A 53,509-nucleotide genomic window follows, 5' to 3' on the forward strand; every position below is an offset into this window, starting at 1 on the left:
TACTTCCGTACTACTGACGTGACTGGTAACTGCGAGCTGCCAGAAGGCGTTGAAATGGTAATGCCAGGTGACAACATTCAGATGACTGTTACCCTGATCAAAACCATCGCGATGGAAGACGGTCTGCGTTTCGCTATCCGTGAAGGCGGTCGTACCGTCGGCGCTGGCGTCGTAGCCAAAATCATCGAGTAATCTCTTTTATAGAGTCTGCTTGATGGATTGAAAAAGCCCCCGCTCAGCGGGGGCTTTTTTATTGGGTTGACACCTATCTGGGGCGTCTATAGAATTGCGCCTCCTTTTAACGGGCGTATTGCGCCCGGTGGGAATAGCAGCCGGAGTCTGAAATCCAATGCAAAATCAGCAAATCCGTATCAGGTTGAAGGCTTTCGACCATCGCCTGATCGACCAATCAACCCAGGAAATCGTGGAAACCGCGAAACGTACTGGTGCTCAAGTGCGTGGTCCAATTCCACTGCCTACCCGTAAAGAGCGGTTCACCGTTCTGGTTTCCCCGCACGTCAACAAAGACGCGCGTGACCAGTACGAAATCCGCACTCATAAGCGCGTTCTGGACATCGTCCAGCCAACGGATAAAACCGTTGATGCTCTTATGAAGCTTGATCTTGCGGCCGGTGTGGAAGTGCAGATCAGCCTCGGCTAAGACTCGGTCTTAGTCGTGTAACGCTCTGAAATGGGCGGCCATAGCGGGTGAAAGCCCCGTACACTCATGAGGTTTACAACATGACTATTGGTGTAGTCGGTCGTAAATGCGGTATGACCCGTATTTTCACCGAAGAAGGTGTCTCCATTCCGGTCACGGTCATTGAGATCGAGCCGAATCGCGTCACCCAGTTCAAAACTGAAGAGACCGATGGCTATCGTGCAGTGCAAGTCACTGTCGGCGAGCGTCGCGCTTCGCGTGTAACAGCAGCTCAGGCTGGCCACTTCGCTAAGGCGAACGTTGCCGCTGGTCGCACCACCATGGAATTCCGTCTTGAAGAAGGCGAGTACCAGGCTGGCGATCTGATCAACGCTGAAATCTTCGCCGCTGGTCAACTGGTTGATGTAACCGGTCAGTCCAAGGGTAAAGGCTTCCAGGGTACGATCAAGCGTTGGAATTTCCGCGGGCAAGATAACACCCACGGTAACTCCGTATCCCACCGCGTCCCAGGCTCTATCGGCCAGTGCCAGACTCCTGGTCGTGTATTCAAGGGCAAAAAAATGTCCGGTCATATGGGCGCTGAGCGCGTGACCGTGCAGTCCCTGGAAGTAGTGCGCGTGGACGCTGAACGCAATCTGTTGTTGGTCAAGGGCGCTGTTCCTGGCGCTACTGGCGGCAACCTGGTTGTACGTCCAGCAGCCAAGGCTCGCGGTTAAGGGGAAGCTGACATGCAATTAAATGTAAATGACGCTCAAGCGATCGAAGTTTCCGAACTGACATTTGGCGGCGAATTCAACGAGACGCTGGTTCACCAAGCAGTCGTGGCCTACATGGCCGGCGGCCGTCAAGGTAGCAAGCAGCAGAAGACCCGTTCCGACGTTCGTGGTGGCGGCAAGCGCCCATGGCGTCAGAAAGGTACTGGCCGTGCTCGTGCCGGTACTATCCGTAGCCCAATCTGGCGTGGCGGCGGTACCACTTTCGCAGCTCGTCCTCAGGATCACTCCCAGAAGCTGAACAAGAAGATGTATCGCGCAGCAATGCGTTCCATCCTTGCTGAGCTGGTGCGTACTGATCGTCTGGTCGTGGTTCAGGATTTCGCTGTTGAAACTCCGAAAACCAAAGATCTGCTGGGCAAGCTGAACAACATGAGCCTGACCGATGTTCTCATCGTGTCGGACGCTGTTGATCAGAACCTGTACCTGGCTGCTCGTAACCTGCCGCACGTAGATGTACGTGACGTTCAAGGTTCCGATCCAGTTAGTCTGATCGCATACGACAAGGTGTTGATCACCGTGTCGGCCGTGAAGAAATTCGAGGAGCTGCTGGGATGAACCAGGAACGCGTATTTAAAGTTCTGCTTGGCCCGCACGTTTCCGAGAAGGCTACGGTTCTGGCAGACAAGAAAGGCCAGTTCGTTTTCAAGGTTGCTACTGACGCAACCAAGCTGGAAATCAAGAAGGCCGTCGAAAGCCTGTTCAGCGTGAAAGTAGAGCGCGTCACTACCCTGAATGTTCTGGGTAAGAGCAAGCGCACTGCTCGCGGTCTGGGCAAGCGTAATGACTGGAAGAAGGCAGTTATCTCCCTTCAGCCAGGCCAAGATCTCGATTTCAGCAGCAGTGCTGAGTAAGGAAGGGGTGCATCATGGCAATCGTTAAATGCAAACCGACTTCCCCTGGCCGCCGTTTTGTGGTCAAGGTGGTCAACCAGGAGCTGCATAAAGGCGCTCCTCACGCACCGCTGCTCGAGAAAAAATCGAAGACTGGTGGTCGTAACAACAATGGCCGTATTACCACTCGTCACATCGGTGGTGGTCATAAGCAGCATTATCGTATGGTCGATTTCCGTCGCAACGACAAAGATGGCATCGTCGCCACTGTCGAGCGTATCGAATACGATCCAAACCGTACTGCTCACATCGCACTGCTCTGCTACGCAGACGGCGAGCGCCGCTACATCATCGCCCCTAAAGGCGTGAGTGCTGGCGACCAGCTGATCGCGGGCGCTCTGGCTCCAATCAAGCCAGGCAACGCTCTGCAACTGCGCAACATTCCAGTCGGTTCTACCGTACACGGCATCGAACTGAAGCCAGGTAAAGGTGCACAGATCGCTCGTTCCGCTGGTGCTTCGGCTCAGCTGATCGCTCGTGAAGGTGTCTACGTGACCCTGCGTCTGCGTTCCGGTGAAATGCGTAAAGTCCTGGCTGAATGCCGTGCGACCCTGGGCGAAGTCTCGAACTCCGAGCACAGCCTGCGTTCGCTGGGTAAAGCTGGTGCCAAACGCTGGCGTGGCGTTCGCCCAACCGTTCGTGGTGTTGCCATGAACCCGGTTGACCACCCACATGGTGGTGGTGAAGGTCGTACCTCTGGTGGTCGTCATCCGGTATCGCCATGGGGCTTCCCGACTAAGGGCGCGAAGACTCGTGGTAATAAGCGTACCGACAAAATGATCGTCCGTCGTCGCAAGTAAATAGAGGGATACGACAGTGCCACGTTCTCTGAAAAAAGGTCCTTTTATTGATCTTCACCTACTGAAGAAGATCGAAGTGGCGGCGGAAAAGAACGATCGCAAACCAATTAAAACCTGGTCGCGTCGTTCGATGATCCTGCCACAAATGGTCGGTCTGACCATCGCAGTACACAACGGTCGTCAGCACGTCCCAGTTCTCGTTAACGAAGACATGGTCGGCCACAAACTGGGCGAGTTCGCCGGTACCCGCAACTATCGCGGGCACGTGGCTGACAAGAAAGCCAAGCGTTAAGGGGTAAGGAAATGGAAGTAGCCGCTAAGTTGTCGGGCGCTCGAATCTCCGCCCAGAAAGCCCGCTTGGTCGCCGACCAGATCCGCGGGAAGAAGGTGGGCGAAGCGCTCAACCTGTTGGCTTTCAGCAGTAAGAAAGCCGCCGAGATCATGAAGAAAGTGCTGGAGTCGGCCGTAGCCAACGCCGAGCATAACGAAGGCGCAGACGTTGATGACCTGAAGGTCAGCACCGTTTTCGTCAACGAAGGGCGTTCGCTGAAGCGCATCATGCCACGTGCCAAAGGCCGTGCTGATCGCATCGTCAAGCGGTCTTGCCATATCACTGTCAAGGTTGCTGACAAGTAACGGAGTCGAAGAGATGGGTCAGAAAGTACATCCCATTGGCATTCGCCTGGGAATCGTCAAGGAGCACACCTCCGTCTGGTACGCAGACGGTCGGACTTATGCGGACTACTTGTTCGCAGATCTGAAAGTGCGTGAGTATCTCCAAGACAAACTAAAAAGCGCGTCCGTAAGCCGTATCGATATCCATCGTCCGGCTCAAACTGCACGCATCACCATCCACACCGCTCGTCCAGGTATCGTTATCGGGAAGAAAGGTGAAGATGTTGAGAAACTGCGTCAGGACCTGACCAAGCAAATGGGTGTGCCTGTGCACATCAATATCGAAGAGATCCGCAAGCCGGAGCTCGACGGTATGCTGGTTGCGCAGAGCGTAGCTCAGCAGCTGGAGCGTCGCGTAATGTTCCGTCGCGCTATGAAGCGCGCAGTACAGAACGCCATGCGCATTGGTGCCAAAGGCATCAAAATCCAAGTGAGCGGTCGTCTCGGCGGTGCTGAAATCGCACGTACTGAATGGTATCGCGAAGGTCGTGTGCCATTGCACACCCTGCGTGCCGACATCGACTATGCCAACTACGAAGCTCACACCACTTACGGTGTGATCGGTGTAAAGGTTTGGATCTTCAAAGGCGAAGTTATTGGTGGTCGCCAAGAAGAACTGAAACCACAAGCACCAGCGCCTCGTAAAAAAGCTGCTAAGTAAGGGGTACGCCAAATGTTGCAACCAAAGCGTACGAAGTTCCGCAAGCAGATGACCGGCCACAACCGTGGTCTGGCACTGCGCGGTAGCAAAGTCAGCTTCGGCGAGTTCGCGCTGAAGTCTGTTGCTCGTGGTCGTCTCACCGCTCGTCAGATCGAGTCAGCGCGTCGTGCTCTGACCCGTCACGTTAAACGTGGCGGCAAGATCTGGATCCGTGTATTCCCGGACAAGCCGATCTCCAAAAAACCTCTCGAGGTTCGTATGGGTAAAGGTAAGGGTAACGTGGAGTACTGGGTTGCCCAGATTCAGCCAGGCAAAGTCCTGTATGAAATCGAGGGTGTTTCTGAAGAGCTGGCGCGTGAGGCTTTCGCCCTGGCTGCTGCAAAGCTGCCGCTCGCCACCTCCTTTGTTAAACGGACGGTGATGTGATGAAAGCGAATGAACTTCGTGAAAAATCCGCACAGCAGCTGAACGAGCAACTGCTCGGCTTGCTGCGCGACCAGTTCAATCTGCGCATGCAGAAAGCAACTGGCCAGTTGGGGCAGTCTCATCTGCTCTCGCAAGTTAAGCGTGACATCGCTCGCGTGAAGACTGTGCTCAACCAGCAGGCAGGTAAGTGATCATGGCTGAAGCCGAAAAAACTGTCCGTACGCTGACTGGCCGTGTTGTCAGCGACAAGATGGACAAAACCATCACCGTTCTGATCGAGCGTCGCGTTAAGCACCCGATCTACGGTAAATACGTTAAGCGTTCGACTAAGCTGCACGCGCACGACGAAACCAATCAGTGCCACATCGGCGACAAAGTCACTATTCGTGAAACTCGTCCGATGGCCAAGACCAAGTCTTGGGCGCTGGTTGATGTTCTCGAACGCGCTGTGGAAGTCTAAGGGCTAGGGGTCGGAGAAATTATATGATTCAGACTCAATCCATGCTCGATGTGGCCGATAACAGCGGCGCTCGCCGTGTTATGTGCATCAAGGTGCTGGGTGGCTCCCATCGTCGTTACGCTGGTATCGGTGACATCATCAAAGTTACCGTGAAGGAAGCAATTCCTCGCGGTAAAGTGAAAAAAGGCCAAGTGATGACTGCTGTTGTAGTCCGCACTCGTCACGGCGTACGTCGTGCTGATGGCTCCATTATCCGCTTTGATGGCAACGCTGCTGTTCTTCTGAACAACAAGCAAGAGCCGATCGGCACCCGTATCTTTGGGCCAGTGACCCGTGAACTTCGTACTGAGAAGTTCATGAAGATCGTCTCGCTCGCCCCAGAAGTGCTGTAAGGAGATCCGACATGCAAAAGATTCGTCGTGACGACGAGATCATCGTGATCGCCGGCAAAGACAAAGGTAAGCGCGGTAAGGTGCTGAAGGTTCTTGCTGACAACCGTCTGGTTGTTGGCGGTCTGAACCTGGTCAAGCGTCATACCAAGCCTAACCCGATGTCGGGCGTACAGGGCGGTATCGTCGAGAAAGAAGCGCCACTGCACGCTTCCAACGTCGCCATCTTCAACGGCGAAACCAACAAGGCTGACCGCGTTGGTTTCAAAGTAGAAGACGGTAAGAAAATTCGTGTCTTCAAGTCGACCCAAAAAGCGGTTGATGCTTGAACACTGCTAGGTAGAAGACCATGGCACGACTAAAAGAGATTTACCGGAAGGAAATCGCTCCGAAACTTAAGGAAGAACTTAAGCTTTCGAACGTGATGGAAGTTCCGCGCGTTACCAAAATCACCCTGAACATGGGTCTGGGCGAAGCGATCGGCGACAAAAAAGTCATCGAGCACGCTGTTGCTGACCTGGAAAAGATCACCGGCCAGAAAGTCGTTGTGACCTACGCTCGTAAATCCATCGCTGGCTTTAAAGTCCGCGAAGGATGGCCGATCGGTGTCAAAGTGACCCTGCGCCGTGAGCGTATGTACGAGTTCCTGGATCGTCTGCTGTCGATCTCCCTGCCTCGGGTTCGCGACTTCCGCGGCCTGAATGCCAAGTCCTTCGATGGTCGTGGTAACTACAGCATGGGCGTGAAAGAGCAGATCATTTTCCCGGAAATCGACTACGACAAGATCGATGCTCTCCGCGGTCTGGACATTACCCTGACCACCACTGCCAAGAACGATGATGAAGGCCGCGCTCTGCTGCGTGCTTTCAAATTCCCGTTCCGCAACTGATTGGAGTAGGAAAATGGCCAAGAAGAGCATGAAAAACCGTGAGCTGAAGCGTCAGCTCACCGTTGCCAAGTACGCCACCAAGCGTGCAGCGCTGAAAGCTATCATCGTCGATCTGAACGCAAGTCCAGAAGCGCGTTGGGAAGCTACCGTAGCTCTGCAGAAGCAACCACGTGACGCAAGCGCTTCGCGCATGCGTAACCGTTGCCGCCTGACTGGTCGTCCGCACGGCGTTTACCGCAAGTTCGGCCTTGGCCGTAACAAGCTGCGTGAAGCTGCAATGCGTGGTGACGTTCCAGGTCTGGTTAAAGCCAGCTGGTAATCGTTGTCAAAGCCTTGATGGTCGGGTTTGCAAGAACCTGACCATCGGTGGCCTTGAATCTGAATCAAGCCCCTTTTGGGGCTTGATTCATTTCTGGGGTGTGTCTAGAATGACCGGCTCGCCTGAGCCCGTGTTTTTCATGCCCGGAAGTTCTCGGCGACAAGTAGTAGCCGCAAGGCTAATTTTTCTGTATTAGGAGCGTCTAGCCCATGAGTATGCAGGACCCGTTAGCGGACATGCTAACTCGAATCCGTAATGCCCAGATGGCTGAAAAGTCTGTCGTAAGCATGCCGTCTTCCACGCTGAAGGTGGCTGTAGCAAAAGTCCTGAAGGACGAAGGTTACATCGCGGATTTTCAGATCACCACCGACGCTAAGCCGTCGTTGTCCATCGAGCTGAAGTACTTCGAAGGCCGTCCGGTTATCGAAGAAGTGAAGCGCGTTAGTCGTCCAGGCCTGCGTCAGTACAAGTCCGTTGAAGATCTGCCGAAAGTTCGTGGCGGTCTTGGCGTGTCTATCGTCTCCACCAACAAAGGTGTGATGACGGATCGTGCTGCGCGCGCTGCCGGTGTCGGCGGCGAAGTTCTTTGCACTGTGTTCTAAGGGGGGATAAGCATGTCTCGCGTCGCTAAGAACCCCGTTAAGCTGCCAGCCGGTGTCGAAGTAAAATTCGCAGGCCAACAGCTTTCGGTGAAGGGTGCCAAGGGTACTCTTGAACTGAACATCCATTCGTCCGTTGAGATCGTTGAAGAAGCTGGTGAGCTGCGTTTCGCTGCTCGCAATGGCGATCAACAAACTCGCGCAATGGCCGGTACCACGCGTGCGTTGGTAAACAACATGGTCCAAGGCGTAAGCCAAGGCTTCGAGCGCAAGCTCCAGCTGGTCGGTGTTGGTTACAAGGCGCAAGCAAAAGGCACGGTTCTGAACCTGGCCCTTGGCTTCTCGCACCCAGTGGATTACGAACTGCCGGAAGGCATCACCGCTGAGACTCCTAGCCAGACCGATATCCTGATCAAGGGCATCGACAAGCAGCTGGTAGGTCAAGTGGCCGCTGAGATCCGCGACTTCCGTCCACCAGAGCCGTACAAAGGCAAAGGTGTGCGCTACGCGGACGAAGTCGTCCGTCGTAAAGAAGCCAAGAAGAAGTAGGGCATAGCAAATGACCGACAAAAAAGTTACTCGACTGCGTCGCGCTCGCAAAGCACGCCTGAAAATGCACGAACTCGAAGTCGTGCGTCTCTGCGTGTTCCGCTCGTCGCAGCACATCTACGCCCAGGTCATCTCGGCCGACGGCAACAAAGTCCTGGCAAGCGCCTCGACTTTGGATAAAGAACTGCGTGATGGCGCCACTGGCAACATCGACGCGGCCACAAAGGTTGGCCAGCTGGTCGCTACGCGTGCTAAGGCCGCTGGCGTCTCGCAAGTGGCTTTCGACCGCTCTGGCTTCAAGTACCACGGCCGCGTTAAAGCGCTGGCTGATGCTGCTCGTGAAGCTGGGCTGGAGTTCTAAGTTATGTCAAATAACGACCAAAAGCGCGACGAAGGCTACATTGAGAAGCTGGTTCAAGTTAACCGCGTAGCCAAAACCGTTAAAGGCGGCCGTATCTTCACTTTCACCGCGTTGACCGTGGTAGGTGATGGTAAAGGGCGTGTTGGCTTCGGCCGTGGCAAGTCGCGTGAAGTGCCTGCTGCGATCCAGAAGGCAATGGAAGCTGCTCGCCGCAACATGATCCAAGTTGATCTGAACGGCACCACTCTGCAGTACGCAATGAAGTCCGCTCACGGCGCTTCGAAGGTGTACATGCAGCCTGCTTCTGAAGGTACCGGTATCATCGCTGGCGGCGCTATGCGTGCTGTCCTCGAAGTTGCTGGCGTTCAGAACGTTCTGGCCAAGTGCTACGGCTCGACTAACCCGGTAAACGTGGTTCACGCCACTTTCAAAGGTTTGAAAGCTATGCAGTCTCCTGAATCCATTGCCGCCAAGCGTGGCAAAAGCGTCAAGGAGATCTTCTGATCATGGCTACCGTTAAAGTAACGCTGATCAAAAGCATGACCGGCCGCATCCCTAACCACAAACTGTGCGTTAAGGGTCTGGGTCTGCGTCGCATCGGTCACACTGTAGAAGTCCAGGATACTCCCGAGAATCGCGGGATGATCAACAAGGCTTACTACATGCTGCGTGTCGAGGGTTAATCGATGAAACTCAATGATCTGAGTCCAGCGCCGGGTTCCCGTCGCGAAAAGCATCGTCCGGGCCGTGGTATCGGTAGCGGTTTGGGTAAGACTGGTGGCCGTGGTCACAAAGGTCAGACCTCCCGCTCCGGTGGCACCATTGCTCCAGGCTTTGAAGGCGGTCAACAGCCGCTGCATCGTCGCCTGCCGAAGTTCGGTTTCGTTTCCCTGAAAGCCATGGACCGCGCAGAAGTGCGTCTGTCCGAGCTGGCTAAAGTGGAAGGCGACATCGTCACCGTGCAGTCCCTGAAAGATGCCAACGTGATCAACGTCAACGTACAGCGTGTGAAAATCATGCTGTCCGGTGAAGTGACTCGCGCTGTCACTATCGGCAAGGGAATCGGCGCCACCAAAGGTGCGCGTGCGGCTATCGAAGCAGCTGGCGGCAAGTTCGAGGAATAAATGGCTAAGCAAGGTGCTCTCTCTGCGCTCGGCAAAGGCGGTATGTCTGAACTCTGGGCTCGTCTGCGTTTTCTGTTCCTGGCGATTATCGTCTACCGAATAGGCGCACACATCCCGGTTCCAGGTATCAACCCGGACCGACTCGCAGACCTGTTTCGACAGAATGAGGGGACCATTCTTAGCTTGTTCAACATGTTCTCCGGCGGCGCGCTGGAACGGATGAGCATCTTTGCACTGGGGATCATGCCGTACATTTCGGCATCGATCATCATGCAACTGATGACAGCCGTCAGCCCGCAGCTGGAGCAGTTGAAGAAGGAAGGTGAAGCTGGCCGTCGCAAGATCAGCCAGTACACCCGCTACGGCACCGTCGTCCTTGCTCTGGTTCAGGCTATTGGCATGTCCATTGGTCTGGCCGGGCAGGGCGTTGCGTTCACTGGTGACTTTGGCTTCCATTTCGTCGCGGTATCCACGTTTGTGGCTGGTGCGATGTTCATGATGTGGCTGGGTGAGCAGATTACTGAGCGTGGTGTAGGTAACGGTATCTCGATGTTGATTTTTTCGGGTATCGTCGCCGGTCTTCCGAGAGCAATCGGGCAGTCTTTCGAGTCTGCACGTCAGGGTGATATCAATATCTTCGCCTTGGTTGCCATCGGTTTGCTGGCAGTAGCGATTATCGGTTTCGTGGTGTTCATTGAGCGTGGTCAGCGTCGTATTGCTGTTCACTACGCCAAGCGTCAGCAGGGCCGTAAGGTTTTTGCTGCGCAGACTAGCCACTTGCCGCTGAAAGTGAACATGGCCGGTGTTATTCCGGCTATTTTCGCGAGCAGCATTTTGCTGTTTCCGGCTTCGTTGGGTGCCTGGTTCGGTCAGTCTGAAGGTATGGGCTGGTTGCAGGACATCTCGCAGTCGATCGCTCCTGGTCAGCCGTTGAATATTCTGCTGTTTAGTGCAGGGATTATTTTCTTCTGCTTCTTCTATACGGCGTTGATGTTCAATCCGAAAGACGTAGCGGAAAACCTGAAGAAGTCCGGTGCCTTTATTCCGGGCATCCGTCCAGGTGAGCAGTCTGCGCGCTACATTGATGGCGTTCTGACTCGCTTGACCATGTTCGGTGCTCTATACATGACGGCCGTGTGCCTGTTGCCCCAGTTCCTGGTGGTTGCAGCAAACGTTCCGTTCTACCTTGGCGGGACCTCGTTGCTGATCGTGGTCGTGGTTGTGATGGACTTCATGTCCCAAGTACAATCGCACCTCGTTTCGCACCAGTACGAATCCCTGATGAAGAAAGCCAACCTGAAGGGTTACGGCAGCGGCATGTTGCGCTGAGTACCCATAAGGTTCGAGGAGTTGGTGATGAAAGTTCGTGCATCGGTGAAAAAGCTGTGCCGTAACTGCAAGATTATTCGCCGCGAAGGTGTTGTTCGAGTAATTTGCAGCGCGGAACCGCGTCACAAACAGCGCCAAGGCTGAGTGTGATTGTGCTTCAAGCCCGGTAGCTAGTGCGCTACCGGGTTGATTATTTGTTATTACAGCGATATTATCTCGCGCCCTATTTCTTGGCTTCCGGGGCGTAGGTAGCTGTCAATTGGAGTCCCACTGAATGGCCCGTATTGCAGGCGTTAACATTCCAGATAACAAGCATACTGTTATCTCGCTGACCTACATCTATGGTGTTGGTCGCACTACTGCGCAGAAGATCTGTGCAGTGACTGGGGTAAACCCAGCAGCAAAGATCAAAGATCTGAGCGACGAGCAAATTGAACAGCTGCGTGGCGAAGTGGCGAAGTTCACCACTGAAGGTGACCTGCGTCGCGAAATCAACATGAAAATCAAGCGCTTGATGGACCTCGGTTGCTATCGCGGTCTGCGTCATCGTCGTGGTCTTCCAGTACGCGGTCAGCGTACCAAGACCAACGCGCGTACCCGTAAAGGTCCGCGTAAGCCGATCCGCAAGTAATCGCCCCAGCGAATCGACAGGAATTTAATCATGGCAAAACCTGCTGCTCGTCCTCGTAAAAAAGTTAAAAAGACAGTGGTTGATGGCATCGCCCACATCCATGCATCTTTTAACAACACCATCGTGACCATTACCGACCGTCAAGGTAACGCTCTTTCCTGGGCTACCTCCGGTGGTTCGGGTTTCCGCGGTTCCCGCAAGTCCACCCCGTTCGCTGCTCAAGTAGCTGCTGAGCGTGCTGGTCAAGCTGCGCTGGAATATGGCCTGAAAAACCTCGACGTTAACGTCAAGGGTCCAGGTCCAGGTCGTGAATCCGCAGTCCGCGCTTTGAACGGCTGTGGCTACAAGATCGCCAGCATCACCGACGTGACGCCAATCCCGCACAACGGGTGCCGTCCGCCGAAGAAGCGCCGCGTGTAATCCAGGAGATTGTAAAGAATGGCTCGTTACATTGGTCCAAAATGCAAACTCGCTCGTCGCGAAGGCACCGATCTCTTCCTGAAGAGCGGCGTGCGCGCGATCGAATCGAAGTGCAACATTGAAGCAGCACCTGGTATCCACGGCCAACGCCGCGGTCGCCAGTCCGATTACGGCACCCAACTGCGTGAAAAGCAGAAGGTCCGTCGTATCTACGGCGTTCTCGAGCGTCAGTTCAGCGGCTACTACAAAGAAGCTGCTGGCAAGAAAGGTGCAACCGGTGAAAACCTGCTGCAACTGCTCGAATGCCGTCTGGACAACGTCGTATACCGTATGGGCTTTGGTTCGACTCGTGCCGAATCCCGCCAGCTGGTATCGCACAAGTCGATCAGCGTTAACGGTCAGACCGTAAACGTTCCGTCGTATCAGGTTCGTGCTGGTGACGTGGTTGCAGTTCGCGAGAAAGCAAAAAACCAACTTCGCATTGTCCAAGCTCTCGATCTGTGTGCCCAACGTGGCCGCGTAGAATGGGTAGAAGTAGACACTGAGAAGAAGTCGGGCGTTTTCAAGAACGTTCCTGCTCGCAGTGATCTGTCCGCCGACATCAACGAAAGCCTGATTGTCGAGCTCTACTCCAAGTAAGGGCTAGAAAATAGGTGCATCCATGCAGATTTCGGTAAATGAGTTCCTGACACCCCGCCACATTGATGTGCAGGTTGTCAGTCCAACCCGCGCCAAGATCACTCTCGAGCCTCTCGAGCGTGGTTTTGGCCACACCCTGGGCAACGCGCTGCGCCGCATCCTGTTGTCCTCAATGCCCGGCTGCGCAGTAGTCGAGGCCGAGATTGACGGTGTGCTCCACGAGTACAGCGCCATCGAAGGTGTACAGGAAGACGTAATTGAAATCCTGTTGAACCTTAAAGGTCTGGCCATCAAGCTGCACGGTCGTGACGAAGTTACGCTGACCTTGTCGAAGAAGGGTTCGGGGGTGGTTACCGCTGCCGATATTCAGCTGGATCATGATGTCGAGATCGTTAATCCCGATCACGTAATCGCTAACCTGGCGTCTAACGGCGCCCTGAACATGAAGCTCACCGTAGCTCGTGGTCGTGGTTATGAACCAGCCGACTCGCGTCAGAGCGATGAAGACGAAAGCCGCAGCATCGGTCGCTTGCAGCTCGACTCTTCGTTCAGCCCGGTTCGCCGTATCGCATACGTGGTGGAAAACGCCCGTGTCGAGCAGCGTACCAACCTGGACAAGCTGGTTATTGATCTGGAAACCAACGGTACTCTGGATCCTGAAGAGGCTATCCGCCGCGCTGCAACCATCCTGCAACAGCAGTTGGCTGCGTTCGTCGACCTCAAAGGTGACAGTGAGCCAGTGGTTGTCGAGCAGGAAGACGAGATCGATCCGATCCTGCTTCGCCCGGTTGACGATCTGGAACTGACTGTACGTTCGGCTAACTGCCTTAAGGCGGAAAACATCTACTACATCGGCGACCTGATTCAGCGTACCGAAGTAGAGCTGTTGAAGACTCCGAACCTGGGCAAGAAATCCTTGACTGAAATCAAGGACGTTCTGGCCTCCCGCGGTCTGTCCCTCGGCATGCGCCTCGACAACTGGCCGCCTGCAAGTCTTAAGAAGGACGACAAGGCGACTGCCTGATCGTCGTAATCACCGAACGTAGTGTTTGGTAAGGAATGAACCATGCGTCATCGTAAAAGTGGGCGTCACCTGAGCCGCACCAGCTCGCACCGCAAGGCCATGTTCCAAAACATGGCGGTGTCGCTGTTCGAGCACGAGCTGATCAAAACTACTCTGCCAAAAGCCAAAGAACTGCGCCGCGTTGCCGAGCCGCTGATCACTCTGGCCAAGACAGACAGCCTGGCTAACCGCCGTCTGGCTTTCGACCGTACTCGTTCGAAAGCTATCGTTGGTAAGCTCTTCAACGACCTGGGCAAGCGTTACGCTACCCGTGAGGGTGGCTACCTGCGCATCCTCAAGTGCGGTTTCCGCGCTGGCGACAACGCGCCTATGGCGTACGTCGAGTTGGTTGATCGTGCTACTGCTGGCGAAGCTGTATCCGCCGAGTAAGACGTCAGTCTGAAACGAAGAACCGGGCCTAGTGCCCGGTTTTTTGTGCCTGCAAGAAAATGAGCGGTTCGTACAAGCTTCCGACATTGTTCTGTTGTCACTATGTGCTGGGAAACATAATTAGTAATTATCTATTGATGCCTGCAAGTTAATGAATTTGTGGCTGTCACATGGATGATCAATACTTCCCGCCAAGCCGAGTAGCCGGCAGTTCCAAGACTGACAGAGGAAGAAGACCGTATGAGCCAGAACAAAACGCTTACGACCGCCAGTGGCGCACCTGTCGCTGATAACCAGAATTCTCGCTCCGCCGGCCCTAGAGGCCCGCTGCTGCTCGACGATTTTCATCTGATCGAGAAGCTTGCCCACTTCAACCGTGAAAACATTCCTGAGCGTCGGGTACACGCCAAAGGTTCGGGCGCTTACGGCACGTTCACCGTCACGCGTGACATCACCGAGTACACCAGCGCCAAGTTGTTTGAATCGGTAGGCAAACAAACCCCGACTTTCCTGCGATTCTCGACTGTCGGCGGCGAGCGCGGCTCGGCTGATACCGAGCGCGACCCTCGTGGCTTTGCGCTGAAGTTCTACACCGAAGAAGGCAACTGGGACATCGTCGGCAACAACACGCCGGTATTTTTCATCCGTGATCCGCTGAAATTTCCAGACTTTATCCACACCCAAAAACGTCTGCCGCAGAGCAACCTGAAAAGCGCGCAGATGATGTGGGATTTCTGGTCACATTCCCCGGAGGCGCTGCACCAGGTCACGATTCTGTTCTCTGACCGCGGCATTCCAGACGGTTATCGTCATATGCACGGCTTCGGCAGCCACACGTACAGCCTGATCAACGCTCAAGGCGAGCGTCACTGGGTGAAATGGCACTACAAAACCAAGCAAGGGATCAAGAACCTCGCCCCGGCAGACGCCGCACGCCTGGCCGGTACTGATCCGGACTACGCGCAGCGTGACCTGTTCGAAGCGATCGAACGCGGCGAGTTCCCGAAATGGCGCGTATGCATCCAGATCATGACCGAGGCGCAGGCTGCAGCGCACTACGAGAACCCGTTCGACGTGACCAAGACCTGGTCGCAGAAGGAGTTCCCGCTGATCGAAGTCGGTGAGCTGGAGTTGAACCGCAACCCGCTCAACTATTTTGCTGAAGTCGAGCAAGCTGCGTTTGGGCCGAGCAACATGGTGCCGGGTGTCGGTCTGTCGCCAGATCGCATGCTGCAAGGCCGTGTCTTCGCCTACGCCGATGCCCATCGCTACCGTGTTGGCACCAATCACCAGCAATTGCCGGTAAACGCGCCACGTAGCCCGGTCAACACTTACCAGCGTGATGGCTCAATGGCCTTTGGCAGCAATGGTGGTGCAGCGCCCAACTATGAGCCGAACAGCTACATCGAATCGCCAAAACAGGCACCACGCTATGCGGAGCCGGCATTGGCTTTGAGCGGTGCTGCCGATCGCTACGATCATCGCGAAGACACCGATTACTACAGCCACGCCGGTGCGTTGTTCCGACTGATGAGTGACGAGCAAAAGGCCTTGTTGGTCAGCAATATCGCCGGCGCTATGAGCGGTGTTACACCCGATGTGGTTGACCGCCAACTGCAGCATTTCTACAAAGCCGATCCAGCGTATGGAGAAGCAATCGCAAAGCTGCTGGATGTACAGCTTAACGAAGTCTAAACGAGAAGCAGAACCGCCCTCATTAAGGGCGGTTTTTGCGTTATTTAGGCTGCTTTTCTCAGAATTTCTTCACTTTTATTGCGCAGAAAGAGTGACCTTCCAGTCGGCTTGGTTCAAACTACAGACCTTTCATGCAGGGAGATGTAGGGCGATGCAAGGCCACCCAGACGTTATCGATTACCTCAACACGTTGCTGACCGGCGAGCTGGCCGCGCGTGACCAATATTTTGTTCACTCGCGCATGTATGAGGACTGGGGTTTCACCAAGCTCTACGAACGAATCAATCACGAGATGGAAGAAGAAGCGGGTCACGCTGACGCGCTGATGCGCCGGATTCTGATGCTCGAAGGCACGCCGCGCATGCGTCCGGATGATCTGGATGTCGGCAGCACCGTGCCGGAGATGCTCGAAGCCGATCTGCGTCTCGAGTACAAAGTCCGTGCCGCACTGTGCAAAGGCATTGAGTTGTGCGAACAGCACAAAGATTACGTCAGCCGCGAGATCCTGCGGGTTCAGCTCAACGATACCGAAGAAGATCACACCTACTGGCTGGAAAAGCAGTTGGGCCTGATCAAGCTGATTGGTCTCGAGAACTACCTGCAATCTCACACCTGATTGCCCTTATACAAAAAAGCCCCTGTCACTGTTGCGGTGACAGGGGCTTTTTCATGCCCGGCGTTTAAGCGCGATCGCGAATCAGCAACGGCTTGAGGTAATGCCCCGTGTGAGATTGTTTCATCTCGGCCACTTGTTCCGGGGTGCCGGTGGCGATGATCTGTCCACCTTTGGAGCCACCCTCCGGCCCGAGGTCGACCAGCCAGTCGGCGGTCTTGATCACGTCGAGGTTGTGTTCGATCACCACCACGGTGTTGCCGTGGTCGCGCAAGCGGTGCAGTACGTCGAGCAATTGCTGGATATCCGCGAAGTGCAGGCCGGTGGTCGGCTCATCGAGGATATACAAGGTCTTGCCGGTATCGCGCTTGGACAGCTCGCGTGACAGCTTGACCCGCTGCGCTTCACCGCCGGACAAGGTCGTCGCCGACTGCCCGAGCTTGATGTACGACAGACCGACGTCCATCAGCGTCTGCAGCTTGCGCGCCAGCGCCGGTACCGCGTCGAAGAACTCCCGCGCTTCCTCGATGGTCATTTCGAGCGTTTCGTGGATGCTCTTGCCCTTGTATTTGATCTCAAGGGTTTCGCGGTTGTAGCGCTTGCTCTTGCACACGTCGCACGGCACGTAGATGTCCGGCAGGAAGTGCATTTCCACCTTGATCAGGCCATCGCCCTGGCACGCTTCACAGCGCCCGCCCTTGACGTTGAACGAGAAACGCCCCGGACCATAGCCACGGGAGCGCGACTCGGGCACGCCGGCGAACAGTTCGCGGATCGGAGTGAACAGGCCGGTGTAGGTTGCCGGGTTGGAACGCGGCGTACGACCGATCGGGCTCTGGTCGATATCGACCACCTTGTCGAGATGTTCCAGGCCTTTGATGCTGTCGTGCGCGGCAGCTTCCAGCGTGGTCGCACCATTGAGTGCCGTGGCGCTCAGCGGGAACAGCGTGTTGTTGATCAGGGTTGATTTGCCCGAGCCGGACACACCGGTCACACACGTCAGCAGACCAATCGGGATTTCCAGGTCGACGTTGCGCAGGTTGTTGCCGCGCGCGCCCTTGAGCGACAGGGTCAGCTTCTTGTTGCGCGGTGTGCGTTTGGCGGGCACTTCGATTTTCACTCGCCCGGACAGATACTTGCCCGTCAGGGAGTCAGGATGCGCCATGACTTCGGCTGGCGTACCTTCGGCGACGATCTGCCCACCATGCACGCCGGCACCCGGGCCGATATCCACGACATAGTCAGCCAGACGAATGGCGTCTTCGTCGTGCTCGACCACAATCACCGTGTTGCCGATATCGCGCAGGTGCTTGAGGGTGCCGAGCAAGCGATCATTGTCGCGCTGGTGCAGGCCGATGGAAGGCTCGTCGAGGATGTACAGCACCCCGACCAGACCTGCACCGATCTGGCTGGCCAGACGAATCCGCTGTGCCTCACCGCCGGACAGGGTGTCCGCACTGCGATCGAGCGACAGGTAGTCAAGGCCGACGTTGACCAGAAACTGCAGACGCTCGCGAATCTCCTTGAGAATCTTGTCGGCAATTTCGCCGCGGCGGCCGGTCATCTTCAGCTCGCCGAAATACTCGCACGCATCGCCGATCGGCAGATTGGTCACCGCCGGCAGGGTTTTCTCACCTACCCATACGTGCCGCGCCTCACGGCGCAGGCGAGTGCCACGGCAGTCCGGGCAAGCCTGGGTGCTGAGGAACTTGGCCAGTTCTTCACGCACGCTGGCCGACTCGGTCTCGCGGTAGCGGCGCTCGAGGTTCGGCACGATGCCTTCGAACGGGTGCGAGCGTTTGACGATATCGCCGCGGTCGTTCAGGTATTTGAAATCGACGTTTTGCGAACCGCTGCCGTGCAGGATGAATTTCTGCTGGTCGGCGGGCAGTTCGTTGAACGGTACTTCCAGACTGAAGCCATAGTGCGAGGCCAGTGACCCGAGCATCTGGAAGTAATAGACGTTGCGCCGGTCCCAGCCGCGGATCGCCCCTTCGGCCAGTGTCAGGTCGCCGTTGACCAGGCGTTTGATGTCGAAGAATTGCTTAACGCCCAGACCGTCACAGGTCGGGCAGGCGCCGGCCGGGTTATTGAAGGAGAACAGCTTGGGTTCCAGCTCGCTGATCGCATGGCCGCAGATCGGGCAGGCAAAGCGTGCGGAGAAGATCATCTCTTCGCCCGGCTCGTCGTCCATCGGCGCGACCAGGGCAATGCCGTCTGCCAGTTTCAGCGCGGTCTCGAATGACTCGGCCAGACGTTGCTGCAGGTCGGCGCGGACCTTGAAGCGGTCGACGATCACGTCGATCGAGTGCTTCTTCTGCTTGTCCAGTTTCGGCAGTTCATCAAGCTCGCAAATGCGGCCGTTGACCCGCGCGCGGACGAAGCCCTGCGCGCGCAATTCCTCGAACACCGACAAGTGCTCGCCCTTGCGTTCGCGGATCACCGGCGCCAGCAACATCAGTTTGCTGCCTTCCGGTTGGGCCAGCACCAGGTCGACCATCTGGCTGACGGTCTGTGCTTCCAGCGGAATATCGTGATCGGGGCAGCGCGGCGTACCGACGCGTGCATACAGCAGACGCAGGTAGTCGTAGATTTCGGTGATGGTGCCGACCGTGGAGCGCGGGTTGTGCGAGGTCGACTTCTGTTCGATGGAGATCGCCGGCGACAGGCCTTCGATGGTATCGACGTCGGGTTTTTCCATCATCGACAGGAACTGACGGGCGTAGGCCGACAGCGATTCGACATAACGGCGCTGACCTTCGGCGTACAGCGTGTCGAAGGCCAGAGACGATTTGCCGGATCCGGACAGGCCGGTGATGACGATCAGTTTGTCCCGTGGCAGGGTCAGGTCGATGTTCTTCAGGTTGTGGGTACGGGCCCCACGTATCAGGATCTTGTCCAAAGTGGCCTCGCTCGGCGGGCGTCGAAAACGTAGGAGTATACGGGCAAATACTGGATGGATGCACACTATCAAGCGAAGCGTTTTTTGCTCTACATGAAGAGAGTTTCATCTATACGTGGCAAAGCGTCGCGATATACCCCGTCTTTCGATGGGACTGGTAGAATCGCCGCCGGTTCACACGAGGTTTTTCCATGCACGATCCCCACAGCGAACGCATGAGTGGTAGCGAGACCCGCGCGGCGAGCGGTCTGGCCCTGGTGTTCGCCTTCCGTATGCTTGGCATGTTCATGGTGTTGCCGGTCCTGGCGACCTATGGCATGGATCTGGCGGGCGCGACCCCGGCCTTGATCGGGTTGGCCATCGGCGCTTACGGCCTGACCCAGGCGATTTTCCAGATTCCGTTCGGGATCATTTCCGACCGTATTGGCCGGCGCCCCGTCATTTACCTGGGCTTGATCGTCTTCGCCCTTGGCAGTGTGCTGGCCTCGCAGGCGGATTCGATCTGGGGCGTGATCGCCGGTCGCATCCTGCAAGGCGCCGGGGCGATTTCCGCGGCGGTCATGGCCTTGCTCTCCGATCTCACTCGCGAACAGCACCGCACCAAGGCGATGGCCATGATCGGCATGACCATCGGTCTGTCGTTTGCCGTGGCCATGGTCGTCGGGCCGTTGTTGACCCGGGCTTTCGGGCTCTCGGGCTTGTTCCTCGCCACCGGGGCGATGGCCCTGATTGGTATCGCCATCATCCTGTTCGTGGTGCCGAAGTCCACCGGGCCATTGCAGCATCGTGAGTCCGGTGTTGCGCGGCAGGCGTTGATGCCGACGCTCAAGCATCCGGATCTGCTGCGCCTGGATCTGGGCATCTTTGTGTTACATGCCATGTTGATGTCGAGCTTCGTGGCCTTGCCGCTGGCGCTGGTGGAAAAGGCCGGTTTGCCCAAGGAACAGCACTGGTGGGTCTACCTCACCGCGTTGTTGATTTCGTTCTTCGCCATGATCCCGTTCATCATCTATGGCGAGAAGAAACGCAAAATGAAACGAGTTTTGCTCGGCGCCGTCATGACGCTGATGCTCACTGAGCTATTCTTCTGGCAGTTCGGTGACAGCTTGCGGGCGCTGGTGATCGGCACGGTGGTGTTTTTCACCGCGTTCAATCTGCTGGAGGCCTCATTGCCGTCGCTGATCAGCAAGGTTTCACCGGCGGGCGGGAAGGGCACGGCGATGGGCGTGTATTCCACCAGTCAATTCCTGGGTTCGGCACTCGGCGGGATACTTGGCGGCTGGCTGTTTCAGCATGGCGGTCTGTCGGTTGTGTTCCTTGGATGTGCCGGTCTGGCTGCCATCTGGCTGGCCTTTGCTGTTACCATGCGCGAACCTCCCTACGTGACGAGTCTGCGCTTGCCGTTGTCGCCCGAGGCGATCCGTGAAGCGGGTCTGGTCGAGCGCCTCAAGGCCCTCGTAGGGGTAACAGATGCAGTGATAGTCGCTGACGAAGCGGCTGTTTACATCAAACTGGACAAAGAATTAGTGGATCGCGACACCCTCGAACGCCTGGTCAACAACCCGGCCGGGGCTGCTTGCGAAGCCTAGGAGAACGTTATGGCCCGTGGGGTTAACAAAGTCATATTGGTCGGCACTTGCGGCCAGGATCCCGAAGTTCGCTACCTGCCTAACGGTAACGCCGTGACCAACCTGAGTCTGGCAACCAGCGAACAGTGGACCGACAAGCAAACCGGTCAGAAGGTCGAGAAGACCGAATGGCACCGTGTGTCGATGTTCGGCAAGGTTGCCGAGATCGCCGGCGAATACCTGCGCAAGGGTTCGCAGGTCTACATCGAAGGCAAGCTGCAGACCCGCGAGTGGGAAAAAGACGGTATCAAGCGTTACACCACCGAAATCGTGGTCGACATGCAAGGCACCATGCAACTGCTCGGCGGCCGTCCACAGCAGGGCGACCAACAAGGCGGTGGCAACAACTACCAGCAGCAGGCTCCGCGTCAGCAGGCGCCACGCCCGCAGCAGTCGGCTCCGCAACAGCGCCCGGCCCCGGCTCCACAGCAGGCCGCACCGCAACCGGCTCCGGATTTCGACAGCTTTGATGACGATATTCCGTTCTGATTGGTTGCTGCATCCGCGTTAAATAAAAAGGCCCGTCGCGACAAGCGACGGGCCTTTTTTGTGGGAGCGAGCCTGCTTGCGAAGGCGTCGGGTCAGTCAAAACATTTATTGAATGACAGTCGGTTATCGCGAGCAGGCTCGCACAGGTTGTTCGTTTTCAGTCGAGGATCAAGTGGGGCAGAAACCGGCTGGAGTCTTTCGTAATGAGGCTGTTGTCTTCGCGCACACCAATCCCCGCCGCCTGGTCGCCAATCACCCACGAGCCGATCAGGGTGTAGCTGTCATCGAACTTCGGTAACGGCGCAAACGCCTGCAGGATAAACGGCGCATCGGTGTAAGGTCCGTCCTCTTTGACGATCAGACCTTCCGCCGTTTGCAGTTCGATGTTGGCGCCTTCGCGGGAGAAATACGGTTTGCGCACCCAGCCTTTCGGCACCGCACTGGCTGGATTTGGATCAAGGTGCGCCGCGAGCAGGTTCGGGTGCCCCTTATGCAGCTCCCACAGCAATGGCAGCGCGCCCTTGTTCGACAGGATCGACTTCCATGCGGGTTCGAAGAACTGCGTGTCGCACTCGGCAATCGCTGGCCCAAACGGTTCGTGGAAGATGAACTCCCAGGCATGGAGCTTGAACAGGTGCGGGATCCAGCGATCCTGCAGATCAACGAAGCGGCCTTCGGCTGTCAGGCCGATGTCTTCGATGTCGATGTGCCGCGACTCGATGCCGACTTTTTCTGCGATCAGGCGCAGATAGTCGGTGGTGCCGCGGTCTTCGACGGAATCTTTCATCGAGGCGAAGTAGAACGGCCGCTTGAGCCGCAACTCGGAAAACGCCTGATGCAGTTTGGTATCAATGCTGTTGAACTGGTCGGCATGGCGCGGCAGCATCCCGCGCTCGATGCATTGTTCCAGCCAGCCCCACTGAAACGCCGCCGCTTCATAGAGGCTGGTCGGTGTGTCGTAGTTGAGCTCCAGCAGTTTCGCCGGGCCGTTGCCGCTGTAGGAAAAGTCCATGCGTCCGTACAGATGCGGATGACCTTCCAGCCAGGATGTTCGGATCATGTCGTAGTACGAAACCGGAATACTCAGACGATCCAGCAGTTCTTCGCTGCGCACCACGCGATCGACCAGATCCATGCACATCTCGTGGAGTTCGGTGGTCGGGTCCTCCAGATCGTTTTCGATCTGAGCGAGCGTGAACTGGTAGTAAGCGCTTTCGTCCCAGTACGGTTCGTCGTCGATGGTGTGGAACAGAAAACCGAGCTCTTCGGCGGTCTGTTGCCAGTCGGGGCGCTCGGCGCAGTGGATCTTCTTCATGGTCAGCTGCTCGAACTGCCCCAGCCGCCCCAACCGCTGCGCGCCGAAGACTGACTGCCGAAGCCGCCGCGGGAGGTCGAGGAAGCGACATTTACCGATTTGCTTCGAGTGCTGTCGTAGCTGCTGGTGTCGGTACGACTCGTCGGTGCCGACTCGATTTTGCGGTATTGCGTCGAGGTGGTGTAGGTCTGGCGGTCATCGTCGCGATCTCGATATACCGTACGGTTCGCGTTGTTGCTCATCGCGTTGCCGATCAGCCAGCCACTCAACCAGCCATTGCCCCCGCCCCCGGAAGAGTGGGACGTGCTTTGCACATGCTGTGCAGCCGCTGCTTCACCCGCGGGCATTTGCGCATTGGCCACAGCGTCGAGATTCTGCGGTGCTTCACCGTTTTGCGGCACCTTGAACCCGCCGAGTTTCGGTACAAAGCGGCCAGCGGAATTTTTTTGACACCAGTCCGCGGCAAAATCTGCATCGCACTGGGCCTTGTCGTCGTAGGCCGGTGCAATGCGCCGGTGCTCGGTCAGCGCCGCGACGTAGGCGTTGGTGCAGGCATCGGCGGCCACTTCGGCGCCGACGCACTCCTCGACAGATTGAAAGCGTTGCGTGTCCTGCGCGGCCACCTCGCCGGAAATCGCCAGCGCCACTGAAGCGGCGAGGGACAGTTGAACGTACTTGCTGCGTTTCATCGAAGGCTTCCTGCCGATCAGTTGGACGGGGTCATGCATGCGGCGTTGAGCATGCCGACGCTGATGGCCACTGCGGCCACGTAGATGCCCGAGGCGATTTCACCGTTGGCGATGCGCTGGGACGTGCCCTTGAGCACCAGACCGGTTGCCAGGAATGCCAGCAGTTGCACCACGGCCGCAATCACCGCCCAGAGTACGAAGTCGAGGACGTTGACCGAGTGGGAGATGATGTTGCTTGCCGGAATCGCGAACCCGATGATTGCACCGGCCAGGGCGATGGCCGCAGCACTGTTGCCGGCGCGAATCAGCTCGAACTCTTTGTGCGGGGTGATGCGGGTGTAGATGAATTGAAACAGCATGAACAGCAGCACGGCGCCGATCAGGTAGACAGCGAAACCGGTCAACGCGGTCTTGTTCAGGGAAACGGCCAGCACTTCCAGCATGAAAAACTTCCTTATTTAAATGGTGCCCAGGTCAGTCGTGTACAGCGAGATGCCCAGTGAGGTGCTCAGGCTGACGGTGCCTTCTTCGTCTTGTTCGACGGAGAACAGCAGCAGTTCGCGGCGATCGGTCAGGCCGGTGTCGCGCGCGTAAAGCATCGAGTGATGGTTGATGGTGTAGCTCTCGTCCGGATTGACCACGTGTTCGGTCATCGGCACCAGTTCGGTCTGGCCTTGTTCGGTGCCCCATTCGCGGAGGTATTCGACACCCTGATGGGTGTAGGCCGGCAGACCGATCAGGCTGTTGGGGCCGGCCAGGCGCTGCAGTTCGGCGTCACTGTTCACGGTCACGTAGCTGAGGTAGTTGAACAGGGTGACCGATTCGACCTGGTCATCACCGGTGACGTGGATCTGTACCCAGAAATCCTCGTCGTTCATGTAATAGCGGTGCAGTTTGTTGGACTGGCCGAGGTCCACCCAGCCTGCGCTCCAGATCGCCTGATCGAAAGGCACCCGAACCGACGTCGAACCGTCGAGCAGCAGCGCCAGGGTCGAATCGAACCGGACGCCTTTGCCCTGGGCCATCCCGAGTGGGCCGCTGGCGGCGGTCGAGGTTGGCGCAGCGGCCTGCCAGTTGCTGGTGCCCAGCAAATCTTTAAACCATCCCATGGGTACGTTCCTTGAGGCGGGTGGAGGTGTTCGTCGTAAAAAGCGCCGCTAGTGTACCGGGCCGGGCGGCGAACGAGCAGTGACATTTGCACTGCACAAACCATGCGGGAGCGGGCTTGCTCGCGAAGAGGGAATGTCATTCAACAGGGATGTCGTTTGACACTGCGTCTTCGCGAGCAAGCCCGCTCCCACCGGTTTTGTTTATGGGTTTACTGAGCGGACTTCTGCTTCAGGCGCTCGAGGATCGCATTGGCGCTGCCTTCGTTCGGCGTGATGCCAGCGTCGCGCAGTTTGCGTTCCAGATCGTTGCCGGTCGAAGCGTCGGCCAGTTCGTCCGCCGCGCTCAACTCGGCCGCGCGTTGCTGCTGCTTGGCTTGCAGGCGGTTCAGGGTGCCGACGGCCGTTTCCAGTTTGCCGTTGGCGCCGCCGCTGGCGATGGATGCGCTGACTTGGGCTTTCTGCACGCTGTCGCGGGCCTTGGCCATGTCCACTTGCTGGCGCAGGCTCTTGATTCGCGCTTCGGCCTTGTTGATGTCCTTGCGCATGTTTTCGGCGTAGGTGCCGAATTCGTCGCTGAGCTTTTTCTCGGCGGTGAGGTCATTGGTCAGGGTCGAAATCGCTTCGGCCACTTCCATGGCGAGGTCTTCACGGCCAGCGTTCAGGGCCGAGACCGCCTTGGCTTCCAGGTCCTTGATCTTGGCGTCGTACTCGCTCACGCGGTCGGCTGCCAGTTTGTGCTTGGCCATGATGGTGACCAGTTCGCGACGGGCGTTGGACAGCGCGGTGTCGGCGTCGCGGATTTCCTGGTCGAGGATGCGCAGGGCCTGTTGATCGACGATCGCTTCGCCGACTTCATTGGCGCCGCCGCGCAGTGCGGTGAACAACTTGCTCCAGATGGACTGAGTCATTGGATATTCCCTGTTGATTACTTGAAGAAGTGTTCGAAGGCTTCGCTCGCGCGCTGCACGTTGTCGACCAGGGTTTTCACCTCGGTGACGACGTTGGTCAGGCTCGAGTCGGCGCTGAGGGCGCCAAACATGTTGTAAACGGTCTGCCCGTTCGGCATCGACTCGATACCGATCGACGACAGCGGGAACATTTCCCGGCTGCGCAGCACGGCGTCGTTGAAGGCGCGCACGTCAGTGATCGAATCGCTGTCCACCAGCACGGTGTCGACGATGATCTGTGCACCGGCCAGGGCGATGTGAATCGGCAGACCGCCGAATTCGTTCATTTCCAGCTTGATGCTGGGTTCGGAGCTCTGGATCAGAGACAGTGTGATCTCGTGCGAAGCCACCTCATCCAGTGCCTTGAGGGCGTTGAAGAGGCTATCAATGTTCCAGTTGTTGCCTGCGCTCATGTAATTCTCCGACATGAATGAGCCAGCCAGAATCGGTTGGCGTAGCTGTTGCTCCATTTGCTTGAGCAAGCTTCGGTTTTCCGGAAGCACCCAAGTTTCGTGTTTCACATAACCGGCGGCAGCCAGGCCCGCACGCATCTGCTTCATGTAGAAGCTCGACGGCTTTTTCGCGGACGGTTTCGAGCGCTCTCCCTTTGGGCTCTCTGACGCAACAGTGGGGGAGCGGCTTTTCATGGCGATGACTCCGTTATGAACATCTCACGCGTGAGCCACACTACAACCAATTCAAAGTGCCATCAATGGCTCACGCGTGAGATTTTTTCGATGCATCGAAAAAGTCCTGACGCGCACGGTTCGTCAGTGTTTTTGCCGTGAGGAACACATCGCCTGGTGGTATCTGAAATGTTGTGTCAGCTCGTCAAAATTATTTTGGATTTTAGTAGTTGTTTTTTGTTGTTTAAGTTTTAGTGAATATTCCTACATTGCTTTTTCTGATTTCTGTAAGAGCTAATACTTGCATGCAGTAGGAGTGATGGTGCGCTTTTTATTTGAGTAACATTAAGAAATAACGCGGGTTCGCAACTCTCGAAAACTTATTCTAGGTTTTGTGTGTGCACACCTTCACTCCGGTGGGAAGTTGGTTCGACCACTGGCCCTTTAACTTTTTGAGGAAATCATTATGACTTTCGAAAAAGCATCTTCCGCTGGCGATTCTCAGATCGGCTGAGCTAGCCAATGAGAACCGGGGCCTTATGGCCCTGGTTCTTGATGAACTTGTTTTTAACTGTATCTGAGGCTGCTATATGAAACTTTGCCTGAAGCCGACCATCATTCCGTTCAAACTTGAAGGCCAGGTTGTTCTGCGGTTCAACGGGCAATACGCGAAGATCCCCGACCCCTATGGTGCTATCTGGGAATTCGCAACTGCACTGGACGGCAGTGCGCCATTCGAAACGATGATTAACCAGGTGGCCGAACGTTATCCCGCAGTGGATCAGGAGGATCTGCGCAGCGTTGCGCAGGATTTGATCAGATACCGACTGGTCGAGAGTCCTGATGCGTTCGAGACGACTTCTCTTTCGGAGCATGATCGCAACAGATTTTCCCGAAACATCGATTTTTTCGGGTCGATGGCGGCGGTGGGAGAGAACAAGTTTTCCTCTCAGGAGAAACTGCGTGCGGCCAGGGTCTGCGTACTGGGTTGCGGCGGGCTCGGCACCCATATCCTGTTCGATCTGGTAGCGCTGGGTGTACATCACCTGACGATCCTTGATTTTGACAAGATCGAGTTGAGCAACCTGAATCGACAGATCCTTTACAAGGAGAGCGACATCGGGATGCCGAAGGTCGAGACCGCCCGGCGCCGGTTGCTTGAGTTCAACAGTCACCTCGACATCACCGCCCATGAGACGCGCCTTGAATCGGCTCAGGATGTCGCCAGAGTCGTAAGTGGCCACGATATTGTGATTTGCGTTGCCGACAAACCCGCGAACTACATGGCCGACTGGCTGAACGAGGCCTGCGTTCAGGAGGGCGTCCCCTTCATATCCGGTGGGCTCGATGTGCGCCGCTCGGTTTTCTATTCGGTGGTACCCGGCAGCTCGGGGTGCGGTGCTTGTTGGCTGACTTCGGCGCGCAACAAAAGCAGCCTGGTTAACAGTATTTCGACCATGGCCAAGCAACACGACATAACCTACCGGCACCCAGGCCCGGCACTGGTGACCCTGGTGGCCGTGACCGCGGGCATGATGGTGAGCGAAACCGTCAAGATCCTTACCGGCTGCCAGCCGCCACAATTGACCAACAAGCTCAAGGAATTCACCTTCGACGATCTGGATGTCGGCATTGCCGAAGTCTGGCAGCAGAATCCGGACTGCCCGGTGTGCGGGCATCTCGCCAATTCGCAGCAGCTATCCGTGCAGACGGAGACCGTCTAGATGTTCAAGCTGCTGGCGTCCTATGTCATCACGTCCGTTTGCTCATGGGCCATTGCATTTCTCATCCCGCTTTACGTCTATGAGCAGACAGGCTCCCCTGTCTGGACATCGCTGGCTTTTTTCGCGGCGATGGCGCCTTACATACTGGTCACCCCCTTTGCCGGGGTGTGGAGTGATCGCTACAGCAAGCGGCGATTTCTGATCGGTGGCGATCTTATCAACATTGCCATCGGCAGCCTGATGTATGTCGCCGTGAGCACCTTGTCCGGGGACGCCTTGAGCATCACGCTGTTGCTGCTGAGCTTCATGCTGGCAAGCGTTGGCGCAACCCATCACCCGGTATTTCAGAGCATCGCTCCTGCGCTGGTCGAGGGGCGAAAACTTCATCGGTTCAATGCGATCGTCAACGCCAGTGACAACATCATTCGCATCGTTGCGCCGATCAGCGTGGCAGCGGTACTGGCTTTCAGCACCAAGGAGCGGATTCTCGTTGTCAGTATTGTCGGCTTTGCGCTCTCTCTGCCGCTTTGCTACTGGCTAAAAGAGCAGGGCAAACCTCAGCCCGCCACCACCCGGGTCTTCACCGAAATCAAAGCCGGGCTGCTCTATGTCCTTCGGCATCGAGAACTGTGTTCATTGGTTGTGCTGTTCTTCTTCTGCAACTTCGGTTTTGCCCTGATCGGTGCCAGCCTGATCTATGTTTTCACCACGCTCCTGGCTGTGCCGTTGAGCGATGTCGGCTACTACTACGGACTCATTGGCGCAGGTGCCGTTGCCGGATCAGCAACAGGTGCAGTTTTTGTGAAGCGCTATCCGGCTGGCGTGCTCATCCGGGGCAGTTGCCTGCTGGCAGGGATCTTCACGTTGGCCGCAGCGCTGGCGAGCGAGCCCTGGACACTCGCGGCGCTTTGGGCGCTTTCCACCTGCTGCCAATCCGTGGTGGTCATCGCTTTTTTCACCTATCGCCAACAAGTGGTTCCGCAAGCCATTCTGGGGCGGACTGTCGGGGTCACCAGGCTCATTGCCTATCTGGCTATTCCGCCCGCAAGCTTGCTCAGTGGATGGCTGTTGCTCCAATTTTCCAGCAGCGCTCTTATTCTTGCGTCAGGTGGTCTGTGTATTATTTTTGCCTCTCTGTGTGCTTATTTTCTCGCCAGGTATGAGCGACAAGTTGTTTGCAGTGATGCACAGTGATTAAAACACTGCCGTCAGGACTTAAGTGCTTTGGTTCGTTTGTCACTGAATGGTTTGGTCATTGGATGGCCGGGTGAGAGTTAAAAGGAATTTTATGGTGCAAAAAGATAACAAGTTATACGGCGATGATGTAGTGCATGCTATTCAAGCGGTCACCGGTGGGTCCATATGGGACACGTGGCTGGACGCTGGCGCGTTAAATAGACTGGTTCATCATGAACTGTTGGTGGCAATGGGGAGTGGCCATGTTTCTTTGAGTGGCATGCGCTATTTTCTGGTGCAGCATCATTACTACTCTCGAAACTTCACTCGCTTTCTTTGTGCGGTTATCAATCGCCTTGATTCACTCGACGACATCAAGCTTTTAATGGAAAACCTGCAGGAGGAAATGGGTATTGACGGTGACGATAAAGTCACCCATGCCGATCTGTTCCAACGATCTCTCAAGATTGTGGGCACCCACGCCACGGCGCAGCCGCCTTTGCCCCAGACCATTGAATTTACCCATTCGATCATGAAATTTTGCCGCAGTGAAAATCCGGTTGAGGGGCTCGCGGCGCTATGCCTGGGGGCTGAAGCCATCGTGCCATTGCTCTACAAACCGATTCTGGCGGCGCTGGAGAGGCTGAATATCAGTGAGGAAGGTCTGGAGTTTTTCCGCATACACATCGAAGAAGATGAAGGGCACGCGGTCACCATGCTGAAGATTCTGGGGCGATTGACTCGACACGCACCTGAAGCAAAGGTGATTGCGATGCAAATCGGGCGTCAGGCGATCAACAAGCGATGCGTCATGTTTGACGCTATATGGAGGGAAGTTCGAGAGCAAAGGTAGGTCGCGCGATCATGCAAATTGCCGGGCATTACCGGATGTTCGTGCAGATTGAAACAGGCCCGGTGCCATCAATGTTGGCGCAAGCGCTTGATTCATTGTGCATTCTTGTTGCGCGGCGATTGGCCTGAACTCTGCACTTCCAACGACTACATTCATCGAGTCGCTGAAGGGGGACGCATGACCCCAACGCCGAGCAAAAAATTGGTAGTCGCCCATTCAGTTCGTAACGGGGCGCCACAGCACGAAGTGCAGACCAACAAGGCACTGGCACGCTGGCTGGCACACATCATCGGGCTCAAATTCGGTGGTAGCTACGACCCGGAAAAACACCGTGGTCGCGACCTGTACTGGCTGCCGACGCAAACCATTGTTGGCGCCAAACAGGCGCAGCAATTGGGCATCAAAGGTGCGAATGACTTGTGGGGCGGATTCGTCGAACACGATTTCATCTGCACCAAAGCCATCAGCCACGGCCTGCGCAGTCATCTGGCCCACGCGCCCCAGGGCTGGGCGCCTTTGTTCTCCAAGCGTGTGCGCGACGTGGTGCTCGATGGCCTTACCGTGTTTGCTCTGGAAGATGCGCGACCGGCTGCCGAGCATTTGCTGCACAGCGGGCCGATCCGCCTGAAGCCGACTCACGCCTGTGCCGGTCGCGGCCAGGAAGTTATCAACAGCCTCGACGCGTTCGACGAGGTACTTGCCCGAGCTGAAGCTGCAGAGTTGTTTCGCGATGGTGTGGTGCTGGAGCAGGACCTGAGTGAAGTGATCACCCATAGCGTCGGCCAGTCATTCATCGGCGGCAAGGTGCTGAGCTACTGCGGTGATCAATACTTGACTCAAGATGCCCATGGCGAAGACGTCTATGGTGGTTCGAATCTGCTGGTGGTGCAGGGCGGTTATCCGCAGTTGCTGGCGCTGGAACTGCCGGACGCTGTACGGCTGGCCATCGAGCAGGCGCAGGTCTTCGACCGGGCGGCGGATGAGGCTTATCCGCGGTTCTACGCTTCGCGCCGCAACTACGACATTGCCCAGGGCCTGGACAGCAATGGCAAACCGCGCAGTGGTGTGCTCGAACAATCCTGGCGCATGGGCGGTGCCAGCAGCGCCGAAGTGGCGGCGCTGCAAAGCTTCGTCAACGATCCGGGCATGCGCGCGATTCGCGTGTCTTCGGTGGAAACCTACGTTGATCAGCCACTGCCGGCGGACGCCATCGAGGTGTATCGCGGGCCGGCCGAGAACAGCGAGTTTCTCCTCAAATACGTAACGGTCAAACCCTATGACGGCTAGAAGCGAAAGCATTCAAATCGACATTGATGATGAACAGATGAGCGGGACGTTTCTCAGTCCCAAATCCAAGGTGCCCGGTGTGTTGTTTGTCCACGGCTGGGGCGGTAGCCAGGAGCGCGACCTGGAGCGGGCGAAAGGCATCGCCGGTCTTGGCTGCGTCTGTCTGACCTTCGATCTGCGCGGCCACACCGGTGGCACCGGCATTCCACTGACCCGGGTCACCCGCGAAGACAACTTGCGCGATCTGCTCGCAGCCTACGACCGCCTGCTCGCGCACCCTGCGCTCGACACCTCGGCGATTGCGGTGGTCGGCACCAGTTATGGCGGTTACCTCGCCTCGATCCTCACTTCGTTGCGTCCGGTGCGCTGGCTGGCGCTGCGGGTGCCGGCGCTGTATCGCGATGAGCAATGGCACACGCCCAAGCGCGATCTGGACAAGGCCGATTTGCGTGATTACCGAAGCACCTTGGTCCGTGCCGACACTAACCGTGCGCTGCATGCCTGTTCGCAATTCACCGGGGATGTGTTGCTGGTGGAATCGCAAACCGATGACTACGTGCCCCACGCAACAATCATGAGTTATCGCGCGGCGTGTCAGCAGACTCATTCGCTGACGCACCGGATTATCGACGGCGCCGATCATGCATTGAGCGAACCGGTGTCGCAGCAGGCGTATACCTCGATTCTGGTGGACTGGATTACCGAGATGGTGGTGGGGGAGCGCTTGAGCATCATTCAGTCGAGATAGCCTTCTCAACTTCAACAAAAAACCTCAGGACGGTTTCTTCTCGATCCGCAAGGCCTTCGCCTTGGCCTCCACCAGCAAATACATCACCACCGTAATCAGCAACGGCAACAGAAAATAAATCGCCCGGTATGCCAGCAATCCCGCCACCAGGCTGCCGCGTGATGCTTCATGTTGCAGCAGCGCGACGAACACCGCTTCCAGCACACCCAGCCCCGCCGGTATGTGGGTGATGACCCCGGCAATCGCGCTGATCAACAACACGCCCAGTACCAGCGGATAATCCAGTTTGCTCGGAAGCAGGGTGAAGATCACCGCCGCCATCAGCGACCAGTTCAAGGCACCGAGCAACAGTTGCAGCACGGCCATGCGCAGCGACGGCAGGTTGATTTCCACCCCACGAATCGACCACTCGCGGCGCTTGGAAAACTGACACGCCGCGAGATACCCGGCGCTGATCAGCAGCAATAGGATACCGACGCCCTGCAATGCATCGCTGCTCAGTTTCCATCCCGGCGGCATGCGCACCAGGCCACTGCTGAATACCACACCGGCAATGGTCATGTAGCCGAACCAGTTGGTCGCCAGACTCAAGCCGAGAATCTTCGCAATGTTGCCTTTGCTCACGCCCAGGCGCGAATACAGCCGATACCGCATGGCGATACCGCCGACCCAGGCGCTGAGATTGAGGTTGAACGCGTAACTGATGATCCCCACGGGCAGGATCTGTTTCCAGGTCAGGTCCTGGCGAATGTAGGTGCGGCCGATCAGGTCGAAACTGGCGTAAGTCAGGAAACTCAGCAAGGTCAGGCCGGCAGCGATGATCAGTGTGCGCACCTTGAAGTCGGCGAGGGTTTGCAGCACTTCGGCCCATTCGATACGGGTGGCGAACAGCGTCAGCAAGACGATCAACGCGAGGAAAAACAACAGCGTCAGTGGGCGTTTCCAGCGGCTCCATTTCGAGTGAGTCGCTGGCGCGGCGTGGCCTGTCGAGTGTGCTTCGGAGTGGCTCATGACTGGCCACCTCGAAACGGCTTGAGCCGTGGTTTGTGCGCCGGCAGCCAACCGGCCATCGCCGGGAAGTGCCGCAGAAAGTGAAACACCAGAAAACCTACGGTCATGTGCCAGATCCGTCCGCGCGGGGACATGTCGGCGTCCATGGCCTTGCAGTGGTTCTGGCTGAGGTCTTCGAGGCGCTCGAACAAATGCTGATTGAATTCCCGATCGCGAATCAGCACGTTGGCTTCCAGATTCAGCGACAGGCTCAGCGGGTCGAGATTGCTCGAGCCGACGGTGCTCCATTCTTCGTCCACCAGCGCCACCTTGCCGTGCAGCGGTCGCTGGCAATACTCGTGGATCTGCACGCCGGCCTTGAGCAGGTAGTCGTAGGTCATGCGCGCCGCGAGTTTGGCCACCAGCATATCGGGCTGACCTTGCAGGATCAGCCGTACATCGACGCCACGCCGCGCCGCATTGCGGATCTCGCGCAGCAGACGGTAGCCGGGGAAAAAGTAGGCGTTGGCGATCACCACCCGGTGTTTGGCCCGGCGCAGTGCCTGCAAGTACACGTCCTCGATATCGGTGTGGTGCTGATCGTTGTCGCGAAAGACCAGGCGCACCTGACCGTCGTGGTCGCTGAAGGCCATGTCTGCGCGACGCTGGCGCCGACGCTGCCACCAGAAGCGTGCGCGTCCGGGGCGACCGCTTTGCACCAGGGCAAAGTGATGCAGGTCAGCAACCGCTGGGCCCTGAATCTGCACGGCATAATCCTGTTTGGCTTCGGGGCCGAAGTCGGCCAGGTGATCGCCGGAAAAATTGATCCCGCCAATGAACGCAACCAGGCCGTCGACCACTACGATTTTGCGGTGTAAGCGGCGGAACCAGTTGGTGCGAAAACCCAGGTGCTTGGGCGCCGGATCAAACATCTGCAGGTGCACGCCCGCATCATTCAGGGCCGCGAGATAACCGGTGGTCAACTCGCCACAGCCAAAGCCGTCGAGGCTGACGGTGGTGCGCACGCCGCGCTGTGCCGCGTCGATCAGGATCTGCTGCAACTCTGCGCCGACCTTGTCTTCGAAAACGATGAAGGTTTCCAGCAGGATTTCACTTTTCGCCGCACGCATGGCGTCGAACACCCGGGGAAAATATTCTTCGCCGTTTTCCAGGAGTTCGACACGGTTATTGCCTTGCCAACTGTACTCGACGTCAACCTGGCCGGGCTCGCGCACGGGCGGGGCGATGCTGATCGGTTCCACGGTGGATTTCTCCAGCGGTGCGCTGTTCATAATTCAATCTCCACCGATAAAGGGGCGTGGTCGGAAAGGTGTGACCAGGGCCGGTTCGCCAGGACTTTCGGCTGGCGGGCCTTGAGGTTGCGTACGTAAATGCGGTCGAGCCGCAGGGTCGGCAGGCGCGCCGGAAAGCTGCGTGCGGGTTTGCCGTGATGCTCGGCGAAGACCTCGCGCAGGCCCCAGGGTGTGAGGAGCGCATCGGCGCGCTGGCGCCAGTCGTTGAAGTCGCCGGCGATGATCACCGGGGCATCGTCCGGCAGTTCCGCAAGGCGTTGGCCGAGCAGCTTCAACTGCGCGTTGCGGTGGCTTTCGCGCAGGCCCAGGTGCACGCAGATCGCATGCACCTCGACCCCGTCACCGGGCAGGCGCAGCACGCAGTGCAGCAGGCCGCGGTTCTCGTGGCCGCTGATCGAGACGTCGAGGTTGTCGTGGCGGATGATCTGGAATTTCGACAACAGCGCATTGCCGTGATCGCCCTCCGGATACACCGCGTTGCGCCCGTAGGCGAACTGCGGCCAGAGGCTGTCGGCGAGGAATTCATACTGCGGCATCGTCGGCCAGTTGCTATAGCGCTTGGGGTGATGTTCGTGGGTGCCGTGGACTTCCTGGAGAAACACCACGTCGGCGGCGACGCTGCGCACCGCTTCGCGCAGTTCCGGCAGGATGAAGCGCCGGTTGAGGGCCGTGAAGCCCTTGTGGGTATTGACCGTCAGTACAGTGAAAGTGCGCACCGTCGGCGCGACCACCGAACCTTCATCGGTGAAGCCCACCGGTTCAGGAATGCTCATGGCAACACTCCTTCTGCGGCGCTTTCACCGGGGGCGGTGGCGAGGTCGTTATCGAGCCCGAAACGCTGCAGCAGATTACGCGCGTCGTAGGGCGCACGGACTTTGATGTCGTTGTCGAAGTAGCAAAACACTTCCCGGGATTTACGTGCGCGCGGCTTGAGTTGCGGGGCGATCAGTTGCGCATCTTGCGGTTGCCGGCCGTGGTGCCAGGCTTCGATACGCTCGGCCCAGCGCTTGAGGGCCGGCGCGGTGTAGCCGCTGGCGTAGAGTTCTTCGGCACCGTGCAGGCGCAGGTAGACGAAGTCGCTGGTGAGGTCTTCGCGGTACGGCCACTTACCGGCGGTGTCGGCGATCACCAGCGCGGTATTGTGGCGTTTGAGCAGGCGCACGAAGTCCGGGTCGATGAAGCTGTCGTTACGGATTTCCACGGCATGGCGCAGCGCTTTTTTGCCGTAGGCCTTGAGGCTGGCGTGGCCGTGCAGGTGAGCATCGTGTTGATGGGCAAGGGCGGCGGCAGCTTCAGGGGTATGGGGCAGTTGAGCGAGAAAGTGTTCGAAGCGCTGCGGCTCGTATTTGAAGTTGGGCGGAAACTGCCAGAGGATCGGGCCGAGTTTTTCCTTGAGTTCAAGCACCCCGGACGCGAAGAAGTTCGCCAGCGGTTTTTCGATGTCGCGCAAGCGGCGAATGTGGGTGATGAAGCGCGGCGCCTTGACGCTGAACACGAAGTCGTCAGGCGTTTCGGCGTACCACTGCGCGTAGCGTTCGGGCCGTTGCAGGGCGTAGAACGATCCATTGATTTCGATGCTGTTGACCGCCCGCGATGCGAACTGCAATTCACGTTTCTGCGCCAGTCCCTTGGGGTAGAAATCCCCGCGCCACGGAGCGTAGCGCCAGCCGGAAATACCGATGTGAATCGTTGCCATGTCGCCCTCCCGTAGTCAGTCCTCGTACAGCCTGTGTGTGTTGATGACTGTGGGCGGTTCGGGAAAGTTTCGGTGGCGTTACGGACGGTACATTTTTGCGCGCTCCACGAAAAACAATGTGCGAGGGGGCTTGCTCCCGAAGGCGATGGGTCAATCAGCGTTGATCGCGACTGATACCCCGCTTTCGCGAGCAAGCCCCCTCCCACAAGTGCCCCCTCGACAAGGGCACAGGTGTTGAATCAGTGGCCGGTGACGATGCGCGAAGTGCTTTCGGCATAGGTCGGGCCGAGGCGATCCAGTCGACCGCTCCAGGCAGTCAGGGCCAACGCCACCAACACCACCAGACCACCGATCCACGCCGTGTGGATCAGGCCGATGTGTTCAACGATCAAGCCACCGCCCCACGCCCCGCCGGCAATCCCGAGATTGAACGCAGCAATGTTTAGCCCCGACGCCACATCCACGGCTTGCGGCGTGTGATGTTCAGCCTGACGCACCACATACACTTGCAGCCCCGGCACATTGCCGAACGCTACTGCGCCCCAGATCAATACCGTGGCCAGTGCCAGCCAGGGATTGGCGGCGGTGAAGGTCAGCACGAACAACACGGCCGCGAGCAGGGCGAAGATGATTTTCAGGGCGCTGATCGGCCCGCGTCTGTCCGCCAGCTTGCCGCCCCAGATATTCCCGACCGCTACCGACACGCCATACACCAGCAGCACCAGGCTCACCGTGCTGGCGCTGAAGCCCGAGATGTCCTGAAGGATCGGCGCGAGGAAAGTGAAGGCGATGAACGAGCCGCCGTAGCCGATCGCGGTCATGGCGTACACCAGCAACAGACGCGGTTGTTTGAGCACTTGCAGTTGTTGCAGCAGCGACGCCGGTTTGCTGTGGGCGATGTTGCTCGGCACGTAGATCAGGCTGCCGATAAAGGCAATCACGCCCAGCGCCGACACGGCGAGGAAGGTTTCACGCCAGCCGAAATGCTGGCCGATGAACGTACCCAGCGGCACGCCGGTGACCAATGCCACGGTGAGGCCGGTGAACATGATCGCAATTGCGCTGGCGGCTTTTTCCTTGGACACCAGGCTGGTGGCGATGGTCGAGCCGATGGAGAAGAACACGCCGTGGGCCAGACCGGTGACGATCCGCGCCAGCACCAGCGATTCATAACTTGGCGCCATCCACGCCAGCAGGTTGCCGAGGGTGAACAGCACCATCAGCGACAGCAGCAACAGTTTGCGCGGGACCTTGCCGGTGAGCGCGGTCAACACGGGCGCACCGATGGCCACGCCCAGTGCGTACAGGCTCACCAGCAAACCGGCGGAGGGAAGACTGACGCCGAGATCGGCGCCAATGGTAGGCAGCAGGCCAACGATGACGAACTCGGTCGTCCCGATGGCGAAAGCGCTGAGGGTCAGCGCGAGCAAGGCAATGGGCATCACGGCACTCCAGGGTGATTTGATTGGATGGAGCGCAGTGTCGGGGTTTGGCTTGTGCGGAAAAATACGGGTGCGGGCATTTGATATTTGCCGGCAGCGCAAATATCCCTGGATGGGTGTGAACGCTGTGGATAGGGGATTTATCCCCGTTCGACTGCGCAGCAGTCGTAAAACCTCACGACTCGGTCTGGCAGGAGATTGAAGATTCAGGTTTTGGGGCTGCTTCGCCGTCCAACGGGGATAAATCCCCTCGCCACAGGGGAATGCGGGATTTGACAATGAGGATTCAGGCAAAAACCGAACTTGTCCGCCATTCACCGATCAGTTCCTTACAGGTTCAGCCATCGGGAGAGCGGAGTTTTGATCAAGTTCAGGATCGCCATTTTGCTGGGAGCACTGCTGTTTCTTGGCGCCAGCGAACTCGAAGCCGCCGTGCTGCCGGGCGTTCCGGCCACCGCTGAGGAACCGGCCAAAGCCGAACCGATTGTGCAGGGCGGTCTGCTCGGGGCGATCAGTTCCAGCATCGACGATGTGCAGGACAAACTCGATCTCAATGAACATCTGGTCGATGCCTGGCGCCTGCGTGCCGATCGGGCAGCGGATGAAGTCGACAGACTGGTCAACCACCCTTCGAATCGCTCGGGCTGGAGTGTCGCCGGCGATTTCCTGATGTTGTCCGGTGTCTGGCTCGGCGCGTTTGCCCTGCTGACCGTGCTTGGCAGTCTGTTGGCCAAACGCCTGCGCGAAGGCCGCTGGTTACGCACGCGCCAGCGCAGTCAGGATCTGCTCGGTTATCTGCTGCCGTACACGCTGCCGGCGCTGATCTGCCTGCCTTTGACCCTGTACGTCAGCCATTTTCTGCAAGCCTCGGTCGGGCGTGCACTGGCGTTGTGTCTGGCCTACGCCACCAGCAGCGGTATTTTTTCCACCTCGATGCTGTTGTGCGTCGTGGTGATGTTCAACGTCGGCCATAAGCGCCCGGCGGCGCGGATCATCCGCAATTACTGTCCGCCCCCGCTGTTCCTGATCGGTTTCCTCGCGGCCCTCAGCGACGCCTTGACCAGCCCGCAAATCGCCCGGCAACTGGGTGGCAACATCACCAGCAGCGTCGCGGTGTTCACCGGGCTGATCGCTTCGATCATCTTTGGCCTGCTAGTGATTCGTCTGCGCCGGCCAGTGGCGCACCTGATCCGCAACCGACCGCTGGCGCAACGCCTGAAACAACCGTCGTTGCAGGAGTCGCTGCGGATTTTCTCGGGGTTGTGGTATTGGCCAATTGTGCTGATGGTGCTGGTGTCGGCGATTAATCTGATCGGCATCGGTGAGGACAACCAGAAAGCCCTGCGCTGCGCGTTGCTCACCACCGTGCTGCTGATCGGCACGGTGTTCCTCAGCACGATTCTGCAGCACCTGTTCAAGTCACCAAAGGCCGAAGCCATCCAGCGCCGCAGCGCCTACAAGGAGCGTTTTCTCAGCCTGCTGCACGCGTTGCTGCGGATCGTCATCGCCATCGCGTTCATTGATATTCTCGGGCGGATCTGGGGCGTGTCACTGCTCGATTTCGCCCAGAGCAGCACGGTCGGCCGGGCCATCAGCAACGCCTTGAGCAGCATCGGTTTGATTTTCCTGGTGACATGGCTGTTGTGGGTGGTGCTCGACACGGCGATTCAGGAAGCCCTGAAACCCCCGCTTAACAAGCGCGGGGCGCGCCAGCCCAGCACCCGGGTAAAAACCATCCTGCCGCTGCTGCGCAACGCGATCAAAATCATCCTGGTGGTGATCTGCGCGATCACCACGATGGCCAATCTGGGGATCAATGTGGCGCCATTGCTGGCCGGTGCCGGGGTGGTCGGTCTGGCCATCGGTTTCGGTTCGCAGCAACTGGTGCAGGACGTGATCACCGGGCTGTTCATCATCATCGAAGACACCCTGTCGATCGGTGACTGGGTGGTGCTCGATTCCGGGCATGCCGGCACGGTCGAAGGCCTGACCATCCGCACCCTGCGCCTGCGTGACGGCAAAGGCTTTGTGCACTCGGTGCCGTTCGGCCAGATCAAGGCTGTGACCAATCAGTCGCGGCAGTTTGCCTTTGCGTTTTTCTCGGTGCAATTCACTTACGACACGGACGTGGACAAGGCGATCGAGCTGATCCGCGAGACCGGCGATTCGATCCGCGAAGACCCATTCCTCAAGTACAACCTGCAAGGCCCGCTGGATGTGTTTGGCGTGGACAAGATGGATTTGAACGGCGTGGTGCTGACAGCGCAGTTCCGTACCGTGTCGGGTGGGCAATATGCAGTGAGCCGAGCATTCAACCAGCGTTTGAAGAAGCTTGTGGATAACAGCCCGGTGGTGCATTTCGCGCAGACTTATCCACAGCAGATTTTGTTGCCCAAAAGGCAGGAGGAGGGGGCGCTGGTGGCGACTGAGTTGCCGCAGGAATCGCGGACTTGATGCAAGATTTTGTGGGGCTGTGCCGGCCCTTTCGCGAGCCCAAACACCCTCAATGCCGGATCAACTTGCCGCGCACCTGTTCCATGGCGATCTGATCCAGCTCCAGCCAAAATTGCTGCTTACCGGCAATCTCCGCCGCCACCGGCAAACCATCCCGATAGATCAACCGATTACTCGCCAGCGCCGGCACTTTCACCCCCGGCAACAACGTCCCGGTCAGGTTCAGCGGATCCACCCCGCACACCGCGATCAAACTGCCGTCATGCGGCCGCCGTCGTACTTCGCGCAACAGCGCAATCGCCTCGGGCAGGGCAAACTGCTCTCCCGCCAGACCGCTGACAAACCGTCCACCACGAATCTCGCCACGGGCTTCCAGGCGATGGAAGGTGCGCAGTAATTCCCGCCAGTTCGGCAACCAGTCCGCTTCGCGTTCCAGCAGCCGCCAGAACACCACGCCGTAGCGGCGCAGCAGGGTCATGGCGACGTGTTCCAGGGTCTCGTTGTTATCCACAGCCTGCCCGCGCCGCAGCAATGCCCAGCGCCCGGCATCATCCATGCCGCCGACGAACGCGCCGCGTCCACGTCGACTGCTGCGCTGCTGGCGCTTGCTCGCCGGGGTGATCAGCGCGCGCAGGCCGGCGAAGCTGTCGGCGTTCACCAGGCCAGCGCCAACCAGTTCCTGCAGGGCCGTTTCCAGTTCGGTGCGCAGCAGGTGCGCTTCATGAATCAGCTCATCGAAAAACAGCGCGCCGTGCTGACTCAGGGCTTCAAAAACCTTTTGGGTTTTCGCTGACAGTTCGCTGGCCGGCGTCTGCTCGGCCAGTGCGCTCCACAGTCCGGCCTGACTGCGTGGCAGCAATACGATCGGCGTGCTGCGCAATGCCGTGCCACTGGTTTTTTGCCGGGCGCTGAGGCGCGTCCACACCAGCTTGCCGTTGCGACACAGATCATCCAGCCATGTCGGCGAGTAGTCCTTGAGGCGCGCCGGGAGGATGTCGCTGTCCCAGGCCGAAGCCGCCGCCGGATACCCCTCGAGCTGGCCGACGATTGTCGGCAACACTGCGCTGCCCTGACCGCGCGTGGCGGGCGAGAGGTGCTGCCAGTCGAACAGGAAACGCATGAAATCCTGCAACGCCACGGGCTCGATTTCCCGGCGCAGGCGCTTGACCGTATAGCGATGGATCCGCGCCAGCAGATGCCGCTCGCACCATTCCTCGTGCGTCAGTCCCGGGGTGAACTGGCCGCGCAGCACGTACCCTTCGCGTTCCAGTCGAGCGAGGGCTAGCTGGACCTGAGGGGCGGGCAGCGCAAGCGGTTCGGCGATGGCGGGCAACGGCAGCGGGCCGAACGCGCCGAGCCGTGCGCGGATCACTTCGACCAGTGCTTCGTCGAAGGTCCAGGCGTTATCGAAGCCGGGCAAGTCCACCACGCGGGTCAGTAGCGTGGCCTGTGGATAAAGCGCTTGCAGGCACGTCAGGCGTTCGCGTGCCAGCCACAGCGAATGCTCTTGAACGATCTGCAAGTGGCAGGCACGACCGCTCGCGGCCAGTGCATTGAGCCATTCCCGCCAGCCCGGATTGGCCTGCGCCTCTGCATCGCTGAGGCACGCCAGACTCATCAACGCTTCGTGCATTTCATCCACAGAATTCGGCGTCGGCCAAGCTTCTTCGCGCACCGCGACGATGGCGTCGGCATCCAGTGCACCAAGATCATCGGTCGATTGCGGATCGCTCCAGCGTCGGTTGATCACCGCTTGGGTGCGGCGTTCTTCCAGCGGCGCATCGTCGAGAAAGGTGTAGGGGCGGGCGCTGAGAATTTCCGCCGCCAATGGCGAGGGTGCCGGCAGATCGCGACTGATCAGACGCACGTCGCCCTGCTCCATGCGTCGCAACAGGGTCAGCCAGCCCTCGCTGTCCATCGCCTCATGCAGGCAGTCGTCGAGGGTCTGCTCGACCAGCGGATGCTCGGGAATCTCCCGCTCACCCGCGAGGTTCTCAAGGCAGGCAATCTGGTCGGGAAATACACTGGCGATCAGGTCTTCACTCTTCATTCGCTGCAATTGCGGCGCGACCTTGCGTCCGCCGGTAAAACGCGGCAACGCCAGCGCCACCCCGGCATTCCAGCGCCAGCGCACGCCGAACAGCGGCGCATCCAGCACCGCTTGAATCAGCAGGTGCTCGGCACTGTTGCTGTGCAGGTAGCGCCAGACGTCATCGAGCTCAAAGCTGTGGCTGGTGGACAGCGACAATACGATCGCGTCTTCACTGGCCGCTGCCTGCAGTTCGAAGTTGAAGGTGCGGCAGAAACGCTTGCGCAGGGCCAGGCCCCAGGCGCGGTTGATGCGGCTGCCGAACGGCGAATGGATAATCAGTTGGGTGCCGCCGGACTCGTCGAAAAACCGTTCCATCAGCAGCGTGTCCTGCGAGGGCAGGGCGCCGAGGGTGTGGCGGGCGCGGGCCAGATAGTCCACCAGTTGTTCGGCGCTGGCGGCGTTCAGTCCTAACGTTTGTGTCAGCCAGTCGAGGGCCGGTTGCAGATCGCCGGGGCGGGCCCCGAGCAAGTCGTCGAGGGTCGCTTGCAGGCGCGCCACCGCCGCAGACAACTCATCGCTGCGCCCCGGCGCTTCGCCAAGCCAGAACGGAATGCTCGGCGGCTGACCGTGGGCATCTTCGACGCGCACCTTGCCGGTTTCCACACGCAAGATGCGGTACGAGGTGTTGCCGAGCTGGAACACATCACCGGCGATGCTTTCCACGGCGAAGTCTTCATTGACGCTGCCGATACTCAGGCCTTGCGGCTCCAGCAGTACGCTGTAATCGGCGTTGTCGGGGATGGTGCCGCCGCTGGTCACGGCGGTCAGGCGCGCCCCGCGTCGTCCGCGCAAAGTGCGGCTGACGGCGTCGCGGTGCAGGTAAGCGCTGCGGATGCCCTGACGACCGTTGTAGCCTTCGGCGAGCATCGTCAGCAGGGCCTGATAGTGTTTTTCGTCGACATGGCGATACGGCGAGGCCTTGCGGAACATCGCCAGCAGGGCGTCCTCCGGCCATTCCTGGCAACTGACTTCGGCGATGATCTGCTGGGCCAGCACGTCCAGCGGCGCTTCGGGGATGTGCAGCGTGTCGAGTTCACCGCGCCGCACGCAGTCGAGCAGGGCGGCGCATTCGATCAGGTCGTCGCGGGTGGTGGCGAACAAGCGACCTTTGGGCGTGCCGCCGACCTGGTGCCCGGAACGACCGACCCGTTGCAAAAAACCGGCAATCGAACGCGGCGAGGCGATCTGACAGACCAGATCGACCTCGCCGATATCAATGCCCAGTTCCAGCGACGCGGTAGCAATCAGCACTTGCAGTTCGCCGCGCTTAAGCCGCTGTTCGGCGTCGAGGCGGAACTCCTTGGCCAGGCTGCCGTGGTGCGCCGCCACGGCCTGTTTGCCGAGGCGTTCGCTGAGATGCCGGCTCAAGCGTTCGGCCAGGCGCCGGGTGTTGACGAAAATCAGTGTGGTGCGGTGTTCGCGGGCGAGTTCGGCGAGGCGATCGTAGACCAGTTCCCAGACATCGTTGGCCATCACCGCCGACAACGGCACCGGCGGCACTTCGATGTCCAGGTCCCGCGGACGGGCGTGGCCGATGTCGATAATCTCGCAGGAGCGCTCATGGCCGACCAGAAATTGCGCCACGGCCTCGACCGGTTTCTGCGTGGCGGACAGGCCGATGCGGGTCAATGGTTCGGCGCACAGCGCCTGCAGGCGTTCAAGGCTCAGGGACAGATGGCTGCCGCGCTTGCCGGCGGCCATGGCGTGGATCTCATCGACAATCACCGTGCGTGTGGTGCCGAGCATTTTGCGCCCGGACTCGGAGCCGAGCAGCACGTACAGCGATTCCGGGGTGGTCACCAGAATGTGCGGCGCGTGCTTGCGCATGGCGGCGCGTTCTTTTTGCGGGGTGTCACCGGTGCGCACGGCGGTGGTGATTTCCAGCTCCGGCAGGCCCAGTTGGCGCAATTGCCCGGTAATCCCGGCCAATGGATTTTGCAGGTTGATGCGGATGTCGTTGGACAGCGCTTTTAATGGCGAGACATACACCACCAGGGTTTCGTCGGGCAGGCCGTCGGGGTTTTCCAGGCCACGATGGACGAGGTCGTCGAGCACGGCGAGGAACGCGGTGAGGGTCTTGCCGGAGCCGGTGGGCGCGGCGATCAGGGTCGACCGGCGCTGACGGATCAACGGCCAAGCGCGGGCCTGGGCGGCGGTGACCGTCGGGAAAGTCTTGCTGAACCAGGCGCTGACGGCGGGGTGAAAGCCTGCCAGGGCCACGTCCTTGGGGATGGGCAGATTCATGCTTAAGTTATGCGGGCGGCGACTGCAAGATGCAAGTACCGCCGGGATCTGCGCGGATCTTCAGGGCCTCAGGGATCGCGGCGCACACCCAGACTGTGGGAGCTGGCTGGCCGGCGATGAGGCCAGTGGCCATGGCACAAATCCCGGTGATCTGCACTTTACGGATGACGGTTGCGCACTAAACCCGCAAAATGCAACGATTCCGGCAATTATCGACGACGGTTCCACAAGTCCCGTCGCTAAAGCCATCGTTCCAATCAGACTGGGCCTGCTGACTCTATGCGAATGCGCCTTATGTTACTGGGCGGCGGAAATGCCCTTGGGCAGGCGCTGATTCGCCTCGGTGCGGAGGAAGACATCGGTTTCCTCGCCCCCCGCCCGCCAGAAGACGGCTGGGATGCCGCGAGCCTGACACAACTGCTCGACGACACCCGTCCCGATGCATTGATCAATCTCGCCTACTATTTCGACTGGTTCCAGGCCGAAACCGTCAGCGAAAGCCGTATGGCCGGGCAGGAACGCGCCATCGAGCGGCTGGCCGAACTGTGCCAGCACCACAACATCATCCTTGTGCAGCCGTCCAGTTATCGGGTGTTCGACGGTTCGCGCGCCACCGCATACAGCGAAAAGGATGAACCGGTGCCGCTGGGGCTGCGCGGTCAGGCCTTGTGGCGGATCGAACAAAGTGTGCGCGCCACGTGCCCGCAACACGTTTTGCTACGATTTGGCTGGTTGCTCGATGACAGCCCCGACGGCACTCTCGGGCGCTTCCTTGCTCGCGCCGAACAGCCGGAAGAACTGTTGCTGGCCGACGATCGTCGGGGTAATCCGACACCGGTGGATGACGCTGCGCGGGTGATCATTTCCGTGCTCAAGCAACTCGATTGCGCGGCGCCGCTGTGGGGGACTTATCACTACGCCGGTCATGAAGCGACCACACCGCTGGCGCTGGGCCAGGCAATTCTGACCGAAGCACGCAGCCTGCATGCCCTGGCCATCGAAGCGCCGACCGCCCAGGCCCACGCCGCGCGTCCGGATGCCGCCGAGGAGCCGCAACACGCGGTGCTCGCCTGCAAAAAAATTCTGCACACCTTCGGGATCAAGCCGCGCGCCTGGCGCGCCGCGCTCCCGGCCTTACTGGATAGGTTTTACCGTCATGGCTGAAGGGACTGTTTTAATCACGGGTGGAGCCGGGTTCATCGGCTCGCACCTGACCGACGCCTTGCTCGCCCACGGGTATTCGGTACGAGTGCTCGACGACCTGTCGACCGGCAAGCGCAGCAACCTGCCGCTGGATAACCCCAGGGTTGAACTGATTGTCGGCGACGTGGCCGATGCGGCGCTGGTCGCCCGGGCGATGCAAGGTTGCAGTGCCGTTGCCCACCTGGCGGCCGTGGCCTCGGTGCAGGCATCGGTGGATGATCCGGTGAAGACGCATCAGAGCAACTTCATCGGCACCATGAACGTTTGCGAAGCCATGCGCCTGGCCGGGGTCAAACGCGTGCTGTACGCCTCCAGTGCGGCGGTATACGGCAACAACGGCGAGGGCGAGTCGATCAATGAAGACACGCCCAAAGCCCCGCTGACGCCGTACGCCTCCGACAAACTGGCGGGCGAACATTATTTCGATTTCTATCGTCGCCAGCATGGTCTGGAGCCGGTGGTGTTCCGCTTCTTCAACATCTTCGGCCCGCGTCAGGACCCGTCCTCACCGTACTCCGGGGTCATCAGCATTTTCAGCGAACGTGCGCAGAAAGGCCTGCCCATCACCGTGTTTGGCGATGGCGAGCAGACGCGCGATTTTCTTTATGTCGAAGACCTGGTCGATCTGCTGGTACAGGCGATCGAAAAGCCTGAAGTGGCAGTCGGTGCGGTCAACGTCGGCTGGAATCAGTCGATGAGCCTCAAGCAGATGCTTGACGCCCTGCAGGCGGTGGTTGGGGAGCTGCCGCCGATCAGCTACGGCCCGGCGCGCTCCGGTGATATCCGCCACTCGCGAGCGAATAATGCTCGCTTGCTGGAGCGCTTCAAGATGCCGCAGCAGACGCCGATGAGCGTGGGGTTGGCACGGTTGCTTGGTCGCTCCTGAAAAGCGCCCCTCACCCTAACCCTCTCCCTCGGGAGAGGGGACTGACCGATGCAGTCTTTCGAGTTACGCCGACGCGGGATACCGAGTCGAGCGCAGGTTTGAAGAACATACCAATCGGCGCCCTCTCCCTCGGGAGAGGGCTGGGGTGAGGGGGAGATCCAGCTCACGCCAGAGGTTTCCAGCGGACATGAAAAAGGCGCCCTTTGACAGGCGCCTTTTTCACGGCCGGAATAATCTCGCTATCCCTGTGGCAAGGGGATGTTGTCCCCCGATCAACTGCGTGCGGTCGCCGTCAGTTCAATGCCTGCTCACCACCAAGCCTCATTCACCACCACGTGAACGTTCGATAACTCAACTTAGAACTTATAGCCCAAACCCACCATGTAGATGAATGGATCGACATCCACGTTCACCCGTGCGCGTGTGCCCGGCGCCACCGCGTTGTTCTCGACGGTGGCACGGGTGTCGATGTCGATGTAACGCACTTGGGCGTTGACCATGATGTTGTCGGTCAGCATGTAATCGGCGCCGACCTGCCAGGCCAGACCCCAGGAGTTTTTCGCCTTGAAGTTGCTGAAACCATTGGCGCTGGCTTCGCTGCCGACGTGCTCGTCATAGATCCAGGTGTAGTTGATGCCGCCGCCGACATAGGGCTGGAACGGCGACTTCGAATCCAGCGGGTAGTAGACAACGCTGAGGGTCGGCGGCAAGTGTTTCAGGGTGCCGAGTTTGCCGTTGGCCGCAGGCAATGCAGTGCCTTTGAGCTTCACGTCATGTTCAAACGGAGTGGCCGCCAGCAACTCGAGACCGACGTGGTCGGTGAGCATGTAGGCGAAGTTCAGGCCCAGTTGGGTGTCGCTGCTCATGGTCGCCTTGCCGCCCAGATTGGTGCCGCTCAACGGACCCTGATCGACCTTGACGTTGGAGCTGTCGGCCTTCGGGTTGACGGTGATCGCACCGGCGCGGATGAGGATGTCGCCGGCTTCGTGGGCGTGGGCGAGCGGGGCTGCGAGCGCGAGGGCAAACAGCGAGGCGCTGAGCAAGGACTTGTTCATGGGAGCTCCAAAAGGACGTTAAAAATGTCTGATGTCCTATGGTATGAAGCCAACTGATACGGTCTTTTGACTCAGCTCAATGAAACAGTGAAGGGGCGGGTTTTTGCGGAACCTTTGAAGGCTCATTCGCGAGCAAGCTCGCTCCCACACTGATCGAGTCGACCACAAAATTTATGGTCACCATCGAAACCTGTGGGAGCGAGCTTGCTCGCGAAGGGGTCATTGCAACAGCACAAAACTACCGGGAATTACTCCGGCAGCTCATACACATAAATCTTGTCGGCATCCATCTGATACCCGGCATCCGCCAGTTCACTGCTCGAGGCCTTGACCTGCAACGGTCCCTCGACCCAATACGGCTGATACAGCTCATCGAGCTTCACGCCCAACTCGCTTTTCACATGCACAATCTGGTTCGACGGCGGTGGCGGCACATGGATGCACGCTCCGAAATACGGCACCAGCAAAAAGTCCGTGGTGCGTCCCTCTTCATTGACTTCCAGTGGCACGATGTAACCCGGCAAACGAATGTTCTGCCCGTCGAGTGCCTGCACCACCGGCGCATTCGGCATGTCCTGCTTCGCTGCTGGCGCCGACTCGGCGGACAGCGCATCACTCATCTTGGACAGGTCGTGCAGAGGCGTCATGTTCGGCACTTCCGGCGCGGCGTCCGGCGGAATCATCTCCGACCAGGTCAGGTCTTTCGGCGCCGCTGCCCACACGGGCAGGGCAACCAGCAACAGCAGCGCAAGCACGGCGCGGGGCATGGTGAACATCCTCATAAACGGATCGACAGGCCATCAGCCAGGGATTGGCGATAGGCGCGCCAGGCAGGCACGCTGCCCATCAGCAGCGCAGCCGCCAGAATGCCACCGAGCAGGGTCCATTCATACTCGCTCGGCCACGCCAGCGGCAGATACAGTCCGTAATTGGCCTGCACATAACCCTGTGCCGCAGCGATGCCGATGTATAGCAGCGCGAGTCCGGCGATTACCCCGGTCAGCGCCAGGGCGAAGGCTTCCAGCACCAGCAGGCTTGCGATGTGCCACGGTCGTGCACCGACCGAGCGCAGAATCGCCATCTCCCGGCGACGTTCGTTGAGGCTGGTGAGAATCGCCGTGAGCATGCCGATCAACCCGGTCAGCACGACGAACAACGAGACCACGAACAGCGCTTTTTCAGCGGTGCTCATCAGGCTCCACAACTCCTGCAAGGCCACGCCCGGGAGGATCGCCAGCATCGGCTCGCCACGGTATTCGTTGATCTCGCGTTGCAGGGCGAAGGTGGAAATCTTGCTGTTGAGGCCGAGCATGAACGCAGTGATCGCCTGTGGCGTCAGGTCCATGTTGCGCGCCTGATCCGCCGTGATGCGCCCGTCGCCGCGCGCCGGCACACCGTTGTGCCAGTCGATGTGAATCGCCTCCATACCGCCGAGGCTGATGTGCAGTGTGCGATCGACCGGGGTACCGGTGCGCTTGAGAATGCCGACCACGGTGAATGGTTTGTCGTCGTGCTTGACCAGGCTGATTGCCGCCACGCCGTGGGCCAGCACCAGTTTGTCGCCGAGCTTGTAATGCAACGCTTCGGCGACTTCGGCACCGAGCACCACTTCAAAGGGATCAGTCGCAAATGCACGACCGTCGGCCAGGGCCAGGTGTTGCTGGCGGCCGTACTGGTAATGCTCGAAATACGCTTCGGTGGTGCCCATCACCCGATAACCGCGATGCGAGTCGCCGAGGGACATCGGGATCGCCCATTTCACTTTCGGGTTGCTGGCGAAGTGTTCGAAGCTGTCCCAGCGGATGTTGTTGGTCGCGTTGCCGATGCGGAACACCGAGTACAGCAGCAGGTTCACCGAGCCGGAGCGGGCGCCGACGATCAGATCGGTGCCGCTGATGGTGCTGGCGAAACTCGCTTTGGCTTCGGTGCGCACGCGCTCGACGGCGAGCAGCAGGCACACCGACAGGGCAATGGCGAACGCGGTGAGCAGGGCGGTGAAGCGGCGGTTGGCCAGGCTGGCCATGGCCAGACGAAACAGATACATCTCAGACCTCGGCAGACGTGGCGGCGCGATTGAGCTCGGCCAGGGACAGGTGACGGTCGAACAGCGGCGCCAGGCTCTGGTCGTGGCTGACGAACAACAGACTCGAGCCGGCCTCGCGGCATTCGGCGAACAACAGACGAATGAAGTTTTCCCGGGCGTCGTAATCCAGTGCCGAGGTCGGTTCATCGGCGATCACCAGTTCCGGTTGACCGATCAAGGCGCGGGCCGCAGCGACCCGTTGCTGTTGGCCGATCGACAGCGAGTCGGCGCGGCGGCCGAGGATGCTTTCGTCTTTCAGACCCAGGTGCGCGAGCAATGTGGCAGCGGCTTGATCGACACTGCCGTGACGTTGCTTCGCCCGCTGTGCACGCAGCTTGGAGAAGTGGCAGGGCAGTTCGACGTTCTCGCGCACCGAGAGAAACGGCAGCAGGTTGAACTGCTGGAAGATGTAGCCGGTGTGGTCGACGCGAAACGTATCGCGGGCGCCGGCGGAGAGCTCGGTCAGCTCCTGGCCGAGCAGACGGATGCTGCCGCGACCGGGCTTTTGCACACCACCGAGCAGGCCGAGCAGGGTGGTCTTGCCGCTGCCGCTGGGGCCTTTGAGGAACAGGGTTTCACCGGCTTCCAGACGAAACGCCGGAATGTCCAGCAATGGCGGGTGACCGGGCCAGTTGAAGCCCAGGTCGGACAGTTCGATAAGTGCTTGGGTCATGGCACCAGTTTCATGAGGTGAACGCATAACCCCTGTGGGAGCGAGCTTGCTCGCGAAAGCGGTAGATCAGTCAATCCAGAGGCGCCTGACGAATCGCATTCGCGAGCAAGCTCGCTCCCACAAGGGTGTTTCGGTGAGGCTTAGAATTTCAGGGCGGCAGCCTTGGCGGTCACTTCCGTGCCCTGCTGGCCGCTGGCGCTGATCAGTTGTACCTGAATTTTCTGGGTGGCCGGGAAGGTATTGAAAATGTTCGCCAGGTCCAGGGTCTTCAGTGCCCCCGGCGTGGCGCAGCTGAACTGATAGTGCGCGTGGATTTCGCTGTGGTCGTGGTGATGTTCATGCCCGTCCTTGTCCGCTTCATCGTCGTCGTGATCGTCGGCATCCGGCTTGTCGCCGAACAGCGGGCTTTCCAGTTCCTGACTGACGACTTTGCAACCGGCAGCGGCGGGCAGGTTGAACAGAGCCAGCGGGTTTTCCAGTTTCGTGCGAGCGGCAGCGACTTTGGCCTTGTCGGCGTCGCTGGTGGCGGCGTGTTCGAAACCGACCAGGTTCATCGCCGGGCTTTCCAGTTCCAGCTCCAGAGTCTGGCCGTCGAGTGCGGCATTCAGACGGCCGACGCCATGTTCATGCGCACCGAGGCTGCCGTGTTCATGATCGTGGTCATGCTCATCAGCCGCGTGGGCGATGGCCAGCGGCAACAGGGCAAACGGCAAAGCGAGCAGCAGACGACGCATGGCGGTCTCCAGGAAGTAAAGTGAAGAGTTTGTTATGTAATCTTATAACGAAAGTCCGCAGAGTTTGCCCGTGCGCTTGGCGTTGCACAAGTCCCGTGGGAGCATGCAGCTCAGAAATGTGCGGGAGCGAACTCAATGGTGCGGATACGCGGAACCGTCGGCGAGGTGCCGGTGGACTTGACGGTGGAACTGGATGACAGCGATTGGGCGCGGCTCGGATCAGCCCTGAATGTGCCGGCGCCGGCTCAGCCGGAAATGGCGGCAGCGCCAGCAGCGAAACCGCTGAACCAGGACGAGGCGCTGTGGCAGGTGGCGAAAGATTTGTTGCGCAAGGCCGGGCAACTCAGCGGTCCGGATTTGCTTGATCAACTGGAAGGGCTGACCGGTAGCGCAGCGGCGGGCAAGCGCTTGCTGGTGCGCCTGCGCCATAGTTCGCAGGTGAAAGTGGTCAGTGGCGGGGATACGCCGCTCTACAGCTGGATAGAGTAGACCGCAAAGGATCGCAGCCTGCGGCAGCTCCTGCAGGGTGAATGCCAATCCCATGCAGGAGCTGTCGCAGGCTGCGGTCTTTTGATCTCAATAAAGCGCCGCAAACACCTTGCGACGGTACGCAGTCACCAGCGGGTGATCGTTGCCCAGCAACTCGAACACCTGCAGCAACGTCTTGTGCGGCAACCCTTCGCCATAGCTGCGGTTGCGGATAAACAACTTCAGCAAGGCCTCCAGCGCTGCCTCATATTGCTGGCGCGCCAGTTGCTGGATCGCCAGTTGATACACCGCTTCGTCGTCTTGCGGGTTCTGTGCCAGGCGCGCCTTGAGGTCGGCAGCGTCCGGTAGATCGCGAGCCAGCCCAAGAAACTTGATCTGCGCCTTGGCCCCGGCCAGCGCCGCCTTGTGCTCGTCACTCTTGACGGCGTCGAGCACGGTTTGCGCTTCGTCCAGCTCGCCGCGTTCGGTCAGGCAGCGCGCGTAGAGAATCAGCGCCTTGGCGTTAGTGTTGTCTTCAGTGAGCAGGACCACCAGCGCCGCTTCGGCATCGGCATAACGCCCGTCATCGAACAACGCCTGAGCCTGTTCGAACGGATCGGCGGCGGCCGGCGGCGGCATCTGCACGTGCGGTTCGAGCAGGGCGCGCACGGCGGATTCCGGCTGCGCGCCGGCAAAACCGTCCACCGGTTGACCGTCCTTGAACAGCACCACGGTCGGCAGGCTGCGAATACCGAAACGGGCAACGATGTCCTGTTCGATGTCGCAGTTGACCTTGGCCAGCAGCAGTTCGCCCTGATAGCTCTCGGCGATGCCTTGCAGCATCGGCATCAATGCCTTGCACGGCGCACACCACTCGGCCCAGAAATCCACCAGTACCGGTTTATTGAAGGAAGCTTCGATCACCGACTGGTCGAAATCGGCAGTCGTGGCGTCGAAGATGTACGGCGTTTGCTGACTCATGGGGGATCTCGTAAAAACGTGAATGGGGCAACTATACGGCTTGGCGGGGTGTGGCCGGAAGCGGTCAGCCTTTGAGAGGTGTGTTGTCTGACAGGACGCTTTCGCGAGCAGGGGATTTATGAACTGTGGGAGCGAGCCTGCTCGCGAAGCTTTTAGCTAACGTCGCGCATGGTAGAGGCTGACATGTCTGAATTCTTCCGGTTCCGCCAGGTCCGGCAACGTCATCGCCTCTAGCATTTCAATCCGCTCATACAACGGATGCCGAAAATCCCGAACCCGCGAATCCGCCACCAACGCTTCCCGACCACGACTTAAAAACGCATTGAGCAGCGGCAGATTCGCCCGGTCGTACAACACGTCCGCCACCAGAATCAGATCAAACCGATCGGCCTCGGCAAAGAAATCTGTCGAATAGCTCATCTCGACATTATTCAGCGCGGCATTCGCCCGGCACGCGGAAATCGCCAGCGGATCGAGATCGCAGGCCACCACTTCCAGCGCACCGGCCTTGACCGCCGCGATCCCGGCAATCCCGGAACCGGCGCCGAAATCCAGCACGCGCTTGCCGCGCACCCACTGTGGAAACTCCGCCAGATAACGCGCCACTGCCAGACCGCTGGCCCAGCAGAACCCCCAATAGGGTGGCTCGTGCAGAATTCGCTGGATTTCTTCCTGACTGAATTCGCGATCCATGTTGTCGCCGTCGATCAGCCACAACTGCAAGTCGGTGTCCGGCAACGCACAGACCTTGAGTCTGGCGTCGCCGAGCAATCCACCTAACGCCTGTTGCAGGTCAAGCGGTGCATTCATGGTGCTTTGACAAATTGCAGCTGGCCCAACGCTTGGGTGGTCGGCTGGGTAATGGTCTGCGACGGCAGATGCAGGATCAATTGGCCGGACTGGCTGGCGCGGCCACGCAGTTCAACCCGCGCACCGGCGGGGAAGGCGTCCGGGTTGAAGCGCAGGCGGAACGGCAGGATCTGGTTGTTGCCGATCAGGCTGGAACTGGCGAGCAGTTGTTGCGGGCGATCCTTTGCATCGATCACCAGCAGCGCCAGCTCGACTTCGGCACCGGCCGGAACACCCTGAAGGGTGCCGCTCAGTTCCCGTTGATAGGCCGGCAGCGGGCCAAGTTCGGCAGCCTCTTTGGCTTTTTTCTGCGCTTGCTGCGGCGCCGGGCCGGGCGTTGGCGGCTGAGGCTTGGGTGCATCGCTGCCACAGGCCACCAGCAGGCTGAAAAGACTGAGCAAAACGAGCGGACGTAACGGCATTGGATGCTCCAGCAAAATGAAATCCATGGATCAAACGATCATGCCGTTCTGTATACCGCAAAGCCTATGGCT

General features: G+C 58.8%; 63 protein-coding genes (1 of these 63 cut by a window edge). 42 read left to right on the plus strand and 21 right to left on the minus strand.

Going from position 1 to position 53,509, the window contains the following annotated elements; all coding sequences use genetic code 11:
* The 31 genes from tuf to bfr all read left to right on the plus strand — a co-directional run.
* Positions 1-192: the 3' end of an elongation factor Tu gene (tuf, locus tag K5Y35_RS10585; protein ID WP_024164425.1), read on the plus strand. 1,002 nt of this gene lie to the left of the window's left edge; 192 of the gene's 1,194 nt are visible here — the last part of the coding sequence; the start codon falls outside the window, past its left edge; it ends in the stop codon at positions 190-192.
* 157 nt (positions 193-349) lie between these two features.
* Positions 350-661 (plus strand): 30S ribosomal protein S10, encoded by a 312-nt coding sequence (gene rpsJ, locus K5Y35_RS10590; protein ID WP_003186070.1) that lies wholly within the window; start codon positions 350-352, stop codon positions 659-661.
* An 80-nt stretch (positions 662-741) separates the two neighbouring features.
* Complete coding sequence (gene rplC / locus K5Y35_RS10595) at positions 742-1,377, plus strand: 50S ribosomal protein L3 (protein WP_003228738.1); 636 nt, start codon at positions 742-744, stop codon at positions 1,375-1,377.
* 12 nt (positions 1,378-1,389) lie between these two features.
* Positions 1,390-1,992 carry a 50S ribosomal protein L4 gene (gene rplD / locus K5Y35_RS10600; protein WP_003228735.1) on the plus strand — a complete coding sequence of 201 codons (603 nt, stop codon included), beginning with the start codon at positions 1,390-1,392 and terminating at the stop codon, positions 1,990-1,992.
* Positions 1,989-2,288 (plus strand): 50S ribosomal protein L23, encoded by a 300-nt coding sequence (gene rplW, locus K5Y35_RS10605; RefSeq protein WP_002555488.1) that lies wholly within the window; start codon positions 1,989-1,991, stop codon positions 2,286-2,288. The genes rplD and rplW overlap by 4 nt, the downstream gene beginning before the upstream one ends.
* Positions 2,289-2,302: 14 nt before the next feature.
* Complete coding sequence (gene rplB / locus K5Y35_RS10610) at positions 2,303-3,127, plus strand: 50S ribosomal protein L2 (protein ID WP_003228734.1); 825 nt, start codon at positions 2,303-2,305, stop codon at positions 3,125-3,127.
* A 16-nt stretch (positions 3,128-3,143) separates the two neighbouring features.
* Complete coding sequence (gene rpsS / locus K5Y35_RS10615) at positions 3,144-3,419, plus strand: 30S ribosomal protein S19 (RefSeq protein ID WP_011336172.1); 276 nt, start codon at positions 3,144-3,146, stop codon at positions 3,417-3,419.
* Positions 3,420-3,430: 11 nt separating this feature from the next.
* Entirely contained in the window at positions 3,431-3,763 is a 333-nt protein-coding gene (gene rplV, locus K5Y35_RS10620) for a 50S ribosomal protein L22 (protein WP_003103908.1), read from the plus strand.
* 13 nt (positions 3,764-3,776) lie between these two features.
* Positions 3,777-4,463, plus strand: coding sequence for a 30S ribosomal protein S3 (rpsC, locus tag K5Y35_RS10625; protein ID WP_003176422.1), 687 nt, complete (start codon positions 3,777-3,779; stop codon positions 4,461-4,463).
* 12 nt (positions 4,464-4,475) lie between these two features.
* Positions 4,476-4,889 (plus strand): 50S ribosomal protein L16, encoded by a 414-nt coding sequence (rplP, locus tag K5Y35_RS10630; RefSeq protein ID WP_003228729.1) that lies wholly within the window; start codon positions 4,476-4,478, stop codon positions 4,887-4,889.
* On the plus strand, positions 4,889-5,080 hold the full coding sequence (gene rpmC / locus K5Y35_RS10635) for a 50S ribosomal protein L29 (protein ID WP_002555481.1): 192 nt from the start codon (positions 4,889-4,891) through the stop codon (positions 5,078-5,080). Before rplP ends, rpmC begins: the two co-directional genes overlap by 1 nt.
* 2 nt (positions 5,081-5,082) lie before the next feature.
* Positions 5,083-5,349, plus strand: coding sequence for a 30S ribosomal protein S17 (gene rpsQ, locus K5Y35_RS10640; RefSeq protein WP_003194644.1), 267 nt, complete (start codon positions 5,083-5,085; stop codon positions 5,347-5,349).
* A gap of 23 nt (positions 5,350-5,372) precedes the next feature.
* On the plus strand, positions 5,373-5,741 hold the full coding sequence (rplN, locus tag K5Y35_RS10645; RefSeq protein WP_002555479.1) for a 50S ribosomal protein L14: 369 nt from the start codon (positions 5,373-5,375) through the stop codon (positions 5,739-5,741).
* Positions 5,742-5,752: 11 nt separating this feature from the next.
* The gene (gene rplX / locus K5Y35_RS10650) at positions 5,753-6,067 is read left to right on the plus strand and encodes a 50S ribosomal protein L24 (protein WP_003186046.1); all 315 of its coding nucleotides are present in this window, start codon (positions 5,753-5,755) and stop codon (positions 6,065-6,067) included.
* A 20-nt stretch (positions 6,068-6,087) separates the two neighbouring features.
* Complete coding sequence (gene rplE / locus K5Y35_RS10655) at positions 6,088-6,627, plus strand: 50S ribosomal protein L5 (RefSeq protein ID WP_003210069.1); 540 nt, start codon at positions 6,088-6,090, stop codon at positions 6,625-6,627.
* Positions 6,628-6,640: 13 nt separating this feature from the next.
* Positions 6,641-6,946 carry a 30S ribosomal protein S14 gene (gene rpsN / locus K5Y35_RS10660; protein WP_003228726.1) on the plus strand — a complete coding sequence of 102 codons (306 nt, stop codon included), beginning with the start codon at positions 6,641-6,643 and terminating at the stop codon, positions 6,944-6,946.
* 209 nt (positions 6,947-7,155) lie between these two features.
* On the plus strand, positions 7,156-7,548 hold the full coding sequence (rpsH, locus tag K5Y35_RS10665; protein WP_007918458.1) for a 30S ribosomal protein S8: 393 nt from the start codon (positions 7,156-7,158) through the stop codon (positions 7,546-7,548).
* 12 nt (positions 7,549-7,560) lie between these two features.
* Positions 7,561-8,094, plus strand: coding sequence for a 50S ribosomal protein L6 (rplF, locus tag K5Y35_RS10670; protein ID WP_003176412.1), 534 nt, complete (start codon positions 7,561-7,563; stop codon positions 8,092-8,094).
* Positions 8,095-8,104: 10 nt separating this feature from the next.
* Positions 8,105-8,455, plus strand: coding sequence for a 50S ribosomal protein L18 (rplR, locus tag K5Y35_RS10675; RefSeq protein WP_003186037.1), 351 nt, complete (start codon positions 8,105-8,107; stop codon positions 8,453-8,455).
* Between the two features lie 3 nt (positions 8,456-8,458).
* Entirely contained in the window at positions 8,459-8,959 is a 501-nt protein-coding gene (gene rpsE / locus K5Y35_RS10680) for a 30S ribosomal protein S5 (protein WP_003186035.1), read from the plus strand.
* 2 nt (positions 8,960-8,961) lie between these two features.
* Positions 8,962-9,138: a 50S ribosomal protein L30 gene (rpmD, locus tag K5Y35_RS10685; RefSeq protein WP_003176408.1), complete on the plus strand. Its 177-nt coding sequence runs from the start codon at positions 8,962-8,964 to the stop codon at positions 9,136-9,138.
* A 3-nt stretch (positions 9,139-9,141) separates the two neighbouring features.
* Entirely contained in the window at positions 9,142-9,579 is a 438-nt protein-coding gene (gene rplO / locus K5Y35_RS10690) for a 50S ribosomal protein L15 (protein ID WP_003228720.1), read from the plus strand.
* Entirely contained in the window at positions 9,580-10,908 is a 1,329-nt protein-coding gene (gene secY, locus K5Y35_RS10695) for a preprotein translocase subunit SecY (RefSeq protein WP_003228718.1), read from the plus strand.
* 27 nt (positions 10,909-10,935) lie between these two features.
* Positions 10,936-11,052, plus strand: a complete 117-nt coding sequence (gene rpmJ, locus K5Y35_RS10700) for a 50S ribosomal protein L36 (protein WP_002555468.1) — start codon at positions 10,936-10,938, stop codon at positions 11,050-11,052.
* A gap of 130 nt (positions 11,053-11,182) precedes the next feature.
* The gene (gene rpsM / locus K5Y35_RS10705; RefSeq protein WP_003186020.1) at positions 11,183-11,539 is read left to right on the plus strand and encodes a 30S ribosomal protein S13; all 357 of its coding nucleotides are present in this window, start codon (positions 11,183-11,185) and stop codon (positions 11,537-11,539) included.
* 30 nt (positions 11,540-11,569) lie between these two features.
* Positions 11,570-11,959, plus strand: a complete 390-nt coding sequence (gene rpsK, locus K5Y35_RS10710; RefSeq protein WP_002555466.1) for a 30S ribosomal protein S11 — start codon at positions 11,570-11,572, stop codon at positions 11,957-11,959.
* 18 nt (positions 11,960-11,977) lie between these two features.
* Positions 11,978-12,598 (plus strand): 30S ribosomal protein S4, encoded by a 621-nt coding sequence (gene rpsD / locus K5Y35_RS10715; RefSeq protein WP_003176404.1) that lies wholly within the window; start codon positions 11,978-11,980, stop codon positions 12,596-12,598.
* Between the two features lie 22 nt (positions 12,599-12,620).
* Positions 12,621-13,622, plus strand: a complete 1,002-nt coding sequence (locus tag K5Y35_RS10720; RefSeq protein WP_003186012.1) for a DNA-directed RNA polymerase subunit alpha — start codon at positions 12,621-12,623, stop codon at positions 13,620-13,622.
* 42 nt (positions 13,623-13,664) lie between these two features.
* Positions 13,665-14,051 (plus strand): 50S ribosomal protein L17, encoded by a 387-nt coding sequence (gene rplQ, locus K5Y35_RS10725; RefSeq protein WP_003176402.1) that lies wholly within the window; start codon positions 13,665-13,667, stop codon positions 14,049-14,051.
* Positions 14,052-14,291: 240 nt separating this feature from the next.
* Positions 14,292-15,746, plus strand: a complete 1,455-nt coding sequence (locus K5Y35_RS10730) for a catalase (RefSeq protein ID WP_123463695.1) — start codon at positions 14,292-14,294, stop codon at positions 15,744-15,746.
* A gap of 151 nt (positions 15,747-15,897) precedes the next feature.
* A complete protein-coding gene (gene bfr / locus K5Y35_RS10735) occupies positions 15,898-16,362 on the plus strand; it encodes a bacterioferritin (protein ID WP_123463697.1) in 465 nt (154 codons plus the stop codon).
* 64 nt (positions 16,363-16,426) lie between these two features.
* Here the strand turns inward: bfr and uvrA are convergent, their stop codons facing one another.
* A complete protein-coding gene (gene uvrA / locus K5Y35_RS10740; protein ID WP_123463699.1) occupies positions 16,427-19,261 on the minus strand; it encodes an excinuclease ABC subunit UvrA in 2,835 nt (944 codons plus the stop codon).
* Between the two features lie 191 nt (positions 19,262-19,452).
* On the opposite strand from uvrA, the gene K5Y35_RS10745 reads away from it, so the two are divergent.
* Both K5Y35_RS10745 and K5Y35_RS10750 read left to right on the plus strand, forming a co-directional pair.
* A complete protein-coding gene (locus tag K5Y35_RS10745; RefSeq protein ID WP_123463701.1) occupies positions 19,453-20,850 on the plus strand; it encodes an MFS transporter in 1,398 nt (465 codons plus the stop codon).
* 9 nt (positions 20,851-20,859) lie between these two features.
* Positions 20,860-21,378, plus strand: a complete 519-nt coding sequence (locus K5Y35_RS10750) for a single-stranded DNA-binding protein (RefSeq protein WP_007966163.1) — start codon at positions 20,860-20,862, stop codon at positions 21,376-21,378.
* Positions 21,379-21,535: 157 nt separating this feature from the next.
* Here K5Y35_RS10750 and K5Y35_RS10755 read toward each other — a convergent pair whose 3' ends face one another.
* From K5Y35_RS10755 to K5Y35_RS10780, 6 genes are all read right to left on the minus strand, one after another.
* Positions 21,536-22,693, minus strand: coding sequence for a glutathionylspermidine synthase family protein (locus K5Y35_RS10755; protein WP_222834198.1), 1,158 nt, complete (start codon positions 22,691-22,693; stop codon positions 21,536-21,538).
* A gap of 2 nt (positions 22,694-22,695) precedes the next feature.
* Positions 22,696-23,382 (minus strand): DUF1190 domain-containing protein, encoded by a 687-nt coding sequence (locus K5Y35_RS10760; RefSeq protein WP_222834199.1) that lies wholly within the window; start codon positions 23,380-23,382, stop codon positions 22,696-22,698.
* A 17-nt stretch (positions 23,383-23,399) separates the two neighbouring features.
* Positions 23,400-23,825: a DUF350 domain-containing protein gene (locus K5Y35_RS10765; RefSeq protein WP_123463706.1), complete on the minus strand. Its 426-nt coding sequence runs from the start codon at positions 23,823-23,825 to the stop codon at positions 23,400-23,402.
* Between the two features lie 15 nt (positions 23,826-23,840).
* On the minus strand, positions 23,841-24,491 hold the full coding sequence (locus K5Y35_RS10770; RefSeq protein WP_222834200.1) for a DUF2491 family protein: 651 nt from the start codon (positions 24,489-24,491) through the stop codon (positions 23,841-23,843).
* A 209-nt stretch (positions 24,492-24,700) separates the two neighbouring features.
* Positions 24,701-25,399, minus strand: coding sequence for a PspA/IM30 family protein (locus K5Y35_RS10775; protein WP_123463710.1), 699 nt, complete (start codon positions 25,397-25,399; stop codon positions 24,701-24,703).
* A 17-nt stretch (positions 25,400-25,416) separates the two neighbouring features.
* Positions 25,417-26,085, minus strand: a complete 669-nt coding sequence (locus K5Y35_RS10780; protein WP_123463712.1) for a YjfI family protein — start codon at positions 26,083-26,085, stop codon at positions 25,417-25,419.
* A 569-nt stretch (positions 26,086-26,654) separates the two neighbouring features.
* On the opposite strand from K5Y35_RS10780, the gene K5Y35_RS10785 reads away from it, so the two are divergent.
* The 5 genes from K5Y35_RS10785 (at position 26,655) to K5Y35_RS10805 (ending at position 31,852) form a co-directional block, all read left to right on the plus strand.
* Entirely contained in the window at positions 26,655-27,788 is a 1,134-nt protein-coding gene (locus tag K5Y35_RS10785) for a HesA/MoeB/ThiF family protein (protein WP_222834201.1), read from the plus strand.
* A complete protein-coding gene (locus tag K5Y35_RS10790) occupies positions 27,789-28,982 on the plus strand; it encodes an MFS transporter (protein ID WP_128614742.1) in 1,194 nt (397 codons plus the stop codon).
* 97 nt (positions 28,983-29,079) lie between these two features.
* Positions 29,080-29,817, plus strand: coding sequence for a TenA family transcriptional regulator (locus K5Y35_RS10795; RefSeq protein WP_222834202.1), 738 nt, complete (start codon positions 29,080-29,082; stop codon positions 29,815-29,817).
* Positions 29,818-29,994: 177 nt separating this feature from the next.
* Positions 29,995-31,104: a DUF3182 family protein gene (locus K5Y35_RS10800; protein ID WP_222834203.1), complete on the plus strand. Its 1,110-nt coding sequence runs from the start codon at positions 29,995-29,997 to the stop codon at positions 31,102-31,104.
* Positions 31,094-31,852 carry an alpha/beta hydrolase family protein gene (locus tag K5Y35_RS10805; RefSeq protein ID WP_128614745.1) on the plus strand — a complete coding sequence of 253 codons (759 nt, stop codon included), beginning with the start codon at positions 31,094-31,096 and terminating at the stop codon, positions 31,850-31,852. Before K5Y35_RS10800 ends, K5Y35_RS10805 begins: the two co-directional genes overlap by 11 nt.
* Positions 31,853-31,876: 24 nt before the next feature.
* Here K5Y35_RS10805 and K5Y35_RS10810 read toward each other — a convergent pair whose 3' ends face one another.
* The 5 genes from K5Y35_RS10810 to K5Y35_RS10830 form a co-directional block, all read right to left on the minus strand.
* On the minus strand, positions 31,877-32,863 hold the full coding sequence (locus K5Y35_RS10810; RefSeq protein WP_186746092.1) for a lysylphosphatidylglycerol synthase domain-containing protein: 987 nt from the start codon (positions 32,861-32,863) through the stop codon (positions 31,877-31,879).
* Complete coding sequence (gene clsB, locus K5Y35_RS10815) at positions 32,860-34,134, minus strand: cardiolipin synthase ClsB (protein ID WP_222834204.1); 1,275 nt, start codon at positions 34,132-34,134, stop codon at positions 32,860-32,862. Before clsB ends, K5Y35_RS10810 begins: the two co-directional genes overlap by 4 nt.
* Positions 34,131-34,928 (minus strand): endonuclease/exonuclease/phosphatase family protein, encoded by a 798-nt coding sequence (locus tag K5Y35_RS10820; protein WP_123463726.1) that lies wholly within the window; start codon positions 34,926-34,928, stop codon positions 34,131-34,133. The genes clsB and K5Y35_RS10820 overlap by 4 nt, the downstream gene beginning before the upstream one ends.
* On the minus strand, positions 34,925-35,851 hold the full coding sequence (locus K5Y35_RS10825; RefSeq protein WP_128615433.1) for a DUF72 domain-containing protein: 927 nt from the start codon (positions 35,849-35,851) through the stop codon (positions 34,925-34,927). The genes K5Y35_RS10820 and K5Y35_RS10825 overlap by 4 nt, the downstream gene beginning before the upstream one ends.
* A gap of 239 nt (positions 35,852-36,090) precedes the next feature.
* Positions 36,091-37,293: an MFS transporter gene (locus K5Y35_RS10830; RefSeq protein WP_222834205.1), complete on the minus strand. Its 1,203-nt coding sequence runs from the start codon at positions 37,291-37,293 to the stop codon at positions 36,091-36,093.
* 360 nt (positions 37,294-37,653) lie between these two features.
* Between K5Y35_RS10830 and K5Y35_RS10835 the strand changes: the two genes are divergently transcribed.
* Entirely contained in the window at positions 37,654-39,747 is a 2,094-nt protein-coding gene (locus K5Y35_RS10835; protein WP_222834206.1) for a mechanosensitive ion channel family protein, read from the plus strand.
* 49 nt (positions 39,748-39,796) lie between these two features.
* Here K5Y35_RS10835 and K5Y35_RS10840 read toward each other — a convergent pair whose 3' ends face one another.
* On the minus strand, positions 39,797-44,083 hold the full coding sequence (locus tag K5Y35_RS10840; RefSeq protein ID WP_222834207.1) for a DEAD/DEAH box helicase: 4,287 nt from the start codon (positions 44,081-44,083) through the stop codon (positions 39,797-39,799).
* Positions 44,084-44,362: 279 nt separating this feature from the next.
* On the opposite strand from K5Y35_RS10840, the gene K5Y35_RS10845 reads away from it, so the two are divergent.
* Positions 44,363-45,247, plus strand: coding sequence for a sugar nucleotide-binding protein (locus K5Y35_RS10845; protein WP_123463735.1), 885 nt, complete (start codon positions 44,363-44,365; stop codon positions 45,245-45,247).
* Positions 45,240-46,172, plus strand: a complete 933-nt coding sequence (locus K5Y35_RS10850) for an NAD-dependent epimerase/dehydratase family protein (protein WP_222834208.1) — start codon at positions 45,240-45,242, stop codon at positions 46,170-46,172. The genes K5Y35_RS10845 and K5Y35_RS10850 overlap by 8 nt, the downstream gene beginning before the upstream one ends.
* A 356-nt stretch (positions 46,173-46,528) precedes the next feature.
* On the opposite strand, the gene K5Y35_RS10855 is transcribed toward K5Y35_RS10850, so the two are convergent.
* The 5 genes from K5Y35_RS10855 to K5Y35_RS10875 form a co-directional block, all read right to left on the minus strand.
* Positions 46,529-47,227, minus strand: coding sequence for an OmpW/AlkL family protein (locus K5Y35_RS10855; RefSeq protein ID WP_222834209.1), 699 nt, complete (start codon positions 47,225-47,227; stop codon positions 46,529-46,531).
* 248 nt (positions 47,228-47,475) lie between these two features.
* The gene (locus K5Y35_RS10860; RefSeq protein WP_123464141.1) at positions 47,476-47,994 is read right to left on the minus strand and encodes a DUF3299 domain-containing protein; all 519 of its coding nucleotides are present in this window, start codon (positions 47,992-47,994) and stop codon (positions 47,476-47,478) included.
* 11 nt (positions 47,995-48,005) lie between these two features.
* Positions 48,006-49,271, minus strand: a complete 1,266-nt coding sequence (locus K5Y35_RS10865; RefSeq protein ID WP_123463740.1) for an ABC transporter permease — start codon at positions 49,269-49,271, stop codon at positions 48,006-48,008.
* Between the two features lies 1 nt (position 49,272).
* Complete coding sequence (locus K5Y35_RS10870) at positions 49,273-49,983, minus strand: ABC transporter ATP-binding protein (protein ID WP_123463742.1); 711 nt, start codon at positions 49,981-49,983, stop codon at positions 49,273-49,275.
* Positions 49,984-50,123: 140 nt separating this feature from the next.
* Entirely contained in the window at positions 50,124-50,717 is a 594-nt protein-coding gene (locus K5Y35_RS10875) for a DUF2796 domain-containing protein (RefSeq protein ID WP_123463744.1), read from the minus strand.
* Positions 50,718-50,852: 135 nt separating this feature from the next.
* Here K5Y35_RS10875 and K5Y35_RS10880 point away from each other — a divergent pair, with 135 nt between their 5' ends.
* Positions 50,853-51,206 carry a hypothetical protein gene (locus tag K5Y35_RS10880; protein ID WP_123463746.1) on the plus strand — a complete coding sequence of 118 codons (354 nt, stop codon included), beginning with the start codon at positions 50,853-50,855 and terminating at the stop codon, positions 51,204-51,206.
* 87 nt (positions 51,207-51,293) lie between these two features.
* On the opposite strand, the gene trxA is transcribed toward K5Y35_RS10880, so the two are convergent.
* The 3 genes from trxA to K5Y35_RS10895 all read right to left on the minus strand — a co-directional run bounded on the left by trxA (position 51,294) and on the right by K5Y35_RS10895 (position 53,437).
* Entirely contained in the window at positions 51,294-52,166 is an 873-nt protein-coding gene (gene trxA, locus K5Y35_RS10885; protein WP_123463748.1) for a thioredoxin, read from the minus strand.
* A 156-nt stretch (positions 52,167-52,322) separates the two neighbouring features.
* The gene (locus tag K5Y35_RS10890; RefSeq protein WP_222834210.1) at positions 52,323-52,976 is read right to left on the minus strand and encodes a class I SAM-dependent methyltransferase; all 654 of its coding nucleotides are present in this window, start codon (positions 52,974-52,976) and stop codon (positions 52,323-52,325) included.
* Positions 52,973-53,437, minus strand: a complete 465-nt coding sequence (locus K5Y35_RS10895; RefSeq protein WP_158956861.1) for a YbaY family lipoprotein — start codon at positions 53,435-53,437, stop codon at positions 52,973-52,975. Before K5Y35_RS10895 ends, K5Y35_RS10890 begins: the two co-directional genes overlap by 4 nt.
* Between the last annotated feature and the right edge of the window lie 72 nt (positions 53,438-53,509).

Source organism: Pseudomonas sp. SC3(2021), assembly GCF_019856535.1.
In the GTDB taxonomy this organism is placed as follows: domain Bacteria; phylum Pseudomonadota; class Gammaproteobacteria; order Pseudomonadales; family Pseudomonadaceae; genus Aquipseudomonas; species Aquipseudomonas monsensis.

What these genes read in the sequence shown, in the direction of transcription:
- K5Y35_RS10755 (WP_222834198.1), bottom strand. Translation starts at nt 22,693, where the DNA reads ATGAAGAAGATCCACTGCGCCGAGCGCCCCGACTGGCAACAGACCGCC.
- K5Y35_RS10770 (WP_222834200.1), bottom strand. Translation starts at nt 24,491, where the DNA reads ATGGGATGGTTTAAAGATTTGCTGGGCACCAGCAACTGGCAGGCCGCT.
- K5Y35_RS10895 (WP_158956861.1), bottom strand. Translation starts at nt 53,437, where the DNA reads ATGCCGTTACGTCCGCTCGTTTTGCTCAGTCTTTTCAGCCTGCTGGTG.
- K5Y35_RS10840 (WP_222834207.1), bottom strand. Translation starts at nt 44,083, where the DNA reads ATGAATCTGCCCATCCCCAAGGACGTGGCCCTGGCAGGCTTTCACCCC.
- rplX (WP_003186046.1), top strand. Translation starts at nt 5,753, where the DNA reads ATGCAAAAGATTCGTCGTGACGACGAGATCATCGTGATCGCCGGCAAA.
- K5Y35_RS10780 (WP_123463712.1), bottom strand. Translation starts at nt 26,085, where the DNA reads ATGAAAAGCCGCTCCCCCACTGTTGCGTCAGAGAGCCCAAAGGGAGAG.
- K5Y35_RS10890 (WP_222834210.1), bottom strand. Translation starts at nt 52,976, where the DNA reads ATGAATGCACCGCTTGACCTGCAACAGGCGTTAGGTGGATTGCTCGGC.
- rplR (WP_003186037.1), top strand. Translation starts at nt 8,105, where the DNA reads ATGACCGACAAAAAAGTTACTCGACTGCGTCGCGCTCGCAAAGCACGC.
- K5Y35_RS10750 (WP_007966163.1), top strand. Translation starts at nt 20,860, where the DNA reads ATGGCCCGTGGGGTTAACAAAGTCATATTGGTCGGCACTTGCGGCCAG.
- rplW (WP_002555488.1), top strand. Translation starts at nt 1,989, where the DNA reads ATGAACCAGGAACGCGTATTTAAAGTTCTGCTTGGCCCGCACGTTTCC.
- K5Y35_RS10760 (WP_222834199.1), bottom strand. Translation starts at nt 23,382, where the DNA reads ATGAAACGCAGCAAGTACGTTCAACTGTCCCTCGCCGCTTCAGTGGCG.
- rpsJ (WP_003186070.1), top strand. Translation starts at nt 350, where the DNA reads ATGCAAAATCAGCAAATCCGTATCAGGTTGAAGGCTTTCGACCATCGC.
- K5Y35_RS10720 (WP_003186012.1), top strand. Translation starts at nt 12,621, where the DNA reads ATGCAGATTTCGGTAAATGAGTTCCTGACACCCCGCCACATTGATGTG.
- secY (WP_003228718.1), top strand. Translation starts at nt 9,580, where the DNA reads ATGGCTAAGCAAGGTGCTCTCTCTGCGCTCGGCAAAGGCGGTATGTCT.
- rpsH (WP_007918458.1), top strand. Translation starts at nt 7,156, where the DNA reads ATGAGTATGCAGGACCCGTTAGCGGACATGCTAACTCGAATCCGTAAT.
- K5Y35_RS10845 (WP_123463735.1), top strand. Translation starts at nt 44,363, where the DNA reads ATGCGAATGCGCCTTATGTTACTGGGCGGCGGAAATGCCCTTGGGCAG.
- K5Y35_RS10870 (WP_123463742.1), bottom strand. Translation starts at nt 49,983, where the DNA reads ATGACCCAAGCACTTATCGAACTGTCCGACCTGGGCTTCAACTGGCCC.
- K5Y35_RS10825 (WP_128615433.1), bottom strand. Translation starts at nt 35,851, where the DNA reads ATGGCAACGATTCACATCGGTATTTCCGGCTGGCGCTACGCTCCGTGG.
- rpmD (WP_003176408.1), top strand. Translation starts at nt 8,962, where the DNA reads ATGGCTACCGTTAAAGTAACGCTGATCAAAAGCATGACCGGCCGCATC.
- rpsN (WP_003228726.1), top strand. Translation starts at nt 6,641, where the DNA reads ATGGCCAAGAAGAGCATGAAAAACCGTGAGCTGAAGCGTCAGCTCACC.
- rpsD (WP_003176404.1), top strand. Translation starts at nt 11,978, where the DNA reads ATGGCTCGTTACATTGGTCCAAAATGCAAACTCGCTCGTCGCGAAGGC.
- rpsM (WP_003186020.1), top strand. Translation starts at nt 11,183, where the DNA reads ATGGCCCGTATTGCAGGCGTTAACATTCCAGATAACAAGCATACTGTT.
- K5Y35_RS10745 (WP_123463701.1), top strand. Translation starts at nt 19,453, where the DNA reads ATGCACGATCCCCACAGCGAACGCATGAGTGGTAGCGAGACCCGCGCG.
- K5Y35_RS10730 (WP_123463695.1), top strand. Translation starts at nt 14,292, where the DNA reads ATGAGCCAGAACAAAACGCTTACGACCGCCAGTGGCGCACCTGTCGCT.
- rpsC (WP_003176422.1), top strand. Translation starts at nt 3,777, where the DNA reads ATGGGTCAGAAAGTACATCCCATTGGCATTCGCCTGGGAATCGTCAAG.
- rpsQ (WP_003194644.1), top strand. Translation starts at nt 5,083, where the DNA reads ATGGCTGAAGCCGAAAAAACTGTCCGTACGCTGACTGGCCGTGTTGTC.
- K5Y35_RS10820 (WP_123463726.1), bottom strand. Translation starts at nt 34,928, where the DNA reads ATGAGCATTCCTGAACCGGTGGGCTTCACCGATGAAGGTTCGGTGGTC.
- rplD (WP_003228735.1), top strand. Translation starts at nt 1,390, where the DNA reads ATGCAATTAAATGTAAATGACGCTCAAGCGATCGAAGTTTCCGAACTG.
- rplQ (WP_003176402.1), top strand. Translation starts at nt 13,665, where the DNA reads ATGCGTCATCGTAAAAGTGGGCGTCACCTGAGCCGCACCAGCTCGCAC.
- K5Y35_RS10775 (WP_123463710.1), bottom strand. Translation starts at nt 25,399, where the DNA reads ATGACTCAGTCCATCTGGAGCAAGTTGTTCACCGCACTGCGCGGCGGC.
- bfr (WP_123463697.1), top strand. Translation starts at nt 15,898, where the DNA reads ATGCAAGGCCACCCAGACGTTATCGATTACCTCAACACGTTGCTGACC.
- rplF (WP_003176412.1), top strand. Translation starts at nt 7,561, where the DNA reads ATGTCTCGCGTCGCTAAGAACCCCGTTAAGCTGCCAGCCGGTGTCGAA.
- K5Y35_RS10805 (WP_128614745.1), top strand. Translation starts at nt 31,094, where the DNA reads ATGACGGCTAGAAGCGAAAGCATTCAAATCGACATTGATGATGAACAG.
- K5Y35_RS10785 (WP_222834201.1), top strand. Translation starts at nt 26,655, where the DNA reads ATGAAACTTTGCCTGAAGCCGACCATCATTCCGTTCAAACTTGAAGGC.
- rpmC (WP_002555481.1), top strand. Translation starts at nt 4,889, where the DNA reads ATGAAAGCGAATGAACTTCGTGAAAAATCCGCACAGCAGCTGAACGAG.
- K5Y35_RS10875 (WP_123463744.1), bottom strand. Translation starts at nt 50,717, where the DNA reads ATGCGTCGTCTGCTGCTCGCTTTGCCGTTTGCCCTGTTGCCGCTGGCC.
- rplE (WP_003210069.1), top strand. Translation starts at nt 6,088, where the DNA reads ATGGCACGACTAAAAGAGATTTACCGGAAGGAAATCGCTCCGAAACTT.
- rplB (WP_003228734.1), top strand. Translation starts at nt 2,303, where the DNA reads ATGGCAATCGTTAAATGCAAACCGACTTCCCCTGGCCGCCGTTTTGTG.
- rplP (WP_003228729.1), top strand. Translation starts at nt 4,476, where the DNA reads ATGTTGCAACCAAAGCGTACGAAGTTCCGCAAGCAGATGACCGGCCAC.
- K5Y35_RS10830 (WP_222834205.1), bottom strand. Translation starts at nt 37,293, where the DNA reads ATGCCCATTGCCTTGCTCGCGCTGACCCTCAGCGCTTTCGCCATCGGG.
- rplC (WP_003228738.1), top strand. Translation starts at nt 742, where the DNA reads ATGACTATTGGTGTAGTCGGTCGTAAATGCGGTATGACCCGTATTTTC.
- K5Y35_RS10765 (WP_123463706.1), bottom strand. Translation starts at nt 23,825, where the DNA reads ATGCTGGAAGTGCTGGCCGTTTCCCTGAACAAGACCGCGTTGACCGGT.
- rpsE (WP_003186035.1), top strand. Translation starts at nt 8,459, where the DNA reads ATGTCAAATAACGACCAAAAGCGCGACGAAGGCTACATTGAGAAGCTG.
- rplO (WP_003228720.1), top strand. Translation starts at nt 9,142, where the DNA reads ATGAAACTCAATGATCTGAGTCCAGCGCCGGGTTCCCGTCGCGAAAAG.
- K5Y35_RS10790 (WP_128614742.1), top strand. Translation starts at nt 27,789, where the DNA reads ATGTTCAAGCTGCTGGCGTCCTATGTCATCACGTCCGTTTGCTCATGG.
- K5Y35_RS10850 (WP_222834208.1), top strand. Translation starts at nt 45,240, where the DNA reads ATGGCTGAAGGGACTGTTTTAATCACGGGTGGAGCCGGGTTCATCGGC.
- K5Y35_RS10880 (WP_123463746.1), top strand. Translation starts at nt 50,853, where the DNA reads ATGGTGCGGATACGCGGAACCGTCGGCGAGGTGCCGGTGGACTTGACG.
- trxA (WP_123463748.1), bottom strand. Translation starts at nt 52,166, where the DNA reads ATGAGTCAGCAAACGCCGTACATCTTCGACGCCACGACTGCCGATTTC.
- rplV (WP_003103908.1), top strand. Translation starts at nt 3,431, where the DNA reads ATGGAAGTAGCCGCTAAGTTGTCGGGCGCTCGAATCTCCGCCCAGAAA.
- K5Y35_RS10865 (WP_123463740.1), bottom strand. Translation starts at nt 49,271, where the DNA reads ATGTATCTGTTTCGTCTGGCCATGGCCAGCCTGGCCAACCGCCGCTTC.
- rplN (WP_002555479.1), top strand. Translation starts at nt 5,373, where the DNA reads ATGATTCAGACTCAATCCATGCTCGATGTGGCCGATAACAGCGGCGCT.
- K5Y35_RS10855 (WP_222834209.1), bottom strand. Translation starts at nt 47,227, where the DNA reads ATGAACAAGTCCTTGCTCAGCGCCTCGCTGTTTGCCCTCGCGCTCGCA.
- K5Y35_RS10810 (WP_186746092.1), bottom strand. Translation starts at nt 32,863, where the DNA reads ATGAGCCACTCCGAAGCACACTCGACAGGCCACGCCGCGCCAGCGACT.
- rpsK (WP_002555466.1), top strand. Translation starts at nt 11,570, where the DNA reads ATGGCAAAACCTGCTGCTCGTCCTCGTAAAAAAGTTAAAAAGACAGTG.
- K5Y35_RS10860 (WP_123464141.1), bottom strand. Translation starts at nt 47,994, where the DNA reads ATGCCCCGCGCCGTGCTTGCGCTGCTGTTGCTGGTTGCCCTGCCCGTG.
- clsB (WP_222834204.1), bottom strand. Translation starts at nt 34,134, where the DNA reads ATGAACAGCGCACCGCTGGAGAAATCCACCGTGGAACCGATCAGCATC.
- rpmJ (WP_002555468.1), top strand. Translation starts at nt 10,936, where the DNA reads ATGAAAGTTCGTGCATCGGTGAAAAAGCTGTGCCGTAACTGCAAGATT.
- K5Y35_RS10800 (WP_222834203.1), top strand. Translation starts at nt 29,995, where the DNA reads ATGACCCCAACGCCGAGCAAAAAATTGGTAGTCGCCCATTCAGTTCGT.